General features: G+C 49.6%; 56 protein-coding genes (1 of these 56 running past the window's edge). 51 read left to right on the plus strand and 5 right to left on the minus strand.

Annotated elements, in window-relative coordinates; all coding sequences use genetic code 11:
* Positions 1–311: 311 nt before the first annotated feature.
* From ACTOY7_RS09620 to ACTOY7_RS09635, 4 genes are all read left to right on the plus strand, one after another.
* A complete protein-coding gene (locus tag ACTOY7_RS09620) occupies positions 312–1,550 on the plus strand; it encodes a nucleoside-diphosphate sugar epimerase/dehydratase (protein WP_482670624.1) in 1,239 nt (412 codons plus the stop codon).
* Complete coding sequence (locus ACTOY7_RS09625) at positions 1,535–1,906, plus strand: hypothetical protein (RefSeq protein WP_482670623.1); 372 nt, start codon at positions 1,535–1,537, stop codon at positions 1,904–1,906. The genes ACTOY7_RS09620 and ACTOY7_RS09625 overlap by 16 nt, the downstream gene beginning before the upstream one ends.
* 63 nt (positions 1,907–1,969) lie before the next feature.
* Positions 1,970–2,632, plus strand: coding sequence for a ribulose-phosphate 3-epimerase (locus ACTOY7_RS09630; RefSeq protein WP_300886068.1), 663 nt, complete (start codon positions 1,970–1,972; stop codon positions 2,630–2,632).
* Between the two features lie 68 nt (positions 2,633–2,700).
* Positions 2,701–3,405 (plus strand): IspD/TarI family cytidylyltransferase, encoded by a 705-nt coding sequence (locus ACTOY7_RS09635; protein ID WP_482670622.1) that lies wholly within the window; start codon positions 2,701–2,703, stop codon positions 3,403–3,405.
* Here ACTOY7_RS09635 and ACTOY7_RS09640 read toward each other — a convergent pair.
* Entirely contained in the window at positions 3,394–5,082 is a 1,689-nt protein-coding gene (locus ACTOY7_RS09640; RefSeq protein WP_482670621.1) for an AAA family ATPase, read from the minus strand. The genes ACTOY7_RS09635 and ACTOY7_RS09640 overlap by 12 nt on opposite strands.
* A gap of 422 nt (positions 5,083–5,504) precedes the next feature.
* A complete protein-coding gene (locus tag ACTOY7_RS09645) occupies positions 5,505–7,397 on the minus strand; it encodes a methyl-accepting chemotaxis protein (protein WP_160280602.1) in 1,893 nt (630 codons plus the stop codon).
* A 553-nt stretch (positions 7,398–7,950) separates the two neighbouring features.
* Between ACTOY7_RS09645 and ACTOY7_RS09650 the strand changes: the two genes are divergently transcribed.
* The 36 genes from ACTOY7_RS09650 to ACTOY7_RS09825 all read left to right on the plus strand — a co-directional run bounded on the left by ACTOY7_RS09650 (position 7,951) and on the right by ACTOY7_RS09825 (position 41,947).
* On the plus strand, positions 7,951–8,796 hold the full coding sequence (locus ACTOY7_RS09650) for a lytic transglycosylase domain-containing protein (protein ID WP_160280601.1): 846 nt from the start codon (positions 7,951–7,953) through the stop codon (positions 8,794–8,796).
* A gap of 274 nt (positions 8,797–9,070) precedes the next feature.
* Positions 9,071–9,463: a flagellar basal body rod protein FlgB gene (gene flgB, locus ACTOY7_RS09655; RefSeq protein ID WP_482670619.1), complete on the plus strand. Its 393-nt coding sequence runs from the start codon at positions 9,071–9,073 to the stop codon at positions 9,461–9,463.
* Between the two features lie 208 nt (positions 9,464–9,671).
* A complete protein-coding gene (gene fliE / locus ACTOY7_RS09660) occupies positions 9,672–10,019 on the plus strand; it encodes a flagellar hook-basal body complex protein FliE (RefSeq protein WP_160280599.1) in 348 nt (115 codons plus the stop codon).
* 194 nt (positions 10,020–10,213) lie between these two features.
* Entirely contained in the window at positions 10,214–11,788 is a 1,575-nt protein-coding gene (gene fliF, locus ACTOY7_RS09665) for a flagellar basal-body MS-ring/collar protein FliF (RefSeq protein WP_482670618.1), read from the plus strand.
* A complete protein-coding gene (gene fliG / locus ACTOY7_RS09670) occupies positions 11,778–12,797 on the plus strand; it encodes a flagellar motor switch protein FliG (RefSeq protein ID WP_160280597.1) in 1,020 nt (339 codons plus the stop codon). The genes fliF and fliG overlap by 11 nt, the downstream gene beginning before the upstream one ends.
* A gap of 140 nt (positions 12,798–12,937) precedes the next feature.
* Positions 12,938–13,708, plus strand: a complete 771-nt coding sequence (locus ACTOY7_RS09675) for a FliH/SctL family protein (RefSeq protein ID WP_160280596.1) — start codon at positions 12,938–12,940, stop codon at positions 13,706–13,708.
* Between the two features lie 113 nt (positions 13,709–13,821).
* The gene (fliI, locus tag ACTOY7_RS09680) at positions 13,822–15,123 is read left to right on the plus strand and encodes a flagellar protein export ATPase FliI (RefSeq protein WP_300885029.1); all 1,302 of its coding nucleotides are present in this window, start codon (positions 13,822–13,824) and stop codon (positions 15,121–15,123) included.
* A 54-nt stretch (positions 15,124–15,177) separates the two neighbouring features.
* Entirely contained in the window at positions 15,178–15,630 is a 453-nt protein-coding gene (fliJ, locus tag ACTOY7_RS09685) for a flagellar export protein FliJ (RefSeq protein WP_160280594.1), read from the plus strand.
* Between the two features lie 188 nt (positions 15,631–15,818).
* The gene (locus ACTOY7_RS09690) at positions 15,819–16,988 is read left to right on the plus strand and encodes a flagellar hook-length control protein FliK (protein ID WP_160280593.1); all 1,170 of its coding nucleotides are present in this window, start codon (positions 15,819–15,821) and stop codon (positions 16,986–16,988) included.
* Between the two features lie 22 nt (positions 16,989–17,010).
* On the plus strand, positions 17,011–17,595 hold the full coding sequence (locus ACTOY7_RS09695; protein WP_482670617.1) for a flagellar hook capping FlgD N-terminal domain-containing protein: 585 nt from the start codon (positions 17,011–17,013) through the stop codon (positions 17,593–17,595).
* Positions 17,596–17,628: 33 nt separating this feature from the next.
* On the plus strand, positions 17,629–18,051 hold the full coding sequence (locus ACTOY7_RS09700; RefSeq protein WP_394684709.1) for a TIGR02530 family flagellar biosynthesis protein: 423 nt from the start codon (positions 17,629–17,631) through the stop codon (positions 18,049–18,051).
* Between the two features lie 128 nt (positions 18,052–18,179).
* Positions 18,180–19,502 (plus strand): flagellar hook-basal body complex protein, encoded by a 1,323-nt coding sequence (locus ACTOY7_RS09705; protein WP_482670616.1) that lies wholly within the window; start codon positions 18,180–18,182, stop codon positions 19,500–19,502.
* A gap of 363 nt (positions 19,503–19,865) precedes the next feature.
* The gene (locus ACTOY7_RS09710; protein WP_004072107.1) at positions 19,866–20,063 is read left to right on the plus strand and encodes a flagellar FlbD family protein; all 198 of its coding nucleotides are present in this window, start codon (positions 19,866–19,868) and stop codon (positions 20,061–20,063) included.
* Positions 20,064–20,087: 24 nt separating this feature from the next.
* Positions 20,088–20,897 carry a motility protein A gene (locus ACTOY7_RS09715; protein ID WP_482670615.1) on the plus strand — a complete coding sequence of 270 codons (810 nt, stop codon included), beginning with the start codon at positions 20,088–20,090 and terminating at the stop codon, positions 20,895–20,897.
* A gap of 70 nt (positions 20,898–20,967) precedes the next feature.
* Positions 20,968–21,735: an OmpA/MotB family protein gene (locus tag ACTOY7_RS09720; RefSeq protein WP_394684711.1), complete on the plus strand. Its 768-nt coding sequence runs from the start codon at positions 20,968–20,970 to the stop codon at positions 21,733–21,735.
* A 97-nt stretch (positions 21,736–21,832) separates the two neighbouring features.
* A complete protein-coding gene (locus tag ACTOY7_RS09725; RefSeq protein ID WP_160280588.1) occupies positions 21,833–22,846 on the plus strand; it encodes a flagellar motor switch protein FliM in 1,014 nt (337 codons plus the stop codon).
* Positions 22,847–22,979: 133 nt separating this feature from the next.
* Positions 22,980–23,339: a response regulator gene (locus tag ACTOY7_RS09730; protein WP_016298479.1), complete on the plus strand. Its 360-nt coding sequence runs from the start codon at positions 22,980–22,982 to the stop codon at positions 23,337–23,339.
* Positions 23,340–23,352: 13 nt separating this feature from the next.
* Complete coding sequence (flgC, locus tag ACTOY7_RS09735; RefSeq protein WP_482670614.1) at positions 23,353–23,832, plus strand: flagellar basal body rod protein FlgC; 480 nt, start codon at positions 23,353–23,355, stop codon at positions 23,830–23,832.
* 38 nt (positions 23,833–23,870) lie between these two features.
* Positions 23,871–25,316 carry a flagellar motor switch protein FliN gene (fliN, locus tag ACTOY7_RS09740; protein ID WP_482670613.1) on the plus strand — a complete coding sequence of 482 codons (1,446 nt, stop codon included), beginning with the start codon at positions 23,871–23,873 and terminating at the stop codon, positions 25,314–25,316.
* A gap of 75 nt (positions 25,317–25,391) precedes the next feature.
* Complete coding sequence (gene fliO / locus ACTOY7_RS09745) at positions 25,392–25,742, plus strand: flagellar biosynthetic protein FliO (RefSeq protein WP_300885021.1); 351 nt, start codon at positions 25,392–25,394, stop codon at positions 25,740–25,742.
* Positions 25,742–26,434, plus strand: a complete 693-nt coding sequence (fliP, locus tag ACTOY7_RS09750; RefSeq protein ID WP_160280584.1) for a flagellar type III secretion system pore protein FliP — start codon at positions 25,742–25,744, stop codon at positions 26,432–26,434. The genes fliO and fliP overlap by 1 nt, the downstream gene beginning before the upstream one ends.
* Before the next feature lie 51 nt (positions 26,435–26,485).
* On the plus strand, positions 26,486–26,740 hold the full coding sequence (locus ACTOY7_RS09755; protein WP_160280583.1) for a flagellar biosynthetic protein FliQ: 255 nt from the start codon (positions 26,486–26,488) through the stop codon (positions 26,738–26,740).
* 80 nt (positions 26,741–26,820) lie between these two features.
* On the plus strand, positions 26,821–27,594 hold the full coding sequence (locus ACTOY7_RS09760; protein ID WP_160280582.1) for a flagellar biosynthetic protein FliR: 774 nt from the start codon (positions 26,821–26,823) through the stop codon (positions 27,592–27,594).
* A gap of 24 nt (positions 27,595–27,618) precedes the next feature.
* On the plus strand, positions 27,619–28,689 hold the full coding sequence (gene flhB / locus ACTOY7_RS09765; protein WP_160280581.1) for a flagellar biosynthesis protein FlhB: 1,071 nt from the start codon (positions 27,619–27,621) through the stop codon (positions 28,687–28,689).
* A 34-nt stretch (positions 28,690–28,723) separates the two neighbouring features.
* Positions 28,724–30,847 carry a flagellar biosynthesis protein FlhA gene (flhA, locus tag ACTOY7_RS09770; RefSeq protein ID WP_160280580.1) on the plus strand — a complete coding sequence of 708 codons (2,124 nt, stop codon included), beginning with the start codon at positions 28,724–28,726 and terminating at the stop codon, positions 30,845–30,847.
* Between the two features lie 92 nt (positions 30,848–30,939).
* Positions 30,940–31,713: a sigma-70 family RNA polymerase sigma factor gene (locus ACTOY7_RS09775; RefSeq protein WP_160280579.1), complete on the plus strand. Its 774-nt coding sequence runs from the start codon at positions 30,940–30,942 to the stop codon at positions 31,711–31,713.
* 22 nt (positions 31,714–31,735) lie between these two features.
* Positions 31,736–32,476, plus strand: a complete 741-nt coding sequence (locus tag ACTOY7_RS09780; protein WP_394683069.1) for a flagellar hook-basal body protein — start codon at positions 31,736–31,738, stop codon at positions 32,474–32,476.
* A 94-nt stretch (positions 32,477–32,570) separates the two neighbouring features.
* A complete protein-coding gene (locus tag ACTOY7_RS09785; protein ID WP_482670612.1) occupies positions 32,571–33,296 on the plus strand; it encodes a flagellar hook-basal body protein in 726 nt (241 codons plus the stop codon).
* Positions 33,297–33,390: 94 nt separating this feature from the next.
* Positions 33,391–34,011, plus strand: coding sequence for a chemotaxis protein CheC (locus ACTOY7_RS09790; RefSeq protein ID WP_160280576.1), 621 nt, complete (start codon positions 33,391–33,393; stop codon positions 34,009–34,011).
* Between the two features lie 8 nt (positions 34,012–34,019).
* Positions 34,020–34,499, plus strand: coding sequence for a chemotaxis protein CheD (locus ACTOY7_RS09795; RefSeq protein ID WP_160280575.1), 480 nt, complete (start codon positions 34,020–34,022; stop codon positions 34,497–34,499).
* Between the two features lie 175 nt (positions 34,500–34,674).
* Entirely contained in the window at positions 34,675–35,589 is a 915-nt protein-coding gene (locus ACTOY7_RS09800; RefSeq protein WP_300885018.1) for a chemotaxis protein, read from the plus strand.
* A gap of 3 nt (positions 35,590–35,592) precedes the next feature.
* Positions 35,593–36,840 (plus strand): EAL and HDOD domain-containing protein, encoded by a 1,248-nt coding sequence (locus tag ACTOY7_RS09805; protein ID WP_160280573.1) that lies wholly within the window; start codon positions 35,593–35,595, stop codon positions 36,838–36,840.
* Positions 36,841–37,276: 436 nt separating this feature from the next.
* On the plus strand, positions 37,277–38,545 hold the full coding sequence (locus ACTOY7_RS09810) for a hypothetical protein (RefSeq protein ID WP_482672149.1): 1,269 nt from the start codon (positions 37,277–37,279) through the stop codon (positions 38,543–38,545).
* A gap of 679 nt (positions 38,546–39,224) precedes the next feature.
* A complete protein-coding gene (locus ACTOY7_RS09815) occupies positions 39,225–40,136 on the plus strand; it encodes an Rpn family recombination-promoting nuclease/putative transposase (RefSeq protein ID WP_482670610.1) in 912 nt (303 codons plus the stop codon).
* A complete protein-coding gene (locus ACTOY7_RS09820) occupies positions 40,126–40,563 on the plus strand; it encodes a hypothetical protein (RefSeq protein ID WP_482670609.1) in 438 nt (145 codons plus the stop codon). The genes ACTOY7_RS09815 and ACTOY7_RS09820 overlap by 11 nt, the downstream gene beginning before the upstream one ends.
* A 388-nt stretch (positions 40,564–40,951) precedes the next feature.
* On the plus strand, positions 40,952–41,947 hold the full coding sequence (locus ACTOY7_RS09825; protein WP_482670608.1) for an Rpn family recombination-promoting nuclease/putative transposase: 996 nt from the start codon (positions 40,952–40,954) through the stop codon (positions 41,945–41,947).
* 129 nt (positions 41,948–42,076) lie between these two features.
* Here the strand turns inward: ACTOY7_RS09825 and ACTOY7_RS09830 are convergent, their stop codons facing one another.
* Positions 42,077–43,519: a late competence development ComFB family protein gene (locus ACTOY7_RS09830; protein ID WP_482670607.1), complete on the minus strand. Its 1,443-nt coding sequence runs from the start codon at positions 43,517–43,519 to the stop codon at positions 42,077–42,079.
* A gap of 1 nt (position 43,520) precedes the next feature.
* Positions 43,521–44,309 (minus strand): ParA family protein, encoded by a 789-nt coding sequence (locus ACTOY7_RS09835; protein ID WP_160280569.1) that lies wholly within the window; start codon positions 44,307–44,309, stop codon positions 43,521–43,523.
* 460 nt (positions 44,310–44,769) lie between these two features.
* Here ACTOY7_RS09835 and fliD point away from each other — a divergent pair, with 460 nt between their 5' ends.
* The 4 genes from fliD to ACTOY7_RS09855 all read left to right on the plus strand — a co-directional run bounded on the left by fliD (position 44,770) and on the right by ACTOY7_RS09855 (position 49,114).
* The gene (gene fliD / locus ACTOY7_RS09840) at positions 44,770–47,199 is read left to right on the plus strand and encodes a flagellar filament capping protein FliD (RefSeq protein WP_482670606.1); all 2,430 of its coding nucleotides are present in this window, start codon (positions 44,770–44,772) and stop codon (positions 47,197–47,199) included.
* Between the two features lie 18 nt (positions 47,200–47,217).
* A complete protein-coding gene (gene fliS / locus ACTOY7_RS09845; protein WP_160280567.1) occupies positions 47,218–47,589 on the plus strand; it encodes a flagellar export chaperone FliS in 372 nt (123 codons plus the stop codon).
* Between the two features lie 85 nt (positions 47,590–47,674).
* Entirely contained in the window at positions 47,675–48,091 is a 417-nt protein-coding gene (locus ACTOY7_RS09850) for a hypothetical protein (RefSeq protein ID WP_482670605.1), read from the plus strand.
* Positions 48,092–48,532: 441 nt separating this feature from the next.
* On the plus strand, positions 48,533–49,114 hold the full coding sequence (locus ACTOY7_RS09855) for a hypothetical protein (protein ID WP_482670604.1): 582 nt from the start codon (positions 48,533–48,535) through the stop codon (positions 49,112–49,114).
* A gap of 214 nt (positions 49,115–49,328) precedes the next feature.
* Here ACTOY7_RS09855 and ACTOY7_RS09860 read toward each other — a convergent pair whose 3' ends face one another.
* Positions 49,329–50,276 carry a C39 family peptidase gene (locus tag ACTOY7_RS09860; protein ID WP_482672152.1) on the minus strand — a complete coding sequence of 316 codons (948 nt, stop codon included), beginning with the start codon at positions 50,274–50,276 and terminating at the stop codon, positions 49,329–49,331.
* A gap of 175 nt (positions 50,277–50,451) precedes the next feature.
* On the opposite strand from ACTOY7_RS09860, the gene ACTOY7_RS09865 reads away from it, so the two are divergent.
* The 7 genes from ACTOY7_RS09865 to ACTOY7_RS09895 all read left to right on the plus strand — a co-directional run.
* Positions 50,452–51,183 carry a cell division ATP-binding protein FtsE gene (locus tag ACTOY7_RS09865; protein ID WP_300885722.1) on the plus strand — a complete coding sequence of 244 codons (732 nt, stop codon included), beginning with the start codon at positions 50,452–50,454 and terminating at the stop codon, positions 51,181–51,183.
* A gap of 258 nt (positions 51,184–51,441) precedes the next feature.
* Positions 51,442–52,890 carry a nucleotidyltransferase family protein gene (locus ACTOY7_RS09870; RefSeq protein ID WP_300885723.1) on the plus strand — a complete coding sequence of 483 codons (1,449 nt, stop codon included), beginning with the start codon at positions 51,442–51,444 and terminating at the stop codon, positions 52,888–52,890.
* Positions 52,871–54,562: a methyl-accepting chemotaxis protein gene (locus ACTOY7_RS09875; protein WP_482670602.1), complete on the plus strand. Its 1,692-nt coding sequence runs from the start codon at positions 52,871–52,873 to the stop codon at positions 54,560–54,562. The genes ACTOY7_RS09870 and ACTOY7_RS09875 overlap by 20 nt, the downstream gene beginning before the upstream one ends.
* 180 nt (positions 54,563–54,742) lie before the next feature.
* The gene (locus tag ACTOY7_RS09880; protein WP_394683039.1) at positions 54,743–55,588 is read left to right on the plus strand and encodes a formate/nitrite transporter family protein; all 846 of its coding nucleotides are present in this window, start codon (positions 54,743–54,745) and stop codon (positions 55,586–55,588) included.
* 387 nt (positions 55,589–55,975) lie between these two features.
* Entirely contained in the window at positions 55,976–56,863 is an 888-nt protein-coding gene (locus tag ACTOY7_RS09885; RefSeq protein WP_482670625.1) for a pyridoxamine kinase, read from the plus strand.
* 1 nt (position 56,864) lies between these two features.
* Complete coding sequence (locus ACTOY7_RS09890) at positions 56,865–57,398, plus strand: TIGR04002 family protein (RefSeq protein ID WP_482670601.1); 534 nt, start codon at positions 56,865–56,867, stop codon at positions 57,396–57,398.
* Positions 57,399–57,415: 17 nt separating this feature from the next.
* Positions 57,416–57,671, plus strand: partial view of a TIGR04100 family radical SAM protein gene (locus ACTOY7_RS09895; protein ID WP_482670600.1) — the beginning only. It continues 341 nt past the right edge of the window; the window shows 256 of its 597 coding nt (coding positions 1–256); it begins with the start codon at positions 57,416–57,418; its stop codon lies beyond the right edge, outside the window.

Raw genomic sequence — 57,671 nt, forward strand, 5'->3', positions numbered from 1 at the left:
TGTACCAAATTGCTTCGCAATGGCTTGCGTACGTTATCCTATTATGTTACACTATCTCTAACGTAGTATTATCGAAAAATTTTCTGCCAATTCAAAGAATTGTTTCTCGAAACATTGCAATTACATAATGAATTGTCAGAAAATATTTCCGCAATCTGGTACAATTGGAAATCATCAGATTCAAAGCAGGTTTTCCCCTGCTTTTTTTGTTCGATGAATCAGATGCTTTCCTTATTAATTATGTAAAATCCGGGGACATGACGATGGAAACTGTCTTTCAGTCGCTTCTTGAATCATGAGGGTGAAATCATATGGAAGCACAGTATTATAACGAAATGCTACAAAACTTTGAGGAATTAGAGCAATGCGGCATATTGGAACACAAGCGTATTTTCCTCTTTGGCCACTGCGGCGCAACGGAAAAATTGGCGGAGCTTCTGGAAAAAAAAGGATATGCGGCTGCGGCAATACTGGATAACAGTATGGAAAAACAGGGCAAGATATATCTTGGGATTCCGATTCTTCCGCCGGAGTCCATCCTTGCCGAATCGGCAGAAGATGTGATTGTCTGTATCGTGACCAGGTTCTACGAATCGATGCAGGCACAGCTCAGGCAGCTTGGCTTCACCGGGGAGATCCGAAAGCTGGTGGATTACAATACCTATGCGGAATACTCACTTTCAAATGAAACTATGGAGCGAAAACGGAAGCGCATGGAACACGGCAGACGGATTGTGGAAGAGTTAGAAAGGAAGTATCCGCGCCATTTTCGGGTATTCTGTCCGTTCTCTGCGCTTGGAGATGTCTATTTTTGTATGTCCTATCTCCCATATTTTTTAAAGAGGCGCAGGAAAAAGGAGTATATCGTGTGCGTAGCCGGTGCCGCCTGCGCAAAGGCAGTTTCACTTTTCGATGATTGCCCTGTAGAGGTGATGCAGCAGAAGGAACTGGATGCCACTATCCAGGCAGAGCTTTATACACAGGATGAAAATGCATTTATCGCGCACCAGGACAGGCCATATGTGGTTCACTTATCCAGAGCGTTATACCGAAAAAAAATACCATTGGAAAAGATCTACCGCTGCGGGGTATTTGGTCTTCCGGAAGAGACGGAACCTGCGGTTCCGAAACACTGGAAGGATTTTACGGATTTAAAAATGATTGAGAAGGATCATGCAGTCATTCTTTCACCCTACGCCAAATCCGTGACAGCCCTGCCGGTGAAAATATGGGAAGCCATTATTTCTGATTATCAAAAACAGTGCTTTCAGATTTTCACAAACATAGCAGGGGAAGAAAAACCGCTTCCTGGGACGGCGGCTCTCAGTCCGGAGATCAGTGAGATGAAATCTGTCGTTGAGAGGGCAGGAACCTTCATCGGAATCCGGAGCGGCATCTGTGATGTGATCCGGACTGCGGACTGCAGAAAAATTGCATTATATCCGGATTATAATTATTGTGATACACAATGGAAAGCAATTGATATATATGCAATTGACAGCTTTGAAAATATTGTGGTAAAGGATGATTTTGTATGGAAAAGAAACTGATCCTCTCTACACTTCCTAAAACCTGGATTTTCGATCTGGATGGGACGCTTGTCAGGCATAACGGCTATAAGCTGGATGGAAAGGATAGTCTGCTGGCGGGAATGAAGGAATATATCCGGTCCATTCCGCCGGAAGATAAGATTTTTATATTCACTTCCAGAACAGATGAGTATAAGGAAGAAACAGTACGTTTTTTAGATGAAAATGATATACGATACGATGATATTTTTTTTAATATGCCGATGGGAGAAAGGATTGTTGTAAATGACAGGAAGCCCTCAGGTATTGATATGGCGTTTGCGATAAACTGTGAGAGAGACAATACGGTTCTGCCAGAGATTATACGCGAAAAATAAGAATCTGTTCAGGGCTTCTGCGGATATGCCGCAGAATAATAAACGATGAAAAAGGAGCTGCACATGCAATTTGAACTAATGGCATCCATGATGTGTGCCGACTACGGAAACCTGGAAAAAGAAGTGAGAAATCTGGAAACGGGCGGTATTGACTCCTTCCATATTGATATCATGGACGGACGCTACGTCCCCAATTTTGCCATGTCGCTGAATGATATGCGCTACATAGCAAGCGCGACAGCAAAACCAATGGACGTACACCTGATGATCGAGCATCCGAACAATAGAATTAATCTGTTTCTGGACTGTCTTCGTAAGGGTGACACGGTCTACATCCATCCCGAAGCGGAGTACCACCCGTCTACCACTCTGCAGAGTATTATCAACGCCGGACTGGTTCCCGGTATTGCAATCAATCCGGGGACATCGGTAGAGACGGTCATGGAGATGCTGCGCATTGTAAAAAAGGTGCTGGTCATGTCTGTGAATTCCGGCAACGCGGGACAGATGTACCTGCCCTATGTAGGAAAGAAGATCACAAAGCTTCTGTCGATCAAGGAAGATATGGATTTTGAAATCTACTGGGACGGGGCCTGCAGCGCGGATAAGATCTTGGAATATGCGCCGAAAGGGGTAGCCGGCTTTGTACTGGGGACGACGCTTCTGTTTGGAAAAGAGCAGCCGTATGCAGAGACACTGCAGAATATCCGGGAATTGAAGTTTTAGGCACAAAATTCTCGTATTGTGCTTTTCTGGTTTATTCAGGTTAGGATAACCTGTCAGGAGGTATGTTCATGAACATTGCGCTAATATTATCCGGCGGTACCGGCAGCAGGCTGGCTTCGGACATCCCGAAACAATATATCGAAGCAGGCGGCAGGCCGATCATTTCCTACAGCCTGGAGCGCCTGTCGCTCCACGGCATGATTGACGCGATCCAGATCGTTGCTGACCCGGCCTGGCAGGAGCCGATCCGTACCTGGCTGCCGTCGGCTGATCCTCAAAAGAAATTCCGGGGCTTTTCTCTCCCCGGGGAGAACCGCCAGCTGTCCATCCTGCACGGGCTGGAGGATATCAGAGGATATGCGGGAGATTCAGATTATGTTTTTGTCCATGATGCGGCAAGACCGCTACTTTCGGAAAAGCTGATCAGCGATTGCCTGGCCGCTGCCGCCGGACATCTCGGCGCCATGCCTGTCCTGCCAATGAAGGACACGGTATATTCCAGTACGGATGGAAAATCAGTCCGGACACTCCTGAACCGGGGTGAGATCTACGCCGGCCAGGCGCCGGAGGTATTTCAGCTTGGGCCATACTATGAGGCAAATATACGCCTGATGCCGGATGCGATCCTCAGAATCAACGGCTCTACAGAACCGGCGGTGATGGCCGGGCTGGATATCCGCATGATACCGGGAGATGAGAAAAACTTCAAGATCACTACAAAAGAGGATCTGGAACGGTTCATCAGTATCATTCAATCAAACCTACCCAATTAAAACCTCTTTCCCTTCAAATACAAACCCATACTTCCGTATCCTCTCCACCGGAATCCCCGCAGCGGCCAGGGAAGCGGCATATTGCTTTTCCTCGATCTGTGCCAGTGCTGCCTGAACGGTCTCTTCCAGACTGGCCTCTTTTTTCGGATTGCGGACTTTAAACTCCAGGATCACTGCGGCATCCTGGGCATGGATCGGCTCCAGAACGACATCGTATCTTCCGAATCCGCTTTCGCGGTTCGAGGAGATTTTGTAACGGCTGCCCAAATCAACCATCAGTCCGAGAACAAATCCATGATAAAAGCGTTCTGGTTCACTCCCTGCCGAAGGACTTTTTCCGGTATCAAAAAAGCTGAAGGTAACCATAGCGACCTGATTCATGTAGGCGTTCATGGCTTCCAGATCCCCCAGCAGCATGGCCCTGATAAATTCATTATAGGCAGATGGGATGAACTTTGCAAACCATCCTTCTATCATTTTTTTGAACATAATATGGACTTCTTTATTTGTCAGTGCGAGAGTATATTCATCTACACCAGAGTCTTCGTAGAATGCAAGCTTTGTCACTTTCAGGTACCCGCTTGCAAGAAGAAGGCTCCAGATAGCGCTTTCATCATGGCCGAGCTGGCTGTATACAATTTGTTCATCAAGCTGTGTGCAAAGCTCCCTGCCATTCAGCAGATCCTCCATGATCATTTTCACACTGCGGCTTCCTTCTCTGATCAGCTTTCCGACGAGGCTGTTGCTGCTTGTATTTGCCCAATAAGTGGAAAGCTTGTGTTTGCCTAAAAAGTTAATAATGGACCAGGGATTGTAGATATCCGATGTCTGGCCGAAGGTAAAGCCGTCATACCAGGATTTGACACGGTCACGCTCATCAGACAATCCATATTCTTTCAATGCCTCCCAAACTTCATCTTGGGTAAAACCAAAAGAATTCGAATATTTTTCAGAGGTTGTGGTTACCACTTCCAGATTATTGAGGTCAGAGAAAATGGATTCCTTACTGACCCTCGTGATCCCGGTCATAAGGGCTTTCTCCAGGTAAGGGTTTGTCTTAAAGGTAGAATTAAAAATATTTCTGAGAAATGAAACCAACTCTTCCCAATAGCCCCCTACATAGGCTTCATGTAGGGGTGTATCATATTCATCCAGCAGAATGAGAACTTTTTTACCATAATAGCGCATCAGGTAATCCGATAAATTATGCAAAGCTTCCGATGCCGCGTAATCCTCCATATCTACAGAAACTTCCCGAAAAAGCTTTTGTTCATTATCATTTAATAAACCGCTTTCCAGGAGAAAATCATATTTGTTATATAAATTTGCAATAAGCTGGCATATTTTCTTCTTGGTGTTAATATAGGAAATTTCTTTTACCCTTGCGAAGCTAAGAAAAATCACAGGATAGGATCCCTGGAGGTCGCAATATCTTTTATCGGTCCATATGGACAAGTTTTTAAATAGTCCGCTTTTCTCAGCATGCTCCACTGAGAAAAAGTATTCCAGCATACTCAGGTTCAGTGTTTTCCCGAAACGTCTGGGACGGGTGATGAGAGTCACTGCATCTTCATATTCCCACCATTCTTTTATAAACGCTGTTTTATCAATATAAAAAATATTCTTTGTAATAATATCTTCAAAAACTTGATGCCCGATGCCAAGAGTCCGGTTCATGGTCTCACCTCACGATTCATTTATATAGAACTATCTTACCATCATTGTATAAGGAATACAACCTCCGTTTACCGCTACTGTAAGCGTCTGGTTACTGTTCGTTACAGGTCACACCTTGACCAGGCGTGCCCTGTAACTACTGTTCACGGGGCCTTGCGTCTCGCCGCAAGGCATCCGGCCAATAAAGCTGTGGCTTCAGCATCCAGCCCTTCGCCGTCAGGCGACTTCTCAATGGGCTGGATGCGTTACAGTTGGGAATGTTTTAAACAAAAACACCCGGGAGACCAAATCTCCCGGGTATCCATTTCTCTATTTACTTCATCCTTCACGAATGCTTTACACCAATCCGATGCAAAACCCCGATCCGTTTCCATTTTGCGTGTTATCCTTCACACGCCCGAGCAGCCTTCCTGATCAATTGATCAATACTTCGCCCCATCATAGATCACTTCATTACTAAAGTTCTTATTATTCCCGCTCGGCGCGCTGTACGAAGTATCCACCGCCCCGCCGAAGCTGTCGGAACTGTCATAATTCATATCATAGGACCCGCTGTCAAATGACCCGCCGTCATACACATTGCTGTCATAGGATTCCATCTCTGCCGGCTCAGATGCTGCAGGCCGACTTACCATAGAACTTGCCATTCCTTTCAGGCGGAAGCGGCCAACCAGGCTCTTGAGCAGGCTGGACTGGCTGAACAGCTCTTCGCTGGCTGCGGCGCTTTCCTCTGCGGTAGCAGAGTTGGTCTGGATAACGGAGGAAATCTGGTCGATTCCCTGAGTCACCTGGGAAATACCTTCTGCCTGCAGATCAGCGGATTCGGTGATCTTCGCCATATTAACTGCGATCTTATCCGCGCTCTCCACAACCTTGAGCAGTGAACTCTGAGTATCCGTAGCAATCTGGCTTCCTTCGGAAACCGCGTTCAATGAGTTATTAATAAGGACAGTCGTGTTCTTCGCCGCCTCCTGGCTCTTGGATGCCAGGCTGCGAACCTCATCCGCGACAACGGCAAAGCCCTTGCCCGCCTCACCTGCACGGGCTGCCTCAACTGCGGCATTCAGCGCAAGGATATTGGTCTGGAACGCGATATCTTCAATGGTCTTGATAATCTTCTCGATCTCGCTGGAGCACTCGTTGATGTTGGTCATGGCATTGACCATGGCTTCCATCTTCTGCTTGCTGTTGTTGATCTCTTTTGCTGTGTCGGAGATCAGCTGGTTGACATCGCGGGAATTCGCCGCGGTATCATTGACCTGGTTGGACAGGTCGCCCAGGGTCGCTGCAAGCTCTTCAACAGAACTTGCCTGCTCCGTAGCACCCTGGCTGAGGGCCTGGGCACCGCTGGAAACCTGCTCGGATCCATTTGCAACCTGTTCCGATGCCTGATGAAGCTGGCCAAGCGTATCATTCAGGGAATTGATGATCTTGGCGCCGGACTGCTTGATCGACTCAAACTCGCCCAGATAATCCATATCCATCTCTACCGTCAGATCCCCTGTTGCAAGGGAATCCATCCGCTCGCAGATATGGCCGATGTAACTGGACAGAGTAGCCAGTACAAAACGAAGGTTCTCCGCCAGATCACCCAGCTCATCGCGGGACGTATATGTAACCTTGCTGCTCATGTCGCCCTTTGCCATTGCCTTGATGGCATCCTCGATCTCCAGGATCGGACGGGTCAGGCCCTTCACGATAGACAGCACAAGGAATATGGTTAAAATGATGCTGACCAGAGCAAGGCCGTATAAAATGATCGTGCAGATACGCTTGGTTGTCGTACCGTTCTGATAATATTCATCCGCATTCCTCTCAGCCTGATCAATGACCTGATTTAAGGTATCCTCAAAATGATTGGCCGCTTCCAGATACTCGCCGTTGATGGATTCGATGGCAGCCGTGGAATTGCCTGCGCGGATATACTCCATCGTCTTTTCGCGGGCCGCGGAGGTCGCCGCGTTGGCATCCTCGACGCTCTTGAGCAGGGAAGCGTCTCCGTTGAAGTTCGCCTTCAACTCTTCCATGACCTTATTCCGCTCCGCGGAAGACTCCTCAATCTCGCTGATTACTGTCTGACGCTCCGAACCGCTGATAGAAACAGCGCGGTATACATCCAGCTGGATCCCTCTGGTAATGGACTGCGCCTCAAGCGCACTCTTCACCATCGGGAATGGAATATTATAAAAATCCTCCAATCCGCCGAATACGCTGCCCAGTCCGATCGACGAAGCAATGATAGCAATAATATAGAAAATAATGACAATGCCGAATGAGACGAGCAGTTTGCTCCTCACCTTTAAATTCTTAAACACGTCTACTCCCTCCTATGTAATTTAGATTTTTCTGTAAAAAGATATACGTATTTAACATTATTCTATACCTAAATCAAAGGATTGTAAATATATATTTTCATATAATTTGAAGTCATTTTTGGGAATGTTACTGTTCACCCCTGGCTGGGCGCTCACAGCAACTTGGGAATTGCTGGTAAACATACAGTAAAAAAATTCCAACTGTACGGTTGGATGCTCTAAAGAGCCTCCAACCTACTCATCCATTCGCAAAAACCGTGCTTACGCACTCTAACGTCTGCTAACGCAGCCGCTTTTTTGCTCATTTATGAGTAGGTTGCTAATCCAAAATCTCAGTTTTATTGCAATAAATTGCATAAAACTGAGATTTCGGATCGCAACCGTACAGTTGGAAAAAATTTCTTTAATTTGCAAAAAAAGGCTTTTCAAGATTGGTATAAAGTGGCATAATGACATTATTGCAATTATATGTTACAATAATAGCGATATGCTGTTTGGGTTGAGCAAAGTGGCGCGGCAACATAGTAGATTTTTTAGAAGTGAGGATAAAAATATGGCAATGGATTATTCAGTTTACCAGAGTCTCTATACCTATATGAACAGTGTCCTGGGGCAGCTGCAGTCACTGCAGAACATGACGCAGTCGATCGGAAGCCTGTATTCCAATGGAACGCAGTCCAGCAGCAGCCTGTACTCAGGCGGGACGCGGGCGAACGGTCTGAGCTTTGGGGAGACGTTCCAGAACGCGGCAGGCAGACTGGGCGTGCCGGAAAGCATGGACGCGATCTTTCAGGAAGCCGCGGAGAAGTACAATGTCCCTGTCAAGCTTCTGATGGCAGTCGGCAAGGCGGAGTCCGGATACAACGCTGACGCGGTTTCTTCGGCCGGGGCTCAGGGCGTGATGCAGCTCATGCCTGCAACCGCGGCGGCTTTAGGCGTGGAGGACGCATTTGACGCAAGGAGCAACATCATGGGCGGGGCCAAGTACCTGGCTCAGAAGCTGCAGCAGTATAACGGAGACATTGATCTGACCCTTGCCGCATACAATGCAGGGAGCGGCAATGTGGCCAAGTACGGCGGAGTACCCCCGTTTGAAGAGACTATCAACTACATCAGCCGGATCAAGGGCTACATGGGGCAGGAACTCACCACGGGCCAGACGGTCAGCAGCAGGACCGGCACCTCCGGAACATTTGGGGCCAGTGGGAACGCTTCCGGACGGACCGGGACGAGTACAAGCGCGGCGAACAGTTCAACCGCAACGGATCTGACCCAGCAGCTTGCGGAATATTTCGTGGGAATGATGCGGCTGCAGATGATGAGCCGCGTGAGCAGTCTTGGAAAAGGCACTTCCATCGGAAGCCTGGAACCCGATTCCGACTATACCAGCCTGATCTGAACCATTCCCATATGTTGTGTGTGCGTAACTCCTTCCCCACATGATACGGGAAATGCAGGAAAACCGCTCAACAGAAGCGTTTGACTGGTAAATTTTTAATATAAAATTTCACCGAAAAAACTGGACTTTTAAGAAAATAAGGTGTATCATTAATCCGGTATAGGTGTAGTTTGCGAAAAAACTTTCAGGATTTTCAGCAGATAGAGAATGCCGATACAGATGATCACCTTGTTAGAAAGTTTACATTAATAATAAGAAGGAAGTGATACATATCATGTTTGGAAGCTCCATATTTGGAAATACCATGTCAATGGCGAATAAGTCTCTGGATTACCTCTGGAGGAAGATGGAGGTTGTTCAGAACAACCTTGCCAACGTAGATACACCGGGTTATAAGAAGAAGGATGTCAGCTTTGAGGAGGTCTTTGACAAGAGACTTCAGGCGGCAAGCCAGACGAAGAGCAACTCACAGATGCGTGAGGCAATCTCGGGGGCGGACTACTTTGTATATACCCCGTATGATTCATCTGCAAGGGTGGATGAGAACAATGTCCATTCTGATGTTGAAGAAGCGGATATGGCAAGAACCGCCCTTCATTATCAATATTTGCTGCAGACCGTAACGGCTGATATCAAGAGATATCAGACTGCGATCAAAGGCCAGTAAAACTTTTCCACCAATTTTTTCCTAAAAATGATGGGACGGCGGGCGGAAGATTGATTTGCCTGCGCTGACATCGCGGAATATTGTCGGGGCGAAGCGGCATGCGCTTGCATGGATCGCGTATCAGTTTCATATCTTCTATGAAGATATGAAACCGGAGAGGGAAGCTGCCCCGGAGAAGAAATTAAGTAGAAAGGATTGATAGAATCTTATGGAAGATATGTTCATCACTCCCATCCAGCCATGGGACAGGATCGGAGCAGTCGGCTCAGTCGGATCGGTGACAGGCACAGGCTCCGCCGCGTCCGCATCCAAAAGCGTAAAGGGTCAGGAGGGCGTCTCGGCCTTTAAAAGTATTTTCGAGGAAGCGATCAACAACGTAAGAGAGACGGACCAGAACCTGGCGAAGAACCAGTACCTTCTGGCGACAGGCCAGATTGAGGATCCGCACACGGTAGGGATCGCGGCATCCCATGCGCAGCTTTCCATGGATCTTCTGGCGGCGCTGAGGACAAAAGCACTGGAAGCATACAACGAGATTATGCGACTCAGTTCATAATGCACAATTCTGTATCCCGCAAGGGCGTCCGTCATGGAATGCCCCTGCGGGGCAGATCATGAATCAATGTGTGATACAGCTGTTGCACATTGTTCTTTGTGTCTTGAGAAACCGTACCCAAAGGGCATCCCGTACTGATGCTTCGCAGAATCCTTAAGCGATGCGGGAATAAATAGATAAGAGAGTATTGGAACATGAAAGAAAAGTTGGGGCAATTCAAAGAATTTGCTGGAAATTTAAGCAGTAAAACGAAAAAGATCATTATTGCCGCGGCCGCCGTGCTTGTCGTGGCAGCGGTCGTGATTGCGTTGATTCTCAACAACCGCCCGTATGCAGTCCTGTTTACCGGACTGGGCGAGCAGGAGGCGCAGCAGATCACGGCGAAGCTGCAGGAGGAGCAGATCGCGTTCCGCTATGAGGGTAATTCCACCATCATGGTGCCGGAGAACGTGGTGGATCAGACGAAGGCGACCCTTGTACAGCAGGGTTACCCGAAGAGCGGTTTTACATATGAAACGTATTTGAAAAATGCGAGTCTGCTGACTACAGATTCTGAAAAATCAAAGCTCGAGCTTTACGATCTGCAGGATCGTATCGGCGCCACCATCAAGATGTTTGAAGGTGTATCAGATGCCAAGGTCACGATTGCTCTGGGGGAGGATAACCGCTATGTCCTCAATGACTCAGAGACAAAGTCCAGCGGATCGGTCACGGTCATTATGCAGGACGGCAGCGCTCCGACGAAGGAGCAGACAGCTGGCATGCAGCGGCTTGTGGCAAAGAGCGTTCCGAATATGGAGATCGATGAGGTTGTCGTTATAGACGGGACATCCGGAGAGACTGTATCCGAGACGGAGGAAAACAGGACGGCCAACAGCTCCGACGCGGAAGAGATCGCGGCAGTCGTGGAAGGCCAGATCGAGAGAAAGATCCTGAAAGTCCTTGGACCGATTTACGGAGAGGACAATGTCACCGTCGCGGCAAGAGCGCAGATCAACATGGAGCAACTCATCCGGGAGTCTACCACATACAGCACTCCGGAAAAGATCGACGACGAAGATAAGACCGGAATCATCAGTCATGAAGATACATACAATGAAAGGTCCGGTACGGGAAATACGGCAGGAGGCGTGGTCGGAACAGAGACCAACGCGGACACGGCCGAGTACAATACAGAAGGCGACGGCAACGGCGCCAGCGCGTCCAGCGAAAGCAGGTCTACGGATTACCTTGTGAACCAGATCAAGGAACAGGGCCAGGTGGATTCCGGCGCGTTGGATGACCTGACGGTATCCGTCGTAGTCAATGGAAATGGATTCGGAAGCCTGAGAGAAGCTCAGCTCCGTTCTCTGGTCGGCAACGCGGCCGGGATCGCGCGGGCGGAGCAGGCTGACAAGATCACCCTGGCAAGCGCGCCGTTCGACGGAAGAGCGGACGACGATGAAGACGCGGAGACAGCAAGCAGCTCACTGCTTGAGAGCGTTCCGCTGTGGGCGATCATCGCGGCAGTCGCGTTGCTGCTGATCCTGACAGGTATCATCGTGGTACTGATCATCAGACGGCGCAGGGCTGAGGAAGAAGAGGAAGAAGAGGAACTTCTGGAAGAAGAAGTTGAGCATATTGATCTCAATCAAGAGCTTCAGCAGATTCAGAATGACAGAGGTATGGAACTGAAGAGGAGCATTCGGGAGTTCGCGGAACAGAATGCGGAGATATCTGCCCAGTTATTGAAGAACTGGCTGAACGGGGGCGGTTTAGATGGAGGCTAATGCTGCGTTATCCTTGACACCGGAGCAGAAAGCGGCGGCAGTCGTAGTCTCTCTGGGAGCTGACAAAGCATCCAAGATTTATAAGCATTTAAGTGAATCAGATATAGAGAAGCTGACCATAGAGGTTGCCAAGCTGGGGCATGTGACCCCGGAGCAGATGGAGGCGGTCTTAGACGAATTCTACAAGACCTGCCTCACACAGAAGGTGGTAACCGACGGCGGCATGGAATACGCCCGGGCAGTCCTGGAAAAGGCGTTCGGTGAGAGTACAGCGCAGTCGCTGCTGGATAAGCTGGCCAAGTCCATGAAGACACGGCCTTTCGAATTTATCCGAAAGAGCGATGTCAAGAATCTGTTCTCCTTCCTGCAGCACGAGAGACCCCAGACCATAGCGTTGATTCTCTCCTATGCGGATCCGGATCAGGCGTCATTTGTCATCGGCGAGCTTCCAAAGGAGAAGCAGATCAAGGTGGTAGAGGCGATTGCCAAGATGGAGAGCGCCTCTCCCGAAGCCATCAAGATCGTGGAAGCCTCCCTGAAGAAGCGGTTCGAGAGCGTACTGACGACCGCGGACTTTACAACCATCGGCGGCATCGACTACATAGCAGAGGTCATGAACAACATGGACCGCGCGAACGAGAAGTTTATCTTCGACGAATTGGGCAAGGAGAACGAAGAACTGGCCGAGACCATCCGGAAGAAGATGTTCGTATTCGAGGACATCGTATCGATGGACAACAGGTCCATCCAGAGATTCATTCGGGAATGCGACGTCAAGGACATCGTATACGCCCTCAAAGGATCCGATCAGAATATCAAGGATCTTGTATTTGCGAACGTATCCAGCCGTATGGCAGAGAGCATTCAGTCCGACCTGGAGGTTACGGTCAATGTACGTCTGCGCGATGTAGAAGAAGCACAGCAGAGGATCGTAGCTGTGATCCGTCGTCTGGAAGAAGCAGGCGAGCTGATCATCGTGAAGAGCGGCAAGGACGAGATCATTGCCTGATCCTGATCTTTCAGACGGATGATAGAAAAGACGGAATCCCGGTCTGCCGCGGCACTGCGCGGCGGGGCGGATCAGAAAAGCCGAATGCGGCGCATGAAGCCGTTACGCATACCGCAGCATAGACAGAAAGGATGATACCGATGCCCAGGATTATGAAAAAGCCGGACGAAGCACAGGATATCCGGCCATATGACTTCTTCGCAGGGTTCCAGATTGAGCGGACCGTGTCAGCCGAAGAGCCGGAAGAGGAAGAAGAGGAAGACGGCGGGGCGGAGGAGGAAGCGAAGGAAGAGCAGTTTGCCACGGAGCGGGCGAACGAGATCATAAGCGAGGCGGAAAAAAAGGCGGAGCAGATCCTTGCGGACGCGCGCGGCCAGGCGGACATCCTTCGTCAGAAGGCATTTCGCGACGGATACGAGGAAGGCTGCCAGAACGGAACCCGGGATGCCTATGAGGAGCAGCGCAAGCTCCTGGATCAGGAGATCCGCCAGCTGCAGACCAACGCCGCGGATGTGATAGAAAGTGTTTCCATTGAAAAAGCAAAGCTTCTGGAGCAGTATGTGGATGACCTGAAAAGGATCTCCCTGGCTGTGGCGGAGAAGATCATCCAGACCAGCCTGCAGTCCAGCGGGGACATTGTGAAGCGCATGATCCTTGCGGCCACCGACAAGATCACCAAGAAGCAATGGGCAAAAATATACATAACCAAGTGCGACACCGGCATATCCATGGATGTGGATACGGAATTTTTGGACGCCATGTCCAAGCTGTCCGAAAACATCAAGATCATTACCATGGACAACGGCGAGGAGGGAACCTGCATCATTGAGCTTCCCGACGAGATCATAGACGCCAGTGTGAGCACACAGCTTGAAAATATCAAAGACATCCTGAACAATGTGAGGGTGTAGCGCATATTGATAAAGAGAGCAGTCAGACAGATGTGACCGGCGCGGTCAGAAAAAGCAGGTGCCCGCGTGCCGGAGCATGATACAGATACAGACAGAAACCGAGGTGAACGCAAGTGTTTTCGAAGCTGCCGGAGCTGATCCAGAAAGCAGAGACAGTCAGCTACATAGGAAAAATTGAAAATGTAATCGGCATGTCTATGGAATCCTCCGGAAACCGCGCCAGCATCGGTGATATCGCCATGATCTACAATGAGGAGAAGCGCAGGCAGATCCCTGTGGAGGTCGTCGGCTTTCGGGAAGATAAGATGCAGCTCATGGCCTATGAGAACCTGAGCGGCGTTTCGGCAGGCAGCTTTGTGCGGAACACCAGGAAGCGTCTCAAGATCCCGGTAGGAGAATTTCTGCGGGGGCGCATCATAGACGCTACGGGTAACCCCATGGATGACAAGGGGCCGCTGCCCTCCTCCAGATATTATTACGTAGAAAACGCATTTATCAACCCCATGTCCCGGCCGCCCATCTCCGACCCTCTGGAGTTCGGCGTCAAGGCGATCGACGGCATGAATACCATCGGCAAAGGCCAGCGTATCGGCATTTTCGCGGGAAGCGGCGTGGGCAAGAGTACCTTGCTCGGCATGATCGCAAAGAACGTCAAGGCAGATATCAACGTCATTGCGCTGGTAGGAGAGCGAGGCCGTGAGGTCCGCGAATTTGTGGAAAATGACCTGGGCCCGGAAGGGATGAAAAGGAGCGTGGTCGTCGTAGCCACCTCGGATCAGCCCGCCATGCTCCGCGTCAAGTGTCCCCTGGTTGCCACCACCATTGCCGAATATTTCAAAGACCAGGGGAAGGACGTCCTGCTGATGATGGACTCCCTCACCCGTTTCGCCATGGCACAGCGCGAGATCGGGCTTGCCACAGGAGAGCCGCCTGTGGCGAGAGGATATACCCCGTCCATCTACGCGGAATTTCCCAAGCTCCTGGAGCGCAGCGGGAATTTTGAAAAAGGCTCCATCACCGGGGTTTACACTGTGCTGGTAGAAGGGGACGATACCAACGAACCCATATCCGATACGGTACGGGGAATCCTGGACGGACATATTGTGCTGACCAGAAAGCTGGCTAATGAGAACCATTTCCCGGCTATTGATATCAATGCGAGCATCTCCCGTCTGATGTCCAGCATCGTACCCCAGGAGCACAAGGACGCGGCGGCAAGGCTTCGGGATATCCTGAGCCTGTATACAAAAAATGAGGACCTGATCTCCATCGGCGCATACAAGGCGGGGACCAACCCCAAACTGGACGTTGCCATATCCAAGATCGACAAGGTCAATGAATTCTTAATGCAGAAGACAGACGAAAGCTTTTCAGTTGAGGAATCGCTGCGGATTATGCAGAGGATCCTGCACTAGATATGCCAGGCGGCCGATACGGGCTGCGAATAATCAAAGCGAGGACGCACGAAGATGAAAAAATTCTTTTTCCCATTGGACACGGTACTTCGTTATAAGGAGCAGGTACTGGACAGCCTGAAAGGGGAGCACGCCAGGATACTGGCGAAGATCAGGGAATGTGAAAACGCAATTGATGAACTGGAACACGAGTACAGCCAATGCGCTGCCGAGTTTCAGCAGAATAAAATGAATGGTATGAAGATCAACGAGATGCATACCTATGAAAATTACTTTGACTCACTGCGCCTGAAGATCCGCAGAAAGCAGGAACAGCTTGCAAGGCTGCGGGAGCAGGAGGAGATCAAACGGAAGGAAGTCGTGGAGGCGAAGAAGGAGACCTCATCGATTGATAAATTAAAAGAACGGAAGCGGTTTGAGTACGATAAGGAAGTATTAAAACAGGATGAACGATTGATTGAGGAATTTGTGACCACAAGGGACGCCATGGCAAGGCTGAACGGATGATCACTTATTGCCATGTCTGCATTCAAGAAGGGACAGCCGGGAGCTGCCGTATCCGCGGCATGACACACCCGGCCGTATGGAATAAGGGTAACCCTGTATTTACTACAGTTACCATATAAAATATTTCCGATCACGGAAGCCCGTCTCTGACGGGGATTTCGGATCGAGGCAGAAAGGAGGAAAAACCAATGGTGAATGTAAATGTGAAGGCAATGGACATCGGTTTCCAGGCGCCGGACAGCGGCAAGACCAACAGTACGGGCGTGAAGAACACCCAGTCGGATCAGTTCAAGAAGCTGCTCGAAGGCAAGCAGGACGGCAGCCAGGACAGCACTACACAGGAAGTATCCAAGGACGGCAAGCCGGAGAAAACCGAGGAAACCGAAAAGCCTGAGGAAGGCAAGGACACCGACACAAAAGACACCAAAGAGGACACCGCGGAGGAGACAGTCAGCACAGACGACAGCCAGGCAATGGGTCTGCTTGCGGCATACCAGATGAGCCAGGGCATGCGCCCGGAGGTTCTGACGACCGAGCCGGAGGTAGTGATTGAAGTGCCGGAGGTAGTTCAGGCGGACGCAGAAGTGACAGCAGTAGATCCGACAGCGGCGGGAGAGCTGATCGCTGATGGAATGACGGAACAGGTCAATGTACAGCCGGAGCAGAATGTGACCGCAGATACGGCAGCGAATTTCCAGGCAGAGGTGAAGACTCAGGAAACCGTTCAGGTAAAAGAGCCTGAGGTCCAGGCAGCAGCGCCGGAGACAGCAGAGACAGCGCCGATCCGCAGAGAAACGGTAAAAACCCAGTCCACGGGAGAGGAAACCCAGCCTCAGACAGATGATAATACCCATGCGGAACAGTCCGCTGCAGCGCCGGTAGCGCAGGCACCTGTCCGGAACATCCAGGAGGAGATCCCTCAGGAAGTGACGAAGGTCCATGTGGCACAGCCGGAGGAGCTGCCCGAGAAGCTGACAGACCAGATCCTTGGAAAGATGCAGGAAGGCGCGGATTCCTTTGAGATCGAGATCGAGCCGGCGAACCTGGGCAAGATTGCGGTCAAGATTCAGTATCAGGACGGTCAGGCTACCGTATCCATCTTCTGTACGGAAAAGAGAGCGCTGGAAGTGCTGGGCGACCGCGCGAGAGAGATCGGCGTGATCATCGACAAGAACCTGGGCGGTGAGACGAAGATCATTGTGGAGAAGCAGGAACCCGACTATCTGAACCGGAACAACGACGAGAACCAGCAGGGCAAACAGGACGAACGGGAGCAGCAGAAGGAAAACCATCAGAAGCAGGACTCTGAAGATTCCGAGCAGTTCTTACAGAAGCTCCGCCTGGGACTCACAGTGTAATTAGAAAGGAGACGAAGAACATATGGCAGTAAATTTGAACAGCGATGTAGCAAGCGGATTGTATAATGCGAATCTTGCAACGCAGGCAGAAGCCAAGTCCGATAAATCCACACTCAGCACCGACGATTTCTGGAAGCTGATTTCTGCGGAGCTGAAATATCAGGATATGTCCAATCCCATGGATAATGCGGCAATGATGGAGCAGATCACCCAGATGAATAACATGACCACCATGAACTCCATGGCAACGGCCATCGCGAACTTCTCAACTGTAATCAATAATCTTTCTTCCGTAACGCTGACCACATATTCCACAGGTCTGCTTGGAAAAGAGGTCACTGTTGTGACAAAGACCGATGAAGAAGGAAAGGTGATCGAGACCAAGAAGGGAATCGTGACCGGGGTTGACCTGACAGGAGCCACTTCCGTATATGTGGACGGAAAGAAGTACGAATTGTCCAATATCATGGCGATCGGGGATGTGCCGAAGGTGGATACGGATGATAAGACCGATTCCACAGATAAGACAGAGGATACAGACGACAAGACCGATTCCACAGACAAGACAGAGGGAACAGGCGACAAGACGCAGGATTCTAAGAAGTAGAGCATTTGCAGGTGAGAGATAAAGGCGGTGCATATGATGGGAAACAAGATCAATCAGATTCCTCCGGTTCATCAGATCAATCAGATTACAAATGCCGGCGCGCTGAAGCTTCAATCTGCTTCACTGCAGCTTCAGAAGACGGCAGACACCACTTCGGGCGTACAGTTTTCAGACCTTCTGCAGCAGGAGGCGCAAAAGGCGCAGTCCGTCCAATTCTCGAAGCATGCGGCGCGGAGAGTGCAGGAGCGCGGCATCAATATGACAGACAATCTTCTCAATGACCTTAATCAGGCAGTTCAGAAGGCCCGGGCCAAGGGCGCCAGGGATGTAGTCATCATCGGGGAGAGCGGAGCCTTTATTGTAAATGTCCCGAACAACGTAGTTGTGACAACGATGTCTGGAACGGAAATGAAAGAAAATATTTTTACCAATATTGACAGTGCCGTACTCATGTAAGCCGGACCATTTGTGGAGGTTTCGTGCCTGCGTGACTCGCAGGTACAGGCGCGCGCCCTCTTTGGAAAAGGAGCGGGGCGTGCAGGTACGGCAGAGGGTTGTATAGAAAAGAAAGGAAGTAAATTAAAATGGTCAGATCAATGATAGCAGGAGTCGCAGGACTCAAGGCGCATCAGTCCAAGATGGACGTAATCGGTAATAATATCGCCAACGTAAATACATGGGGATTTAAGGGATATGCATACAACTTCAAGGATTCCATGTACACGAACTCAATCAACAGCAGCGGCGGTAGCGTATTGGCCGGAGCAGCCGGCGGACGTAACGCGTCTCAGGTTGGTTACGGTTCACAGTTATCATCTATTTCTAATGTATTTGAATCAGGGGCGCCGTCTCCGTCAGCTAATCCGATGGACTGTATGATTGACGGTACAGGGTTCTTCCTGGTAGGGAATATGGTAAACGGAAGTTTTACTAATGTAAAAGAGTCAGGATTGAACCTGTCCAGAGTTGGTATCTTCCGCGTAGACGAAAATGGATATCTGGTAGATGACCAGAGAAGCTATGTGTATGGGTACGCAGTACAGGAAGGTACGGGTATTCCGGAAACACCAGCTACAGCGGCTTCAAAAACTTTTAAAAAGATAGAGATTAAGTTTGATGATAAGGCAAAACCTATGACAATAGAGATTGGCGGAGAGAAGGTAGAACTATCAGCAAAGATAAAATCTGAAAATGATATGGAAGCTGCAATTCAGGAATGGGTAACCTATGTTACAAACAGCCAAAATCAAGATAAACTTGCTCATCAAGATGAATATGCAAATGTGAAAATTGACTTTAGTGGGGTTGGAAGAACCGGAGATGCGACGCAAGGTTATACGTGGACGGCACAGCTTAAAATTACATCCAAAGTAACCGGTGTTGATTCTATGGATAATGTTGATGCAATTGAAATACTTTTGGGAGCAAACGTAGAGGAAGACACAACAAAGACTGTGGATGGAAAAACCTGGGAACCCGGTATTCCGGCAATATACACAGATGAGTTATCCACCATCAAAATTCCGAACGACCCGGCCACAGGTTTACCATACGAACTCGACAACTACTCCATCAGCGAAGATGGAACCGTTACAGGTGTAGATAAGCAGAACCGTGTGATTCCGATCGGAAAGGTTGCAATCGTTTCCGTACAGAACCCGAATGGTCTGGAAAAGACGGATGGTTATTACTACAAGATCGGTGAAAATGCAGGTGAGGTAAATCACGAGGCTCCAGGATCAGGCCCGGCAGGAAGCATCCTCGGCAGCTACCTGGAAATGGCCAACGTAGACCTTGCCAACGAGTTCTCCAACATCATCACAACCCAGAGAGGTTTCCAGGCGAACTCGAAGATCATCACTGTAACGGATGAGATGCTGCAGGAACTTGTAAACATGAAACGTTAGTCCTGAATGATATCAACCAGGACTGCGCAGCAGCTTGCAGATACATGACATATAAACCATTTATTTGCATATCCATATAAATATCGCTGCGGATCTGCCATGAAGCATATTTCATGGCAGATCCCGGCCTGATGTACTGTCTGTAATGATGAAGATTTAGATTTGTACAAAGGGATTGTAAGCCGACTGTCCGCGCATATCCATCATGCGGCAGGGTCATCTTTTACAGTTCCGCAGTTCATGCGGTCTGTGCAGGTATTGAATCAATATTGCCTGCTGTTTAATGATATAGAGGAGGTAAAAGCGCAGCTAAGATTCCTTCTGTAATCCTGGCCGCGTTTGAAAAAGAAGAGGGAATATGATATGATTATGCTGACCAAATTAAATGACAATAAGATCGTGCTGAACTGCGATCAGATCGAATCGGTAGAACTGATACCGGAATCCAAGGTGATCATGATGAACGGAAAGTTCTTCATCGTGAAGGAGAGCGCTGAGGAGATCATTGAAAAAACGATTGCGTATAACGAAAAGATTCATAGTTTCCATACGGACAGATAAAAAGGTAAGGGCGGTGAAGAGAATATGGATATAACAACAATTTTAGGTATAGTCGTAAGTGCGGTGCTGATCGTATTTGTCGGTATCAATCCGACAAAGCTGGGGAACTTCTGGGATCCGGCGAGTTTGGCGATCGTAGTCGGCGGCGCGATCTGTGCGGTCGTGGCCAGCTACCCATTGAAGACACTTGCAACGATCCCCAAGATGCTGGTGCTCCTGATCCAGGGCAACCGCTACAACATCGGTTTTCTGGTGGACACACTGGAGGAGATGGCGCAGCTTGCCAGAAAGAACGGCTTGCTGGCGCTGGAAGAAAAGGCCAATGAGATCGACGACCCGTTTTTCAAGCAGGGCATCATGCTCATCGTGGATGCCACGGAACCCGAGGAGGTCCGGGCGCTCCTGGAAAATGAAGTGGATGCCATGTCCGCGCGGCATGAGGAAGGCATCAACCTGTTCAACAAAGCTTCCGCGTTTTCACCGGCATTCGGTATGATCGGAACACTGGTCGGACTGGTAAACATGTTGAAGGAGATGGACATTGATTCAGGAGGAGCTTCCTCCATCGGTCCTGCCATGGCGACAGCCCTGATCACCACGTTCTACGGCTGTATCCTTGCGAACGTACTTTTCTCACCTATTGCAAATAAGCTGACGGTCAGAAACGAAGAAGAGCTTCTGTATAAGCAGATCATGATCGAAGGTATCCTTGCGATCCAGTCAGGAGACAATCCGAAGTTCCTGAAAGAGAAGCTGGTTACATACGTTGCCCAGAAGGGGCGTGAGAAGCTTCTGGATTCATCGGGCGGAGGCGGAAAAGCTGACGCGGAATAATGACAGATGACTGACCGGGTATATCTGGCTGTGAGGCACACGGATATGCGGCAGGCAACAGGAGGAGAATATGAAGAAGAGGAATAAATCAGCCAGCGGCGGCGCGAACTGGATGGATACATACGGTGACCTGGTTACACTATTGCTGTGCTTTTTCGTGCTCCTGTACTCCATTTCTACCGTAGACCAGGCAAAGTGGGTACAGGTTGTAAAAAGCTTCAACCCGAACGCGGTGGAGGTCTCACAGATCGCCATAGACAACGTACCGGAGGCTACGGAGGAAGTCCCCAACCACGTGGAGGACGGGTCGATGGACGAGGACGAGTTCGACTCCCTGTATGAGGAACTGAGAAAGGCCTTGGAGGAAGCCGGGATGGAAGGAGAGGTGGATCTGTACAAAGGCGATGGGTTTACATTTGTTACATTTCGTGACAATGTGTTTTTCGCAGGGGACAGTTCCATTATAAAAGATGAAGGAAAAGGGATTTTGGATCAGTTTGCCACAATCATTTCAGGAGTATCGGAGTCCATCAAGGAAATCCAGATCCTGGGACACACCACGCAGGCAGATCCAAACCAGATGAACGAGCCGGAATCAGACCGTGTACTTTCGGCGGAAAGAGCGGCCAGAGTTACGGCATATATTCAGCAGCGGACGACGGTAACGCCGGATAAGCTGGTAGCTGTATCTTACGGACAGTTCCGTCCGATCGCTCCGTTCGATACGGAGGAGAACCGGGCAAAGAACCGAAGGGTAGAGATGCTGATCACCAAGTCGGATACCGTGTCGAAGAGCCTGGAAGAGTACTATGCGGAGATGGACAGAACAGCGCAGTAACCGCAGTCAACCGCCTGACGGCGGAGGACGGCCGGTCCTTCCAAAGGCCGAATCAGAAGCTGAGCATGCTAATTAATAATGAAAGTAGGGGTTTGGGATGGCAGATGTATTATCACAAAGTCAAATAGACGCGCTGCTGAATTCAATGCAAAATGCCGAATCGGAGACAAAGGCGTCGGAGCCTGAAAAACCGAAGCAGGAATACAGAAAATATGACTTTTATAGTCCGAAAAAGTATACAAAAGATAAGCTGAAAATGCTTCGCAGCATCTATGACAACTACTGCAGGATCGCGACATCGCAGATCAACGGCCTGTTCCGGCTGGTGAGCGAGGTGGAAGTGGTCGGGATCGAGGAGCAGCGTTATTATGAATTTGGAAACGCGCTGAATGAGACGGACGTATTGACCGTGGCTGAAGTGGAATTGCCGGATAATTCCACCAATCCGCCCGTACTTTTCCATATAGCGCCGACGCTGATGACGGCGATGATCGACCGGATGCTGGGAGGACTTGGATTTGACAGGTCCATCGATATATCTTATACTTATACGGATATAGAGCTTGCGTTGTATGAGAAGATCATCAAGTATCTGGTGGCGATTAACACAGATGTGTGGGGAACCCACATCGCATTGAATACGCAGTTTGAGCATATTGAGGAGAACCCGAGCATGTTCCAGGGGATCAGCGTGGACGAGACGGTTGTCATCATCATGCTGACGATCACGCTTGGAGACGTGGTAGGAACGATGAACATCTGTATCCCCGGGACTCTGCTGAGCAATATCTTCGATATCATTGACAAGACGAAGCATATTGCGAAGAAGGGCGAGCATGTCAAGAGCAACAGGGAAGAGATCATGGACAGCATTCGGGAGTCCACGATGGACGTTATGGCGCAGCTTGGTGTGGCGAAGCTGAACCTGGACGATGTATACAATCTCCATGTAGGAGACGTGATCGACCTGAACAAGCCGCAGGATTCCCTTGTTTCCCTGTTTATCGAGGGACAGCCTTGGTTCAACGGGCAGCTTGGCGTACATAACAAGAATGTCGCAGTAAAGATTGAAGACCGCATTATTGAAAATAAAGAGGATGTAGCGGTATAAATTGCCATTGCCGGCAACACACGTATGGCATGCCATACACAATTACTGCATTATTTACCAGATAAATCTGTTGAAATATCTGTGTATATAAATTACAATAAGTATAATATTGAAAAAAGAGAGGTATAGGAAAATGGCAAAAATAATGTTAGTAGATGACGCTGCATTTATGAGGATGATGTTAAAGAATACCCTTACCCAGGCGGGCTATACGGACCTGGTTGAGGCGGAAGACGGCGCAAAGGCTGTGGAGGTCTATTCAGCGGAGAAGCCGGACCTTGTATTCATGGACATTACCATGCCGAACAAGGACGGTCTGGAGACTTTGAAGGAGATCAAGGGAATGGATCCCGGCGCGACGATCGTGATGTGTTCCGCCATGGGCCAGGAAGCGATGGTTATGGATTCCATCAAGTCCGGCGCGAAGGACTTTATCGTAAAACCATTTAAGCCGGAACGTATTTTGTCAACTGTGAAGAAGATTCTCGGCTAAGCGGAGGTGTATTATGTCTTTTTTGAGTTCATTTGATATCAGTGCTTCGGCGCTGACGGCTGAGAGGCAGAGACTGGATATTGCTTCCCAGAATCTTGCGAATACCAATTCCACCCGTACGGAGAGCGGCGATGGACCGTACCGGAGAAAGATGGTCGTATTTCAGGAGATTCCGTCTACCAACGTGACATCTTCGAGAAACTCCGCGGCTTCTGGTTCTTTTCGTTCCAGATTCAACAGCCTTTTGAACAAGAACGCTACCAAGGGCGGCGTACAGGTGACTGAGATTATTGAAGATGAGAGAGACCTGTACCCGGTCTACAACCCCGATCATCCGGATGCTGATGAACAGGGCTATGTCATGATGCCGAATGTGGATCCTGTGAAGGAGACGGTGGACGCCATGTCCGCGACACGGTCTTATGAAGCGAATATTACGGCATTCAACGCAATGAAGACGATGGCAATGCGCGCATTGGATATCGGAAAATAATATGAGGGGGATATCCTCGAAAGGAGAGTAGCGTTAGTATGAGTTCGGAGTGCTTTAGCAAAATGGAAATAGACGCGATAGGCGAAATACTGAATATCAGCCTTGGCGCATCTGCTACGGCAGTTTCTACAATGCTGAATGCCAGGGTAGACATTACGACGCCTGTCGTAAACATCGTTAGCAAGGAAGAATTCCATATGGGCGAGGTGGAGCCCGCGGTCGGCGTTGAGATTACTTATGTCGCCGGCCTGGAAGGCAAGAACGTCATGCTCTTAAAACGGCACGATGTAAAGGTCATTGTAGAGATGGTCATGGGCATGGAGATTGCCGATGAAGATTTCGAACTGGATGAGATCAACGTCAGCGTGGTCTGCGAGGTCATGAACCAGATGATGGGGTCTTCCGCGACAGCATTGTCTGAATTTCTGGGGAAGATGGTCAATATCTCGACCCCGATTTCGTTTGAAGTTGCCAATGCGCAGGAATTTATTGATAAATATTTTGTAGACGATCAGCCGAAGGTTGTCGTAGGCTTTACTCTGCGGATTGCGGAGAAACTGGAGAGTGAGTTCTTCAATGTGATGCCGATGGAACTGGCGAAGGGGCTTGTGGAAGGATTCCTTCCGGAGGACGCGATCATTGATATCAGTTCCCTGCAGGAGGATAAGCCTGCGCCGGCACCAGCGGCTCCGGAGCCGGCAGCTTCGGGAGGAGGCGGAACGCTTTCCCAGGAAGAGATTGAGAAGATGCTTGCGGGCGGTCTCAGTGAAGAACCCGCGCCCGCCCCGGCCCCAGCGGCCCCGGCTCCGGCAGCTTCGGGAGGAGGCGGCGGAACGCTTTCTCAGGAAGAGATTGAGAAGATGCTTGCAGGCGGCCTTGGAGAAGAACCTGCGCCTGCCCCGGCACCGCAGCCAGCGCCGATGGCGGCACCGGCAGCGCCGAGTATGCCTGCGGCCCCGGCGGATACGGGAGCGGCCGGTATGATGCAGGGAACGGCAGGTATGGCGCCGGCCCCGCAGATGATGCAGGCGGCAGTGAGCCCGGATGTGGCAATGATGCAGATGCAGATGATGCAGCAGATGATGCAGCAGATGCAACAGATGCAGCAGCAGATGACAGAAAAGGCGGCAGAGAGGGCCGCGGCGGCGGAGCCGAAGATGATCCATGTGCAGTCGCCGTCCCAGCAGAAGCTGAAGGCGGAGAACGGCATTGTGCTTGAGGGTGTCCAGGAAGAGAACATGGAACTGATCATGAGCGTGCCTCTGGAGATCTCGGTGGAGATCGGAAGAACCAGGAAGCTTGTGAAGGATATCCTGGATTTCACGAAGGGCTCGTTGGTGGTTCTGGACAAGTTGGCAGGAGAGCAGGTAGACCTGTTTGTCAACGGGCAGTGCATCGCCAAGGGGGATGTGGTCGTTGTGGAGGATAACTTCGGTATCCGTATCACGGAGATCATGAAGGTCAACCTGGCGGCGCTGGAGTAAGGCGGCTTCCTGATTTTAAGAAAGGTTTCTGATGTGGAACAAAGGGCTGCGGCATCAGAGTTGAGGTAGGATTTTATGTGGAGAATTTTCGCCACATTTGTCATAGTGGCATGTATTATTTACTTAAGCTATCTGGCCAGCAAGTATGTGGGCCGGGGGATGAGTAAAGGCAGCAATTCCCGTTATATGCGCCTGATCGACCAGCTTTCGCTGGGGCAGGACCGACATATCGCAGTGGTACAGGTGGGGGGGAAGTATCTGCTCGTAGGGGTGACCGCAGGGCAGATCAGCATCCTGTCTGAGGTGGAGGATGAGGAGCTCTTTCCGCTGGCTCCCGGGGAGGAAGGCGGAGGCTCTCAGCCGATAGACTTCAGAAAGATGCTGGGCAAGCTGAATGACCTGGGCAAAAGAGGAGGTAAGGATTAGTGTATGATTCACTGATAAATGTGAACGGCGAGCAGGTGCCTACATTAGACATATTGTTGATGCTGACGATCATTTCACTTCTGCCGTCACTCTTAATCATGATGACCTCTTTTACGAGGACCATGATCATCCTTTCTTTCCTGAGGACTGCCATGGGTGTTCAGCAGACACCGCCTAACATGGTGCTGGTGGGTATTTCCATCTTTCTGACGCTGTTTATTATGAATCCGGTTATCTCAGATATCAATACGCAGGCCTATACGCCGTATAAGAATAATGAGATCACGCAGGAGGTGGCGCTGGAGCGCGCCCAGGTTCCGCTGAAGCGGTTCATGCTGAGCAATACGACAAACAGTTCTCTGCGGCTGTTTACGGATATCGCTGGGCAGGAGGTGCCGGATGAGGCGGAATTTGAGGATAAAGACGCGTATGTGGACGCTATGATGGATATGCCGATGACGGTCGTGATCCCTTCCTTTATGACGAGTGAGCTCAAAAGGGCGTTTACGGCAGGATTTTTGCTGTACATCCCATTTCTGCTAATCGATATTGTGGTATCAAGTACGCTCATGTCCATGGGTATGATGATGCTGCCGCCGGCTATGATCTCCATGCCGTTTAAGCTGCTGCTGTTCATTACCGTGGACGGATGGGAGCTGCTGTTTAAGAATATTGTGGACGGATTCCATTAGCGCAAACGGATGGATCTGCCAGGGGGATTATAAAGAAGGAGGAAGCGGGATATGACAAATCAACAGATAAGTGAGATCATATATGAGCTATTCATATTGATCCTGCAGATTGCGGGGCCGCTTCTGGTCATCAGTATGATCGTCGGTATTCTGATCTCTATCATACAGGCCGCGACGCAGATTCACGAGCAGACGATCACGTTTGTTCCGAAGCTGCTGGTCATCGGCCTGATCCTTGTGTTTGGGGGAGGCAGGATGATGGAGTCGCTGACGAATTTTACGATTCATATTTTTGAATTGATCTGATATGCCGAATAAAACAGGCAGGCCGCTGGTTCGGCCGCTTAGGACAGTGAAATACAAGGACCGGCGTGAGGAGTGATGGCATGGCGACAATGTTTAACAGTACCGCGCAGCTCACGCTGTTTGCGTTGATCATGATGCGGATGTCGGGATTTGTCCTGATGAATCCTATATTCGGAAGAAATACGATCCCGTCGCGGGTGAAGGCCGGGATGATATTTGTGCTGACACTGATGGTGTATTCGAGCTTTATGGGGGAAGCGTTTGAGACGGCGAGCATGATCGAGTTCGCGTTTCTCCTGTGCAAGGAATTCGTAGCCGGATACCTGATCGGATTTGTCATGCAATTGTTTTTTTTTATCATCAGTTTTACCGGTTATATCATCGACTATCAGATGGGCTTGTCTATGGCTACAGTGTATGATCCCCAGAGCAATGCCCAGATGGCGGTGTCGGGAAGCGTGCTGCAGACCTGGTTTATGCTGATGTTTTTCGCGGTGGACGGACATCTTGCGCTGATGAAGATCATGGTCACGTCCGCGGAGATCGTTCCATACGGGGGAATCCTGATCACCCAGGACATTGCGGTTCGGATGATCGAGATCTTCCTGGAGTGTGTGGAGCTGGGAATCCGGTTTTCGGTTCCGATGATCGCGGCGGAATTTCTGATCGAGATCGGAGTCGGAATTTTGAATAAGGTCGTGCCCCAGATCAGCATTTTCGTCATCAATATCCAGATGAAGCTGATCGTCGGGCTGGGATTGCTGGCCCTGATGTTTTCACCGATCGGAGAGTATCTGAACAAGATCATGTCCATTATGATGAAGTCGGTGCAGGGAATCCTGACATTTGTTTAAATTATAGAAAGGATGTGAGAACCTTTGGCTGACCAGGGCGGACAGGAAAAAACCGAAAAAGCCACGCCTAAAAAGCGGAAAGACGAACGGAAAAAAGGACACGTCGCCATGAGTAAGGACGTGGTCGTAGTAGTCTCTCTTCTGGGAATCTTCTGCTGTCTCAGGATCTTATTTCCCATGATCTACGAATCGCTGCAGGACGCAATGGTATTTCAGATCTCCGCGGTGGGGGGAATGGAACACCTGACTTTTGCGGATCAGCAGCAGGTGGGATGGAACGCGGTCATGGTTGTGGCAAAATGCGTATTTCCGCTGGGATTCCTCAGCATAGCGTTCGCGGTGGTGGGCACAGGTCTCCAGACCAGGTTTCTGTTTACGAGGGAGCCGCTGAAGTTCAATCTGGGCAAGCTGAATCCGCTGAAGGGGATCAAGAACATGTTCTCCTTAAAGCAGGTAGTGGAGCTCTTGAAATCTTCGCTCAAGATCGTGATCCTGGGCGTGGTGCTTTATAATATCTTGAAGGATGAGATCGTGATCATCGCGCAGATGATGGATATGTCCGTGACTGCGTCCGGGATCTACGTGCTGAAAGAGATTTTCAACATGGTATTGAGAGTCGGCATGGTATTTGTCGCGATCGCGGCATTTGACCTGTTCTACCAGCGTTGGTCTTTTGAGAAGGATATGAAGATGACCAAGGAAGAGGTCAAGGAAGAATTCAAGCAGATGGAAGGGGATCCCAAGGTCAAAGGCAAGATCCGCAGCATCCAGCAGAGTATGGCAAGGAGCAGGATGATGCAGGCTGTGCCGGACGCGGATGTCATTATCCGTAACCCGACCCATTTTGCGGTAGCTCTCAAGTACGATATTGACCGGGACAACGCGCCGATCGTGATCGCCAAGGGGCAGGACCATATCGCTCTTAAGATCGTGGAGATCGGAGAGCAGCATGGGGTGAAGATCCTGGAGAACAAGCCTCTGGCGCGGGGACTGTATGCTTCCACTCCGCTGAACAGTGAGATCCCGGCGGAATATTATGGAGTTGTGGCGGAGATCCTCGTTGAGATCTTCCGTTTGAATAATAAACTGAAATAAACTGGTATAAAGGACTCAGAAGATGGTGTAGAAGATGACTAATATTAAGAATATATTAAATAATGCGGTATCATTGATCGTAGTCATGATCGTACTGCTGTTGATCATACCGATAAGTCCGTTTTTCCTGGACGTTATGATTATTCTGAATATATCCGTAGGATTGATCATTCTGCTGATCAGTATGAATATCAAAGAGGCACTGGAATTTTCCATTTTCCCGTCACTGCTTCTGATCACAACTTTATATCGAATCGGAATTAATGTATCTACGACGCGAAGCATTCTGAGCAACGGAGGTTCCGCCGGCTCCGTCATCGGGGCCATGGGTAACTTCGTGCTGCAGGGAAATGCGGTTGTCGGAGTTGTAATCTTCCTGATCATCGTATTGGTTCAGTTCCTTGTTATCAATAAGGGCGCCGAGCGTGTGGCTGAGGTTGCGGCAAGATTTACCCTGGACGCGATGCCCGGTAAGCAGATGGCGATTGACGCGGACCTGGGAAGCGGACTGATCGACGAGCAGGAGGCCAAGGCCAGACGTTATAAGATCCAGAAGGAAGCGGATTTTTACGGGGCCATGGACGGTGCTACGAAGATTGTAAAGGGAGACGCGACGCTGTCCCTTGTGACGACGGCGATCAACTTCCTGGGAGGCTGTATCATCGGTATGGTGCAGGGCGGAATGACCTTTACGGAGGTGCTTTCGGTCTATTCCATCGCCACCATCGGTGACGGCCTGGTAGCACAGATCCCGGCCCTTCTGATCTCCACGGCAACGGGTATGATCGTAACCCGCGCGGTTGCCGAGGACAGCCTGAATATAGAAGTACTCGGACAGTTCAAGGCACAGCCCAGGGCGATCATGATCGCCGGCGGCGTGCTGGCAGTTCTGATCGCGGTTCCGGGAATGCCCAAGTTCCAGCTTGCGGTGATCGCGCTGACCATGTTGTTCGGCGGTTATTATCTGCTGCGGCGCATGGAGGAGATGGGCGGACCTGTCATGGTAGGCGCCGCGGGCGTGATGGCAGGCATGGCCGGACCGGGGAGCATGGAGCAGGGCCCTTCCCTGGAGGAAGAGATGATGGCCGAGGAAGAGAATTTCAAGGACATCAACACGGTCTACTCCCTGATCAATGTGGAACCCATCGAGATGGAATTTGGATACAGCCTGATCCCGCTTGTGGATGAGGCCAGCGGCGGCAAGATGATCGACCGTATCGTCATATTCCGGCGGCAGTACGCCCAGGAAATGGGTCTGGTCATTCCATCGATCCGGCTGCGTGACAGCTCTTATCTGAATACGAACCAGTATGTGATCAAGATCAAGGGCGAAGAGGTAGCCAAGGGCGAGATCCTGATCGACTACTATCTGGCTCTGGAGCCGCCGAACCTGGAGAAGGAGATCGACGGTATTGATACCATTGAGCCCGCATATGGTATTCCGAGTAAATGGATCACCATGGATAAGAGGGAGATGGCGGAGATCTACGGATATACCGTTATCGATCCGCTGTCCGTTATGCTGACCCATCTGTCGGAGACTGTGAAGAAGCATGCCCATGAGCTGCTGAACAGGCAGGAAGTGGTGCGTCTGATAGACAATCTGAAGAACCAGTCGCCGGAGCTGGTAGAGGAGGCAATCCCGGCGGTCATCTCTTATGGCGGTTTCCAGAAGGTTCTGACGAACCTGCTCAAGGAAGGCATCCCGATCAAGGATCTGGAGACGATCATCGAGACGATCGTGGATTCTGCCATGACGGTGAAGGATCTGGAGACGATCACGGAGAATATCCGTGTGGCATTGAAGAGGACCATTACGAGAAAGTTCTGCGAAGGCGGCAGCATGAAGGTGGTGACGCTGGACGCGGATCTGGAAAAGAATATTATCACAAGCCTGACGAATGGGGATCACGGCCTTTATCTGGCACTCAGTCCGGATGTGATGCAGAGTGTGATCACACAGCTTTCGGACGAGGTGAAGAAGTTCCACGAGCTGGGGCAGCCGCCGATCGTTCTGACGAGTCAGGTGGTGAGGATCCATTTCTATCATTTGATCGAGCAGTTCTTCCCGGAGATGTATGTGCTGTCGTTTAACGAGATCAGCAATAACATCCAGATACAGGCGGTGGGAAATATCTCGCTGCAGATGGAACGATAGAAAAGCGGGCATTGTGACCTTGCGGGCAAATGTGCCGGGAACGGCGGTTTACCGGCAGCGGGGCGGAAATAATCTGAGTGGAGCAGGACAATATGGATACGCAGAAACAATACAAAGATCAGTCGAATGAAGAGCTTTTACAATTGTATAAAGAGACCGGCAGCCTTGAGGTCAAGCAGGAGATTGTGATGCGTTATATCTACCTCGTGAAAAGCATTGCGCTGCAGATGAGAGACATTTACCTGAGCTTCTCCCAGGTGGACGACATCATCAGCGAGGGAGTCATTGCCATTATGTCCGCCATTGACAAGTTTGACGTGGATAAAAATGTCAAATTTGAGACGTTTATTTCGAAGCGGATCAAGGGAATGATCATTGATCTTGCCAGAAAGCAGGATTGGGTGCCGAGAAGTACAAGAAAAAACACAAGAGATATTGAAGATGCGGTCACAACGTTATATAATAAACTTGGGTATTATCCTTCCATCCAGGAGGTGACGGAGTATCTGAACATCACCCCGGAGAAATACCAGGACACCATGCGCAAGGCGAGCCTGTTCAATATCCTTTCCCTGGATATGGTGTTGGCGGAGGCGCAGGGCAACGAGATCAGCATGAAGCTGCCCCAGGTGGAGACCAACGAGCAGCCGGAGAACCAGTTTCTCAAGAAGGAGATTACGGAGGTCCTGGCGGAGGGGATCAAGAAGCTGAAGGAAAATGAGCAGCTTGTGATCTCACTGTATTATATCGACGATCTGAATATGCGCCAGATCGCGGATGTGCTTCAGGTAAGCGAGCCAAGAGTATCGCAGATCCATTCGAACGCGATCAAGAAGCTGCGGGTGCATATGGAGAAGTTTCTATAAAAAAGAAAAGGAGAGCAAGAATATGTTTCAGGGATTTTATGATCTGGCATCCAATATGATCACACAGAACCGGAATCTGAATATTATCAGTAATAATATGTCCAATGTCTCTACTCCGGGCTATAAGATGGACCGGATGATGGAGAGTACGTTCCGGGATGAGATGCTGTATCGGTATGACCAGGACGGCAGAACGGAAGTGGGGACGGTATCCCGTATGAACGTAGCCGACGAGAGGGTTACGGACTATACCGAAGGGGGCATCCGGGAGACCGGATATCCGCTGGATGTGGGCCTGACGGGAGACGGATTTTTTGTGATTGAGACGGACAACGGAGAGGTCTATACAAGGAACGGCTCCTTCAACCTGGACAATCAGGGCTACCTGATCCTGCCGGGGATGGGCCGGGTGATGGGCACCAACGGACCGATCCAGGTGGACACGGATGATCTGACCATTGACAGTCAGGGAAGGATCACCGCGGCAGAGGACGGAAGGTATTTCGGAACACTGGATATCGTGGATTTTGCGGATTACGGCGAGCTGACCAAGGTGACCGGCGGCGTCTTTACAACCGGGGCGAACCCGACGGGCTCCAATGCGGTGGTGACGCAGAAGTTCCTGGAGGATTCCAATGTAAACCTGGCGGAGCAGATGACGGCGATGATGAGCAGCCAGCGGGTGCTGCAGGGTTCCGCGCAGATCCTGCGGATGTATGACCAGCTGATCAGCAGGGCGACGATGCTCGGCAGCCCGAACTGATCATAACAGGGATGGGATAAGCGGGCTGTCATGACTGTGGCCGTGCCTGGCGATCCGGACGGACTGCTTATGCAAATCATAGAGAGGAGAGACTATGTACACTTCATTTTATACGGCAGCAAGGGGCGCTATGGAAGAGCAGAAGAAGATGGATGTCATAGCGAATAACTTTGCGAATGTAAACAACTATGGTTATAAATCAAAGTCAGCCGTATTTTCGGATCTGATGTATTATAACCTGAACAACTACAGGGGGGATGATACTCCGCTGAAGGCAGGCGTGGGGATCGCTGTGGAAAAGACGAATACGAACTTCGATCCGTCGGCGCCGATGACCACGGACGGCGAATTTGACTATACGATATTAGACGATGGATTTTTCATGCTGCTGAGTCCTGTTACGGGTGAGGTGACTTACTCCAGAAACGGACATTTCAGCATGTCCCAGCGTGGGGATCAGTTCTACCTGGTCAATGATAACGGCAACCTGGTCCTGGATCAGAACCAGAACCCGATCATCGTGGGAGATATCGTGGGAACAGAGAGAGAGATGAGCGGGGAGATCGGCGTGTATGGATTTGACATCCTGGACGGCATGCAGAGTACCGGAAGAAATGAATTTACCCCGACGGCAAAGAACGGCCTTCCGTATCTGATGCGGGGCGCAAGGCTGGTGGACCATACGCTGGAGATGTCGGGAGTGGATACGGCGGAGGAAATCTCGCGGATGATCGAGACGCAGAGGGCTTATTCCTATGCGTTAAAGATGGTACAGACGTCGGATGAGGTCATGACCACGATCAACGGACTGCGGACATAATACGGCGTGAGAGATGACTGTCCGGCCCCGGACGGCACTGCCGGTCTCTGCAGGGGCGCCGGACAGATACTATGGAAGATAGCGAGGTAGACATATGGCAATAAATAAATATGAAGAAATGGGCGAGTTGGAATTTGATATCCTGAAAGAGATTGGAAGCATCGGCGGCGGCAATGCGGCGACCGCGTTGTCCAGTATGCTGAATGCGAAAGTAAACATGTCGATGCCGGCCGTCAAGGTGCTTGGATTCAATCCGGCTCTGAACCTGCTTGGAGACCCGGAGGAACTGGTTGCGGCAATATTTGTAGAGATGTCAGGGGAGCTGGAGGGGGTTATGCTGTTTATCCTGACCAAGGAATTTGCTGATGAGATCGTACAGCGGATGCTTGGTAAGGGCAGTGTAGATATGCTGGAGCTGGATGAGATTGATGCGTCCGTCCTGACAGAGATCGGGAACATTGTGATTTCTTCATATATCACTGCAATGTCTTCTCTGGCGAATGTAGAAGTGGAGCTGTCTGTTCCGCAGTTTACAGCAAATATGCTGGGTGGTATCCTGAGCGTACCGATCGCGGTGATGGGACAGCATTCGGACAGGATCATGATGATCACAGGCGAATTTAAGATCGATGGAAAAGCTCTGAACAGCAATATGCTGCTCCTGCCTGATGTGAAATCATTAAATGTTCTAATGAAAAAACTAGGAGTGGAGTGATTGACAGAATGATCAAGAAGGTATCGGTCGGAATTGCGGATATGAAGATTACGAGGCAGGAGGGCATACTGATTACATATGCTCTGGGCTCCTGCATTGGGATTTCATTTTATGATCCCATGATCAAGCTTGGAGGCCTTCTTCATATCATGCTTCCGCAGAAACAGGGAACGGATACTAATGTATTCAAGTTTGCGGATTCGGGGATTCCGGAGACCTTACGCAAGCTTCAGGCTTTTGGCGCCTCAAAGAGCCGGATGGTGTGTAAGATCGCAGGCGGTGCGAAGATGTTTGAGATGAAGGGCCCGGGAGGGCTTGGGAACATTGGTGACCGCAACGCCCAGATGGTGAAACGGGTTCTTGCGGCAGAAGGACTGCGTATCAAGGGAGAGGATACGGGGGCCAATTATGCAAGAACAATGCTGCTGGACGTGGCGACCGGGCAGGTTTCTATCCGCTGTGCCGGAAGGCCGGAGAAGTTCTTATAAAAGCGCCGCGGCTGCGGGAGCGGCGAACAGGTACGATATGCGCCGGAACTGTGAGCGTGGAAATTGGATGCAATAGAGGCGCTGGAACTGCGGGCGGCGAACAGATACGAATCGCTTAATTTTAGCGCGGAATGCGCCGATAAATATATTATAGAATGCAAAGGAGTGAGTGTTTATGGCTGATACAGAGATTTTATTGGAATCAGGAACAAATGAGATTGAGATAATGCAGTTCACCATATTCGGAGAATTGTATGGGATCAATGTGGCAAAGGTAAGGGAGATTATGATGGCCGACAAAGTCAAACCGGTACCTCACTCCCATCCGTCTGTAGAAGGGATTTTTAAGCCCAGGGATATTCTGCTCACGGTGATCAACCTTCCGCAGTATCTGACAGGACAGAGCGGAGATACCAATGACAGGGATCTGTTTATCATTACGAATTTTAATATGATGAATATCGCGTTCCGGGTACATACGGTTGTGGGGATCAGCAGAATCTCATGGGAGGATATCCAGAAACCGGATAAGACGCTTTCTAACGGTGAGGAAGGCGTGGCGACCGGTATTGCGTCATGCTCCGGGAGACTGGTGACAATCCTGGATTTTGAGAAGATCGTTACGGAGATTGCGCCGGAGACCGGTATTCAGGTAGATGATATTGATAAGCTGGGCGAAAGGGAGATCAGGGATGAGCATATCATACTTGCGGAGGATTCTATCCTGTTGACGAAGATGATCAAGGATTCCCTGATGCGCGCGGGATATGTTAATCTGCTGAACTTTAATAACGGACGGGAAGCGTGGGATTATCTGAATCTCATTAGAAATGATTCTGACTTCCATGAAAAAGCAGCTCTGTTGATCACGGATATCGAGATGCCGGAGATGGACGGACACCGTCTGACTAAGCTTGTAAAAGAAGATGAGATGATGAAGAGTATGCCGGTTATCATCTTCTCATCACTGATTAATGAAGAGATGTGGCGCAAGGGAAAACAGCTTGGCGCCGATGAGCAGTTGTCCAAGCCGGAGATCGGCCGTCTGGTCGAGGTGATGGACGAATTATTGCTGCGGAAGGAGATATAGCGCATGGATAATTGTGTAGTAAGACAGGCGATCAAGGATCTGAAGACCGACACGATTATTGGATACGAACTGCGGATTCAGGAGGATCAGGACAGCTTGTACAACTCAAGTACGGACAGTGTGGCGGCGAATGCCATGGTTGCCTTTCTTTCGGAAAATTCGAACCGGATTTTCAAGGAAAAAAAGACGTTTATGACATTTACCCCGGCGCTGCTGTTCAGGAATACGCCGAAGATTTTTGACAGGGATAAGATTGTGATCCAGATCGAGGATAATATTGTCATCCATTCCCTGGCCGCAATCCTGATCAGTAAGTACAAAGAAGCGGGATACCATTTCGCGATCAATGATTTCCAGTTTACTCCGAAGTATTTCAGTATGCTGGAGTATGTGGATTATATTAAGGTACAGCTTATTGAGGACATGGATGAGAACCGCAGGGGTTCAGTCGCAAATGTCGTGGATATGGCGCATGGTTTCCAGAAGGAGATCATTGCTACAGGCGTGAATACCAGGGAAGCCTATGATCTTGCGAAGGAGCTTCAGGTGGATTATGTGGAAGGAAACTTTATTTCCAGCGCAACGACTACGAAGGCCAGCAAGATGGATTTCATGCAGGGGAACCTGTATCAGCTGATCATGGAGATCACGAAGGAAGAGCCGGATGTGGAGATGCTGGAGGAGATCATCGCCAGGGACGCGTCCCTGTCCTATGCTCTGCTGAAGATGGCGAATTCCGCTTACTTTGCGGTGCATCACGAGACGACCTCCATCCGTCAGGCGCTTGTCCGCGTCGGGATCAGCCAGCTGAAGCAGTGGGTATACCTGCTGAGCTTTGAGGATAAGGGAGAGAATTCCTCCGAGGAACTGCTGAAGACTTCTTTCCTGCGCGCGAATTTCGCGTCCGCATTGGTAAAGAAGCTGAGAAAGTTCGAGATTACGGCATCGGATGCGTATCTGATGGGAATGTTCTCTACACTGGAGTATATGATCGACGCGCCGATAGAGGAGATCCTGTTCGAGATCCCGATCATCAAGGAAGTGAAGGATGCCCTGATCTATCAGGAGGGTATGGCAGGAAAGCTGTATCAGCTCATCCTCCATTATGAGCGTGCGGAGTGGAGTGAGATCAAGGGTCTTGCGGAAGATCTGGGACTTCATACGAATGAACTGGCACAGATCTATATGGAATGTGTGGAAGAGGTCAATGACATCTGGGATAACGTTGTGGGTGTCAAAGAGGAAGAATAAGAAGCGCTGTTTAGGAACTGTAGGAAAATAACTTGTGCAGATTGCGCAGGATATTTCTTCGAGGGTGCAGGTCAAAAAACGCAGGCGTAGTGGGCTACGTCGAGTCTTTTTGACCTGTGCCATCGGAGAAATAGACAAGTCAAGATGTATAAGTTATTTCCATACAGTTTCTTATGGGGGCAGTGATCGGTTTATTCCTGTAAAAGTATACCTTGTGTAATGGCTGAATGGCTATGATAGGGTGTTCCTTGTGGGTATAAGTGAAAAATACCGGAGCGTCATTTGAGAAGCGCTGTTAAGGAAAAACCTTGCTGCTCTGCGGTGGTATCTGTATATCATTCCGCTGTCTGCGGCAGGGTTTTGTCTTTGGACAGAAAGTATGCCGATGATCGGAGCGATATAGTGGGATGGCATTACTTTGTGGGAGGTGTGTGTTATGGTAGGGGCGGTTTCTTTCAGTCCGTATGTAAGCAGCTATCAGTATACGGGCGGCTATGCCCGGGGACGGGCATCCGCTCAGAATATGCAGGTTCAGGCAGGAGCGGGAGCGGCTCCGGGGGGAAGAATAGCCGGCCGGCAGACGGGAGTGTCTGCGGTGGAACGTGTATCAGGCAGGCAGGCGGGAGTGTCTGCGGTGGAACGTGTATCAGGCAGGCAGGCGGGAGTGTCTGCGGTGGAACGTGTATCAGGCAGGCAGGCGGAAACGGCTGCCGGAGTGCGGTCGGTATCTGCGGGAAGGACCGGCGGTGTATCATCTTTGATCGGCGCTCGCAGTATAGCGGCCGCGGGGCAGGCATCCGGTGTGGCGGCAGTGTCAGCTGGAAGAGCTGCGGATCCGGATAGCCCGGTTCAGCCGGTGGATAGGATTTCCGTGGTTCAGCCGGGAAATTCCGGAAGTACCAATTATATGATACCATTTCTGAGGAAGGGGATGGATCCGGCGGAGCTGTCGGTCCGCATGCGTATGCAGTATGCGGGCGGAGCTCAGAGGTCGTTGCGGGCATCGGGTGAAGGCGCGGCAGGAGTTGAACTGCCGGGAACACTGCGGGCATCAGGTGAAGACGCGGTACAGATGGATCTGCCGGGGGCATCCCGGGTATCCGGAGTAGAAGCGGCAGGAGTTGAACTGCCGGGAGCATCCCGGACATCAGGAGGGGAAGCGGTGCAGTTAGACTTGCCGGGGACCTCTCGTGCGTCAGGAGAGGAAGCAGTACAGTTAGATCTGCCGGGGGCATCTTCGTCAGAGGACGCGGCAGTACAGGCTGGAGTACCGGGAACCTCATCAGAGGCGGAGAACACGGCTGCGGTATCGGAGGAGGATGCGCCGAAGGTTGCCGGAATGGGTACGGATAGCGCGCAGAAAACTTCCGGGGAAGCGGAGTGCAAGACCTGTAAGGAACGGAAGTATCAGGACGGCTCTGACGATCCGGGCGTATCTTTCAAATCGCCGACGCACATTGCGCCGGATCAGTCGGCATCAGCAGTCCGCGGGCATGAGCTGGAGCACGTAGTACGTGAGCGCGCCAAAGCACAGAGCGAGGGACGGCGTGTGATCAGCCAGTCCGTTACGATGCAGACCGGCATTTGTCCCGAGTGCGGGAGAGTCTATACGGCCGGTGGTGTGACGCGTACAACTACGGCCGCGGACAGCAAACCGGAAGAAAAGCCGAAGGATCCGCGGTGGATATTGGCGGGGGACATTTGATTCTATCAGGCACTGACGGGAAATAATGGTATTTCCTGACAGTGCCTTTTTTAACTTCTATACACATCCTCTCGGCCAATCCGTGTGGTGATTGGCCGGGGGGTGACCTGTAACCTGATAGCGTTACAGGTCACACCTTGACCAGGCGTGCCCTGTAACTCAGGCCGTCATTTAAAATTGCCTACGGCAATGGACGGCCTGAATCCCAGCTTTTATGTGCATCCTCCTGACCAATCAGCGTAGTGATTGGTCAGTGTGTGACATGTAACCTGATAGCAGCTATAAATGTGATAAATCTGTGTCTTGAGTTGACAGATATCCGATTCAAGAGTAAACTAAACGCCATCCAGTCAGACATCTTTCTGATGTTATGGATGCAGTGATCTAAGCCATAAGGTATCTCATTCCTTAAAAATCAAAGGGCAGGTCAGTGATAAAGCTTATGATTTTTCAATGCTCCCGTATTCGGAGCAGCATTTCCAGTAATGAGAAGACAACAACGTTACCGAAAAAGTAACACGACAAAAAATGATTCAAACTGAAGAAAGAGAAAAAAGTTGTTTAATTTACAGGATGCTACTATAATAAAAATAAGCGATGAGCCCTGAGATTTTACGCTGATTTGTTTTCCGGCATCGGCACTTTTTTCTCTTTTTCAGAGGAAGAAAGGAGCGGCAGTATGGAAAACACGACGAACTTTATCATGAAGCCGAAGGTGGATTTTTGCTTCAAGGAGCTGATGGAATTTGAAGAGGTCAGGCAGGGCTTTATAGCGGCGGTGCTGGGGATCGAACCAGAGGAAGTCATCAAGACGGAACTGCTTCCCACTCATCTGCGGGTAAGGCACAATAAAGACAAGCTGGGAATTTTGGATGTGCGTGTAATTCTGAACGGGGATGTCCAGCTTGATATGGAGATCCAGGTGGCAAAATTCCTGTTTTGGAGGGAGCGCTCGCTGTTCTATCTGAGCAAGATGTATTCCGATGTGATTCTGGCGGGCGAAGGCTATCATGTCCTGGGAAAATGCATCCATGTAGGGATCCTGGACTTTATTCTGTTTGAGGAAGACGAGGAGTTCTATTCCTGCTTTCACATGTGGGAAGATAAAAGGCGGCGGAAGTACAGCGATAAATTCGAGATTCATATCGTAGAACTGCCCAAGGTTGCGGAGCGCGAGTATCCGGAGACAGCGTTATTAAAATGGGCAAAATTTCTCAATGCCGAGAAAAAGGAGGAGTTTGAGATGGCAGCGAAGACAGATCCGCATATCCGGAAGGCATATGAACAATTACTGCATATGAGCGAAGATGGAAATAAACGGCTGATCTATGAGGCAAGGCAAAAAGCGATTTATGATTATAATACGCAGATATACAGTAACTGGCATAGCGGATATGAGCAGAAATTAATAGAACAGATCTGTAAAAAGATAAAAAAGAACTTGAGTGCAAGGGAGATAGCGAATATTCTGGAAGAGGATGAGAGCGTTGTGCAGAGAATTTACGATACAGCATTGTCATTCGCACCGGATTATGATATTGAAAAAATACGGAAGCGGCTGAATGCGGAAAAGAATCAGGATGCAGATTAACAGAGAGAGCCGGGAGTCAAAATTTCTCAATGCTGAGAAAAAGAAGGAGTTTGAGATGATAGCGAAGACAGATCCGCATATTCGGAAAGCATATGAACAATTACTGTATATGAGCGAAGATGGAAAAAAGCGTCTGATCTATGAGGCAAGGCAAAAGGCTATTTATGATTATAATACGCAGGTATACAGTAACTGGCATAGCGGATATGAGCAGGGAGAGAAAAACGGAGAGGAAAAGAAACTGATAGAACAGATCTGTAAAAAGATGAAAAAGAATCTCAGTGCAGGGGAGATTGCGAAAATTCTGGAAGAGGATGAGAGAATTGTGCAGAGAATATACGATACTGCACGGTCTTTCGCACCGAATTATGATATTGAAAAAATACGGAACCGGCTGGTTGCGGAAAAGAAGCAGAACGCAGATTAACACAGATATGGATATATCAGCCGCTTTATGATAAAGGGCTGTATATAAATACTATACAAAGAAATACGCATATCCATTCTGGCGTTTTTCTAACGCCATGGATAGGCAATCTCATTCCTAAAAAATCAAAGGGCAGGTCAGTGATAAAGCTTATGATTTTTCAATGTTCCCGTATTCGGAGCAGCATTTCCAGTAATGAGAAGACAACAACGTTACCGAAAAAGTAACACGACAAAAAACGATTCAGAGTGAAGAAAGAGAAAAAAGTTGTTTAATTTACAGGATGCTACTATAATAAAAATAAGCGAAGGGCCCTGAGATTTTACGCTGATTTGTTTTCCAGCACCGGATTTTTTTCTCTATTTCAGGCGAAGAAAGGAGCGGCAGTATGGAAAACACGACGAACTTTATCATGAAGCCGAAGGTGGATTTTTGCTTCAAGGAGCTGATGGAATTTGAAGAGGTCAGGCAGGGCTTTATAGCGGCGGTGCTGGGGATCGAACCAGAGGAAGTCATCAAGACGGAACTGCTTCCCACTCATCTGCGGGTAAGGCACAATAAAGACAAGCTGGGAATTTTGGATGTGCGTGTAATTCTGAACGGGGATGTCCAGCTTGATATGGAGATCCAGGTGGCAAAATTCCTGTTTTGGAGGGAGCGCTCGCTGTTCTATCTGAGCAAGATGTATTCCGATGTGATTCTGGCGGGCGAAGGCTATCATGTCCTGGGAAAATGCATCCATGTAGGGATCCTGGACTTTATTCTGTTTGAGGAAGACGAGGAGTTCTATTCCTGCTTTCACATGTGGGAAGATAAAAGGCGGCGGAAGTACAGCGATAAATTCGAGATTCATATCGTAGAACTGCCCAAGGTTGCGGAGCGCGAGTATCCGGAGACAGCGTTATTAAAATGGGCAAAATTTCTCAATGCCGAGAAAAAGGAGGAGTTTGAGATGGCAGCGAAGACAGATCCGCATATCCGGAAGGCATATGAACAATTACTGCATATGAGCGAAGATGGAAATAAACGGCTGATCTATGAGGCAAGGCAAAAGGCTATTTATGATTATAATACGCAGGTATACAGTAACTGGCATAGCGGATATGAGCAGGGTGAGAAAAACGGAATCTCTATCGGTGAGAAAAACGGAATCTCTATCGGTGAGAAAAACGGAATTTCTATTGGCGAGGAAAAGAAACTGATAGAGCAGATTTGCAAAAAGATGAAAAAGAACCTCAGTGCAAGGGAAATAGCGAATGTTCTGGAAGAGGATGAGAGAATTGTACAGAGAATATACGATACTGCACAGCCTTTCGCGCCGGATTATGATATTGAAAAAATACGGAAACGGCTGAACAAGGAAAAGAAGCAGGAAACCAACTAAAAAGAAGCTGTTGGAAAATGGCATTTGTAAACAATATACCGTTGCAAAATTCATTAGCTGCGATGAGATATTGTGGAATTGCCGTCATTTTCCAACAGCCTTTTTATGCTCAGGAGGAATTAAGAAGTCTTAATGCCTCGGATTTTCTTTTACGATCATGCAGGATTTTGTAGCCTCTACAGTGACATCCGAAATCAGCCGGTTTGTGTAATAACTGAGAAGCGGGTCAACCGCCGCCTTCGTGGTGACAATGTATTTTGGCATCAAACCATTGAGCGTCAGCGCAGTGACATCTGCTTTACAGCGGTCGCATGTGCAGACGTCAAACTGGCGCATAAAATAAATGATCTTGTCCCTTACAATATGCTCCATAACATTGATTGCGGCAAAATCAGGCTCCGGCTCGGGTCCAGGCTCCGGTTCCGGCGTCGGTACGGGGGCGGGAGCTGAAACAGCAGGTTCAGAAGCCGACTGCGAAATGGGTGCGGCTTCCTGTACCGGGTTCGCCTCCGGCGCGGCGGCAGGCGTCCGATCTGGCTGCGGGGAAACAGCAGCTTCCTGCGCAGGCACGGCAGCCTCAGCATCCTGTACAGTAACAGGCTGAGAAACCGGCACATTGTCCTGGCTGGAAGCGGGCTGAGAAACCGGCGCATTGTCCTGATCGGCAACAGACTGAGGAACCGATAAGCTCTCCTGGTCAGCAGCAGGCTGAGAAACCGGTGTACTCTCCGGAAGGGGTTCTGCTGCCGAAAGAATCAGTGATTCATCTTCTGGCTCCGGAAAAGAGTCTGCCCCGGATATATCGTCGAAAGCTTCTGCTGCATCTTCATCCAAAATCATAGCGTCTGCATTGATTTCATTCATGGAGGATGCCTGTTCCGGCTCGGGAGCGATAGGCTCGGCATCGGAAAGCAGCAATCCCTCAAGATCAATATCATCAAGAATCTCCTCTGCTTCTGTAAGAGGAAGGGCATCGGAAGAATATTCGGAATCTTCCGCGGAACCTGCATCCATTTCAGGCACAGGCGTAATATCTTTTGCGGAGGATGCCCCCGGCTGAGACTGCTTCATCTGCTTTTCAAATTCACTGGATAACTTTTGCTGAATGAGTTCCGCTACCGGATCATCCCCGGTCTTATCAATCACGGCAATATTGTTTTGGGCAGATACGACAGGAGCCGGAGCGGCAACCGGGCCGGCATTGCCGGAAACCGCCGCGGCTGATCCTCCCGGCTGTCGGGCCGGCCTGCCGGGAGCTTTCTGAGTAGCCGCACTGCCCGCAGCCGCCTGTCTGGGCTGCCTTCCGGCTGCTGTCTGAGGAGCTGCCTGCCTGGACTGCCTGCCGGAAACTGCCTGAGGAGCCGTACCATCCGAATCGGACTGAGAAACGGCGCTGCCGGAAGCTGCGTTGGCCTGAGCTGCCTGAGTAGCCGCACCGCCGGAGGCCGTCTGCGCAGCTGAACCGCCGGAAGCCTCCGATTCTATAGATGCCTGATCGTCCGCATCCTTTGCCGCGTCATGTCCTGCAAGCAGGTTCAGAACATGAGCGGTTTTGTTGCTTTTTCTGGCCATTTTATCTTACCTCCTGGAGTGTTTTGGTTCTCATCATGATTCTGATTTCCTTAATAAAACTCATATAGTCTTCTGAGGGCTTCGCGCGTGGCGCATAGTCAAATATGCTCAGGCCGTGGGCAGGCGCTTCCGCGACGGACACACTGGAACGGATCTGGGTGTCAAATACGCATGTCCCGATTTGCGAGGCAATATTTTCCGCCATCTCCTTGACCTCACGGGCCAGGACTGTTCGCGGGTTGTACTTAGTCAGAAGGATCCCCAGCACGTCCAGATGCGGGTTCAGGCTTTCACGGACAGAATCAATGGTCTCCTTGATCTGAGTAACGGCGAGAAGGCTCAAAATCTCCGGCGCCATGGGGATAATGAGATAATCTGCCATAGCATATGCGTTTACCGTCAGAATATTCAGAGCCGGCGGAGTGTCAATGATGATAAAATCATAATCATCCGCAACAGGCGCCAATGAATTTTTCAACAAAAGCTCCCGGTCTGAAAAGTTAAATTCAAGCTCCGCGCTGCTGAGCAGGATATTCGAAGTGATCACGTCGCAGTAATCGGTCGTCTGGATCGCTTCCCGCGCGGAGGTACGTCCGATCATCACGTCATGGATCGTGCGCCCTTCCTCAATGTCAAGCCCAAGGCTAAACCCCATATTCCCCTGCGGATCCAGATCAATCGCAAGTACTTTTTTATTGTAAAAAGAAACCAGGCCGGCCGCCAGAGCAGTGGATGTAGTCGTCTTGCCTACGCCGCCTTTCTGATTGGTGAGTACGATGATAGTAGCCAAAATATATTCCTCCATTCGTAAAAAAACTCATTTCGCTATTATTTAAAGTATACTATATGCCGATAAATAAGTACAGAATAAAATAAAATTTATCAGTGTGTATTTGCTTTCTGCCGTTGTTACTATACGTGGTCTGACCGGCCGCTCATAGTAACGGCATCTGCTATTTAAAACCAACTTCGGTGATGGAGCAGATGTCCCGCTCCATCATTTTTCTGGCGGATATTCTGTTTCGGCCAGAGGCAGAGCGTTATGCGGGGAAGGCAATATATAGCTACCAGTTCACAAAAGATTGCAGTAGATTTTGTCATGCAATTGTATGATCGAGGAGGCGGAAGCCGAATTTCAGGCATTCAGGATCTGAGAATCTGCGTTTTCAGCGTTTCATTTCAGGTTTTAGGAATCGGATCTTCCGGCGGGCGGTCATGGAGAATATGAAGAGAAGAAGGAGAGGATTGATATGGCATCAGTAGGTTCATTAAGCAGTTCAACAAGTAATAGTATTCGTGGTTACGGCGGTCTGGCCAGCGGCCTGGACAGAGACGAATTAATCAAGGGAATGACTCTTGGCACGACATCAAAGCTGAATCAGCAGGAGCAGAAAAAGCAGAAGATCGAGTGGATGCAGGAAGCAGTCCGCGCAATCAGCGACAAGATGATCAGTTTCCATGGAAAATATACGGAAACCCTGACTTCTCCTACCAACCTGTTCAGCTCCCTGCTCTGGGGTCGGAATAAGATCACGACGTCTGGGGATAACAGCAAGTATGTGTCAATATCCGGGACGGCAAGCGGGGCGGATGCTATGACCATTATGGGCATTAAGCAGAAGGCTCAGAATGCATCGTTGTCTTCCACAGGGAAGCCTGCCAGTACAATGACATCAGAAAGTATTGACTTTTCTGATGTCCAGACTTTAAAAAACCAGACTCTGGAATTTTCATATGCAGGCAAAGATTACAAAGTATTATTGAATGAGGGGGATTATTCTACTGTAGATAATGCAGTAAGCTCCATTCAAAATATCTTAAATAAAACAGATGTTGGAGAAGGCAAAAAATTAGGAGATGTTATTAAAGTAACAAGAGATGGAGACGCTTTTAAAATTGAGGCTAATGAGAAGATAGTAGGCGATAAGCCAACTGTGTTGAAGGGTGGCACAGCGCTGGAATATATGGGAATAGAAAATAAGGAAGTGAATTTTTCTGACGGAACACAAGGGCCTGTATCAAGTGATACAAGTAAGATAGACCTCGAAAAAACTTGGGCTGAGAGGGTGAAAGGCCAGACTTTGACATTTTCATATAATGGGACGGAAGCAAAGATCGAGATAGCAAATGATGCTAATACATTAGAAGAAGTACAAAAGTCCCTTCAAAAGTCCCTTGACGCAAAATTCGGAAAGGACAGAGTGTCGGTAGATATCAAAAATAAGGATGATAGTGGTAATGCTATAACGCCGAAACTTACCTTTAGGACAACGATTCCTGGAGACGGAGCGACAAAAGAAACGGATGATTCGTCTATTTTAAAAGTTACAGGTGGGAATTATGAGACTTTATCAGCATTGGGATTAAGGGCCGGATTGTCAAACAGAACAAATTTTGATGAAAAGGTAGATTTATCAGCATTTGGACCAGCAGAAGAGAAGGAAATACCAGTAAAAGATAAGGATGGCAATGATACTGGAGAAACAGTGAAGGAGTACTGGTATAAATTTAAACTTAACGGAGAAGACATTCAAGTTCGGGGTGATGAAAATGGCTTCGCAACTAAAAAAGATTTAATTAATGCAATCAATAACAGTAATGCAAATGTAACCGTAACCTATCAGGAAGCAGCAGATAAGTTCACATTTACATCGAAGGTAAATGGTGCAAGTGGTGTGATTGATTTTAGCAAAAACTCTGTTGATGCCAACAATAAATTGAGCGAGGTTTTTGGTTTAAATAGAGACAAAATGAATGACTCAGTACGCGGTCAGGATGCTATTGTTGCCGTAAAATACGCAGGTTCAGATCAGGAAGTAGAACTGCGGAGAGATTCCAATACATTTACAGTAGATGGTCTTACAATTGCATTAAAAGGTGAGTTTGGTTATAAGAAAAATGATGCTGGCGAGTTAGAAAGAGATCATTCTGTTGATGCAGTAGAAATCAATGCTTCCGTAGACGTTGACAAACTGATGGACACCATCAAGTCCTTCGTAGCAGACTACAATGCGATCGTTGATCTGGTAAACGGCGAACTGACTACGAAGCACGACAGGGATTACGATCCGCTTACATCTGACCAGAAAGCTGAACTGTCTGAGACTGAGATCTCAAAATGGGAGACAAAGGCGAAGGAAGGTCTGCTCTACGGCGACAGTGACCTGAGGTCATTGAGTATGGATCTGCGTGTGGTTGTCAGCGGCGGGCTTCTGGTAGAATTTGAGAAGATTGGAATCAATCTTTCCAGCAGCTATTCTGATAACGGTAAGCTTAGCATTGATGAATCAAAACTGCGTGCGGCACTGGAGACGGATCCGGAGAAAGTGCAGAATCTGTTCACTTCGAAAGAAGGCGGAATTGGTGCGGATGGAAAGCCGACTTCTAACGGACTTGCAACAAACCTTAAGTCCGTCATGGACAAATATGTAAAGACGGTCGGTTCTATGGAGACCAAGGGTATCCTGATCCGGAAGGCCGGATCCAAGAGCGCTGCTCAGAGCCTTACGCAGAACACATACTATGATCAGCTGACAGCTCTGGATAAGCTGATCAACCAGCTGAAAACCCGGCTGAAGACAGAACAGGACCGTTATATTTCACAGTTCTCTACCCTGGAGACTATGATCGCAAACATGAACAGCCAGTCCAGCTACCTGAGCTCCATGGGAGGATATTAAACCGAAAAGGGGAAAAGAATGTATCAGAATGGATATGAACAGTATAAGATGCAGTCTGTAAACACGATGACAAGCGGGGAAATGCTCCTGCTTCTCTACGATGAGCTGCTCAAGCGTCTCACCAGGGCGCAGGTTGCGTTGGAAGATGAAAATTATGATTTGTTTAATCAATCAGTTCAGAGATCGAAGGAGATCGTACAGTATCTTGACTTTACTTTGAATATGGATTACAAGATCAGTTATGAACTGAGGAGAATGTATGAATTTTTCCTCTTTGAGCTGAGCCGGCTGCAGGCCGGAAGAAAAGTAGCTGTGATCCAGGAACTGAAGCCCCTTGTGGGGGATCTTCGGGATGCGTTTAAAGAAGCCAGTAAGACGGCTGCTGTGTAAAAAACTAAATTGACAGATTCATGTTACAGGCCGCCGGTTTTATCCGGGGCCTGTAATACGATATGGGAGAGGACACATAAGGCATATGGAAAATAGAGAAGAATTTCTGTCAGAGGTCCTGATAAGGGTACAGCGGAATTATGTACATATGGTAGAGATTGAGAGGCTGACAAAGGATATGGCAGATTCTTTATCGAGAAATGACAAGGAGTCTGTCGAGCTGCTCTTAAAAATGCGAGGCGAGGAAATGGATCAGGTCAGTACCGCGAAGCATGAGATTCAGACGATCCTTGAGGCATTGGATTCGGAGGAAAGAGAAAAGTTCCGTTCCTGGCTGAACGGTGGGGGTCAGGAGCAGTATGCGCCGGACAGCTTCGAGGCCAGGAAGATTGCCGAGCTGAGCGGTCAGACGCAGCAGGTACTGAACCGGACAATCAGTCTGGATAAAGTACTGAACTCAAAAGTTGCAGGAAAAGAATCTTACTATCAGACAAATTCATAAATAGAGAGAAGACAGGGCGGTCGTGAAATTACGAAATGTCTGCTGTATAGGTAAGGGGCATCAGATGCCGTCAGAAACTACTGCAGATAAACAGTACTTTCCGACCGTCTTCGAAAGTTCAGCTGCGCTGCAGGCTAAATTCTGATCTGTAGCCATTCATAATAAATATTTGGGACAAAAAACAGAAAACGCTTGTAAATATCTGTGTCCCATGTTATCATCATTGCAAAGCATAAGGATTCTAAAGTTCTATTTCTGTTGATTTCTTATCATTCAACATTTCAGAAAATCTATGCTTATTTCAATACTTTTAAAACAGCATAGGGTTTTTGAATCGCTGACAGAGTGTTTTATACAAACCGTACAGGAATGAATGTCTGCTTTTTAAAGGCCCGGAAAAGGAGGCCCACATGAGCGAAAAACAAATAAGCGGATAACGGAGTGAATGCATCCAGCAGCACCGATACTGCTAAAAGCAATGTGGATAAGGGAAGTGATACTGCTGTAAAAACCGTCAAAGCTTTCAGCGAGATCGGTCGGATCCTGCAGCAGGAATCACCGCTCCTGGAATTAAAGGTGCTGGTGATCAACATCAATCCGGGCAACAATCAAGAATTTCTGGATCAGTGTCCGACACTGCGGGAATATATGAAATATGTGGAATGCGTTCGAAGTTACTGCGGCAATATGGATCTGAAAGAAGCCGTGCAACGTGCGGTGGATGAATGCATCAAAGATGGAATCCTGGCAGATTTCCTGAGAAAGAACAAAGCGGAGGTGATTGCCATGAGTATTTTTGAATATGATGAAAAAGAAGTGCTTGATTACCTCCGGGAAGAAGAACGGGCGATTGGAAGAATAGAAGGCAAAGAAGAGGGCAGGGCAGAAGGCAAAGAAGAGGAAGCACAAAGATATGGGAGATTAATCCTTCATCTGACAAATGAAGGGAAAAGCAACCTGATTGTCAAAATTGCAGCTGACGATGCATTGCGCGAACGGTTGTACAAGGAATATGAATTGTAAGAGATTGTCGCATCGTTACTGGTTTATTACTAATTGTAAGGATCAGGGGAGTGTCAGAATTTTCCTGTGAATATTCGCAAAACGCCTGGTTTATGAAGACTGTAAGAGATCGACAGATCGTGACTGGTACATCTCATATCCTTTTGCAGCCTCAGTGCACAATGGAACTGTGGTTATAAAAGGTTTGTGATGTACCAGTATGTTTTTGCGGATATTATCTGGGGGTAATGCTCCAAACCGGCCCGCCCGCCGTAGCTGTGGTGAGCAGTTCATCCAGAATCAGCTGTACATCCCATGCGGCCTGTGTCCGTTCCAGCCTTGCGGGATCGGCGACCCGGACCTGGCTGCCGGACCAGTCCTCGGTAATGATGATGAAATGTCCGCTGTCTGAAAAATGCCCGGGGCCCATCAATGCCACCAGGATATGTCCGTTTTTCAGCTCGGACATTACGCCTTCTGCTGTCAGGTTCTGGAAGGATTCGGCCTGGAGGCCGAAGGCCGCGGCGCCTTCAAGAATAAATTCGTGCCTGGTGCCGTAGCCGGAGGACCAGTAGTGGTTGGCAGCCGCCCATGCGGCCATGTCCGGAGGCTGGATGGTATGCTCTGTAAAGCTGGTCACCAGCATGGCCATTACGGTGGGCCCGCAGCCGTAGACCGCGAGGGGATCGCTGCCGCCGTAGGGATAATTGGCCCAGCGGGAATCAGACTGGTTATAATAGGTCAGAGTGCCGATGCTGGTAGTCAGGGACAGAGTGAACTCTCCTGCCGAAGCGGCCGTATTTTCCAAAGGCTCGGGTGTTGCCAGATCTCCCAGGGGAACTCTCTGTCCGCCTGCGTCTATGGCAGACTGCGCGCCGGGAATCGTGCCGTCTGTGCCGGGAATCCCGGGAGTATTTCCTAAAGAGAAATCTCCGGCAGTCGAATGATCTGAAGAAGGATCCACGTCGGAAACATTTTCCAGAGAGGAATCCATGCCGGAAGAGTTTCCAAGCGCAGAATCCATGCCGGAAGTATTTCCTAAAGAAGGATCCGTGCCGAAAGCGCATCCGGAAAAGAAACCTGCGCCAGCGGCGGTCATATGTGTCTGAGAGAAAGAGATACAGAATAAAATTGTCAGAAAAAAGATTCCGCATAATATTTTCTTTTTCATTTTTTTCTCCATATTCTTATAATCTATTGACTGTTCCGATTAAAAAAAGTATATTTATATTATATCCTGTTTTCTATATAAATGGTATGAAAAGTTTATACTATATGGATAGCCCCACGGTTTGATGACTGTTGTTTACATGTATCGTATATCGGAACTTGTGGAAAAAAATTAAGGTAGGGAGTGTATGGCACAAATTATTTTTGATCATGTGACAAAAAGGTTTGGGGATGAGACCGCGCTGGAAAATGTATCCTTTGAGATCGAAAAAGGGGAATTTGTTTTTGTGATCGGCAGGAGCGGCGCGGGAAAAAGTACTCTGCTGAATCTGATCATGAAGCAGGAGGAGGCCACATCCGGGCGGATCACGGTCAATGGGCGCAGGCTGGACATCATGAAGAGGAGAAAGATCTCCGCGCACCGCCGGCGGATCGGGATTGTATCCCAGGAGGTGGGACTGCTGAAAAACCGCTCCGTCTATGACAATATCTTATTTGCGCTGTGGGCCACGGAGCATGGCAGCGCGCAGATGAAGAAGACGGCTATGCGCGTGCTCGGCCTGGTGGGCCTGGTGGGAAAATCGGAGTCATTTCCTGACGAGCTGTCCGGCGGAGAGCAGGCGAGAGTGCTTTTGGCAAGGGCTCTTTCCACCAGCCCGGACATCCTGATCGCGGACGAGCCGACGGCCAATCTGGATCCTGACGCTTCCTGGGACCTGATGCAGCTCCTGGCGGAGGTGAATTACCAGGGAATGACGGTTGTGGTCGCCAGCCATGCCAGGGATCTGGTTACGATCATGAAAAAACGGTGTATTTCGCTGGTTTCCGGTATGGTTGTGGCGGATGAAAAGAACGCGATATACAATCAAAAGGCCACGGATATATTTGAGGAAAGGAGGATCTTGTCAAGAAAGCGGTAGTAGGCGAAGGAAAAGGCGCCTGTGGTTCCGTTACTGTAAGCGCCCGGCTAGGGTGTGAACAGTAACATGGTTCCTATTTGCAGTGCGGTCAGTTATAGCAGATGATCGGGGAAAGGCCGGCAATCAAGAAAAAGCATTCTGGTCAAGAAAAAAGCTGAAAAAACATTATATTTGTCGGGAAATATCCGATAACTATAGAAGGGCTAATTTTTGTGACGCTGGAAGGAGGGACCAATTATTAATTATGAAATCAGATATATGCTGATGCTGCTGGGGGCCATAATTAATCAAAAACCGGTCCAAACCTCGAGAAGATATGTAAATTGGGATAAGATCTTAAGCGTTTCCGATTACCAGAATGTGGTCAATCTTGTTTATCTGGGAATCCTGGGACTGGAGAAAGAGATCTCAGAAGCGTGCGGGGAAGAGTTTTATCAGAAGTATAAGAGGGAGCTTCTTTTGTATGAATCGTACCAAAAGGCGGAAGAAGTGATCCTCTGGCAGTTGGAGAGGCATGGGATTGACGCGCTGCTGCTGTCGGATACGAGTGTGAGGGAATTGTACCCGCTGCCGGAGATGGCGTCTTTCAGTCAGATTGAGATACTTGTAGACAAGAAGAAGCTGGCTCAGGTCTACAGACTGATGCGGGATATGGACTATGAGCAGGCGGATGACAGGCTGGAAAAGGGAAATGTATACGTGAGGGTGCCGGGGATCCGGGTTGTATTTTACGGTGAGGTTCCGATTGAGAATAAGGTTCTTAAGCGTTATTTTTCCGGTCCCATCAGGAAGTATCTGCGTATGGAAAACTGCGGCCCGCAGAATGCGCCGCGCCGGGGGGCGCTGCATCTGGCCGGTGCTGCTTCGGCAAAGTATCGTTTTATACATATATTGTCTGATGAGGAAGAATATGTATATCGCGCGGGAAGACTGGTCGAGCTGTACCTGACAGGGGTGCTGAAGATCAGGGATATCCTGGAATTTTGGCTGTTCAGGAAGGTATTGGATGAAGCTTTTCCATGGAAAGCGGTGAAGGACCTTCTGGAAAAGGCAAAGTGGACGGAATTTGTCCGTCAGGCCGAGGTGCTTTCTTCGCTCTGGTTTGAAGAGGGCGTAAGGCAGCAGTACGGGATCGCGCTGGAACTGGAGGAATATATCCTCCTGCACGGTCAGGAGAATAACCACCTGGATAAGGTCCTCCTGCCGAATGAAAAGGTCAGGCTGGATTTTTACCGGCGCGACAGAGAAGAAGAATGGCTTCTCAAAAAGAGGGAGTGGATGTTTCCACCGAGAGATTATATGTGCCAGTTTTTCCCAATACTGGACAGGTATCCATTTTTACTCATTTTTTGCTGGGGCATCCGGAATGTCCGCATCTATTACAGGATGCTGGCGGCCCGATGTGAAAAGATGTGGTTTCGGCTCAGCGTAAAATGTTTGGATATAAGAGAAAAGATAAAGACGCGGTTCCGAAAAAGGGAAGAAGAACCGGAAGAATTGCTTTCCGCAGATGCCGCGGACGAGTCAGAGACTCAGGAATCCGGAGACTGCGGCGGATCAGGACAGTCAGAGCCGGAGCAAAATGAAAAACAGCCGGTCATAACAGGAACGGCAAAAGAAAAAGAACCGGAAAGCAGCGCCGATTCAGGCAATGCGGAGCCGGAAATGACAGAAGGAGACGGGCAAGTTGAAGAATTTAAAGATTAGAAACAAATTGTATGTATCTTTTGCGATGGTATTGATCTTAACGGTCATAATTTCAGTTTTTTCCGTTTTGCAGCTGAGAAAGGCGAACAGTAACCTGAATGCCTGCATGACCGGACCTGTTGCGGCGGATGACGCTGTACAGAACAACCGGATCGCTACAAATGAGGCAGCGAAGCATGTGCGTGATATGTATATCAGCGGGAGAGTCGGAACAACGGAGAAGCAGACGATTGAGGAGGATGTTGCCTCTATCGAAAGTAATTTTGAAGTGCTTGAGAGTTCCAAGGATCTGAACCAGGACGAGGTGGCTGCATATAAGACGGCTGTTAATGACTGGCTTTCAGAGGCAAATGATATTATTGCTATGCTGGAAAGGGGCGATCAGGACGGCGCGAAGGATGCGATCCTGAATAAGTGTACCCCGGCACTGGAAAAGGTAATCCAGCTGGCAAGGCCTTTGAGTGATAAATCTTCGAGCATGCGTGCGGATGCACTGCAGGAAAGCTATGAGTCGACCAACACCAGCATGTTCCTCCTGATCGGTATGGTGGTGATTGCGGTGATCCTTGCGCTGGTGATCTGCGGAAGAGTAACGTCAACGATCGTGAAGCCGGTATTGGAGATCGAGAAGGCGATGGAAGGCCTGGCGGAAGGCAATATGACTCAGGAGCTTGAATATGAATCAAGAGATGAGTTTGGAACGCTGGTGAAGAATGTAAAGGCTACCTGCACCGCTCTGGAAGGAGTTGTGGATGATCTCAGAAATCTTCTGGACGAGATGGCAAAGGGGAACTTTGATATCCGCGCGAATCAGGAGCTGTATAAGGGCGACTTTATTCCGCTTCTGGAATCAATCCGCCGTATGAATATTAACCTGAGTGACGTTATGCGTCAGATCAATGATGCTTCCGACCAGGTGGCAAGCGGAGCAGACCAGGTATCCTCCGGCGCGCAGGCGCTTTCTCAGGGCGCGACACAGCAGGCAAGCTCCGTGGAAGAGCTGGCTGCAACGGTCAACGAGATTTCCAGAGAGGTCAGCAATACCGCTCAGAACGCGAAGGACGCAAGCGGCAAGGTGACAGAGGCCCAGAGCAAGCTTTCTGTTTCCAATGAGCAGATGCAGGATATGATTGATGCTATGGGCGATATCAGCCAGAAGTCCGGCGATATTGGTAAGATCATTAAGACCATTGAAGATATTGCGTTCCAGACCAATATTCTGGCGCTGAACGCGGCAGTTGAAGCTGCGCGCGCGGGCGAGGCGGGCAAGGGCTTCGCGGTTGTGGCTGACGAAGTGCGGAACTTGGCTTCCAAGAGTGCGGAGGCGGCAAGCAATACGACGGCTCTGATCGAAGGAACGATCGCTGCGGTAGAGAATGGGACGGAGATTGCGGGCCGGACTGCGGAGGCAATTTCAGCTACGGTAGAAAGCACCAGAAGCGCGGTTGACTATGTGGATAAGATCACGACAGCGGCAGAGAGCCAGGCAGAGGCGATCTCACAGGTTACGACCGGTATGGATCAGATTTCCAGCGTGGTGCAGACCAACTCTGCTACATCTGAGGAGAGCGCGGCGGCCAGCGAAGAGCTGTCCAGCCAGTCACAGCTTCTGAAGTCACTGGTGACACGGTTTAAGTTGAGAACCAATCAGTCGGGCCCGTCATCTAAATAATACATATCTTGTAAAACAGCCGAATGGCCATAAGGGGATGCCTTTTGGCATGGCATGAAAGTGTTGACGAATAAGGAATCCGGATGTGGATTCCTTATTTTTATAACAGTTCGTGTGCGGCAAAGGGGGATCGAGACTGCGGCCATTTCACAAGGGCTGATTTCGGATCGGAGGTGCAGAGTGCAAACATATTTTAATAGTCCGGCGGAGGTTGTGGAAGCCAATATGAAAGGGGCTCAGGGGAAGGCCGCGCTGTCTGCCCGAAAAATGATCCTGCTTGGAATGCTGGCCGGGGCGTTCATTGCGCTGGGCGGAGCGGCAAGCAGTACGGCGGCCCATGGGATTGCGGATGTAGGGCTTGCGAGGGCAGTGAGCGGGATGATTTTTCCGGTGGGGCTGATGATGGTCATTTTGCTGGGCGGTGAGCTGTTTACGGGGAATTGTCTGATGGTCATGGCAGCATTGGACGGGCGCGTGGCCTGGGGGAGAGTGCTGCGGAATCTGGTCATAGTTTATCTCAGCAATCTGACCGGTGCCGTTTTGATCGCCGTGCTGTTGTATCTCAGCGGCAATCTGAATTATTCCGGCGGATTACTGGGGGCATATACGATCAAGACCGCAGTTGCGAAGGCCGGGATCGCGCCGGCGCAGGGAATCGCGTCGGGGACGCTCTGCAATTTTCTGGTCTGCGCAGCAATCTTGATGGCTGCGGCGGCGAGGGATATTGCGGGGAAGATCTGGGCGGTATTTTTTCCGATCGGGGCGTTTGTGATCGGCGGATTTGAGCATTGTGTGGCAAATATGTTTTATATTCCGGCCGGGATGCTGGCGGCAATGAATCCGGCTTATGCGGCAAAAGCTCAGGAGGCTTATGGGATCACGACGGAGCAGCTGGGAGTCCTGAACGGATGGAACGGGGGATGCAGCCTTCTTTTTGTAACAGCGGGAAATGTGATCGGAGGAATGGTGCTGGTCGGGATTCCGTTGTTTCTGGCGAACCGCGGTATCCGTTCGGGAGAAAAATGATTTAGGCGCGATATATTTCAGGAGAGAAAAATCCTGGATCGCATCATAATATCGGACTGTAAAATAATATCGGACTGTAAAATAATATCAGACTGTAAAATAGTATCGGACCGCATCATAATGTCGGATTGTTGAAAAAGAATAAAAAGTGGATTGGTTGAATATCATATAACTGGCTGTTTTGAAATATCCAGTTGTGTGATATTCTTTTTTATACCTGATATTTGGCAGCAGGAGTTTTCCGTAAACGGAGATATCTATGAAACGGATTAGATGTGTATTAGGTGTGCGGAAGCAATTTCTTGTCCAAAATGGATTTCATGACGTTCTTTTCTGGTTTTTTCAGAAAAATAAGTTAATGATACAGAGTTTTTAAGGAGATGGATGATGGCGAAAAAGATTGCGGTTATCAATGATCTGTCGGGATTTGGGCATTGCTCGCTGACGGCGGCGATTCCGACGATTTCTGTGATGGGGGTTCAGCCCTGTCCCCTGCCGACGGCAGTGTTAAGCGCGCAGACGGGGTATCCCAGCTATTACTGCGACGACTATACGGAGAAGATGGAATATTTCCGGCAGGAATGGGAGAAGATGCGGGTGCGGTTTGACGGGATCTATACGGGGTTCGTGGCAAGTGAAGCGCAGATCCGGCATATTTTTCGGTTTTTGGATACATTTTATAAGGAACCCACATTTCTTCTGGTGGATCCGGTCATGGGGGATGAGGGACGGGTATATAAGCTGTTCACTCCGGGACTGATGCAGCGGATGAAGGAGCTGGCCCTGCGGGCGGATGTGGTGACGCCGAACCTGACGGAGCTGTGCCTCCTTGCGGAAGCGGATTATGAGGAGCTGGGGAAGCTGAAAGGGGAAAGAGAGATTTCGGAGGCGGCGGGGGAGCTGGCGGAAAAGCTGATGGAATCCGGGCCGGGAACTGTTGTCGTGACAGGGATCCGGTTTGAAGACGCGGAAAGCGGGGAACGGATGATCGGGAATCTGGCTGTGGACCGAAACGGCAGGAGGATGTCTGTGTTTCCCTGTATCGGAGGGAGCTTTTCCGGAACCGGGGATCTGTTCGCGTCCATCATTGCCGGCGGACTTGCCAGGGGGGATGACATTTTCCAGACCATGGACCTTGCGGGGGAATTCATTGAAAGGGCGATGAAGGACTCCATGGCTGAGCAGGTGGACCGCAATGACGGGACGAATTTTGAAAAGTATCTTGGGATGCTGATCCGCGGGCGGCAGGAGTACAATGAAAACAGGAGGATTTGAGATGATGGACAACAGACGGGGAAGCGCGGCAGCCTCGAAGCTTGTGACAGCGGGATTGTTTGCGGCAATGATCACGATCATGACGGCATATATTTTCCATATTCCATATGGGGCCAACGGCGGATATATCCATTTTGGAGACGCGCTGATCTATCTGGGGGCAGTATTTCTTCCCAGGCCGTATGCGCTGGCTGCGGCGGCGATCGGGGGAGGAATGGCGGATATCCTGACGGTGCCGGTATGGGCGCCTGCCACGGTGATCATTAAGATGCTGATCGTGCTGCCGTTTACATCGAAGGAGGGGAGGATCCTCTGCGCGCGCAACATTGCGGCGCCGTTTCTGGCCGCTGTGATCTCTGCGGCCGGGTATTATCTGGCGGAGGGGATTTTGTTCGGATCTTTTGCGGCTCCGCTGGCATCGCTGGCGGGAAGTGCGGTGCAGTCGGGAGGAAGCGCGGTGATCTTTCTGACGCTGGCGGCCGCTCTGGATAAGATGCATATGAAGAGTCTGGCAAAGCAGATGCTGAGGCTGTAGAAAGGAGAAGAGAAAAAATGTCGGAGATTTTGTATACGTATCAGGATCAGGTATATGTCAATCTGACCAATCAATGTGACTGCAGCTGCCGGTTCTGCATCCGCAGCCATCACGACGGGGTGGGGGACGCGGATACGCTGTGGCATGAGCAGGATCCGAAGCTGGAGGAGGTCAAGGCTGCAATGGACGCGTTTGACTTTTCCGGCAGGAAGGAGCTTGTGTACTGCGGCTATGGAGAGCCGACCTGTGCGCTGGAGAATCTGGTGGAATCGG

Source organism: Schaedlerella sp., assembly GCF_056796775.1.

Bases quoted from the DNA above. Each gene is read 5' to 3' on its own strand.
- ACTOY7_RS09690 (WP_160280593.1), top strand. From the start codon at position 15,819: ATGGTGAATGTAAATGTGAAGGCAATGGACATCGGTTTCCAGGCGCCG.
- ACTOY7_RS09710 (WP_004072107.1), top strand. From the start codon at position 19,866: ATGATTATGCTGACCAAATTAAATGACAATAAGATCGTGCTGAACTGC.
- fliS (WP_160280567.1), top strand. From the start codon at position 47,218: ATGTATCAGAATGGATATGAACAGTATAAGATGCAGTCTGTAAACACG.
- ACTOY7_RS09695 (WP_482670617.1), top strand. From the start codon at position 17,011: ATGGCAGTAAATTTGAACAGCGATGTAGCAAGCGGATTGTATAATGCG.
- ACTOY7_RS09620 (WP_482670624.1), top strand. From the start codon at position 312: ATGGAAGCACAGTATTATAACGAAATGCTACAAAACTTTGAGGAATTA.
- ACTOY7_RS09775 (WP_160280579.1), top strand. From the start codon at position 30,940: ATGGATACGCAGAAACAATACAAAGATCAGTCGAATGAAGAGCTTTTA.
- ACTOY7_RS09785 (WP_482670612.1), top strand. From the start codon at position 32,571: ATGTACACTTCATTTTATACGGCAGCAAGGGGCGCTATGGAAGAGCAG.
- ACTOY7_RS09790 (WP_160280576.1), top strand. From the start codon at position 33,391: ATGGCAATAAATAAATATGAAGAAATGGGCGAGTTGGAATTTGATATC.
- ACTOY7_RS09715 (WP_482670615.1), top strand. From the start codon at position 20,088: ATGGATATAACAACAATTTTAGGTATAGTCGTAAGTGCGGTGCTGATC.
- ACTOY7_RS09700 (WP_394684709.1), top strand. From the start codon at position 17,629: ATGATGGGAAACAAGATCAATCAGATTCCTCCGGTTCATCAGATCAAT.
- fliG (WP_160280597.1), top strand. From the start codon at position 11,778: ATGGAGGCTAATGCTGCGTTATCCTTGACACCGGAGCAGAAAGCGGCG.
- fliJ (WP_160280594.1), top strand. From the start codon at position 15,178: ATGAAAAAATTCTTTTTCCCATTGGACACGGTACTTCGTTATAAGGAG.
- ACTOY7_RS09815 (WP_482670610.1), top strand. From the start codon at position 39,225: ATGGAAAACACGACGAACTTTATCATGAAGCCGAAGGTGGATTTTTGC.
- ACTOY7_RS09675 (WP_160280596.1), top strand. From the start codon at position 12,938: ATGCCCAGGATTATGAAAAAGCCGGACGAAGCACAGGATATCCGGCCA.
- fliN (WP_482670613.1), top strand. From the start codon at position 23,871: ATGAGTTCGGAGTGCTTTAGCAAAATGGAAATAGACGCGATAGGCGAA.
- ACTOY7_RS09885 (WP_482670625.1), top strand. From the start codon at position 55,976: ATGGCGAAAAAGATTGCGGTTATCAATGATCTGTCGGGATTTGGGCAT.
- ACTOY7_RS09865 (WP_300885722.1), top strand. From the start codon at position 50,452: ATGGCACAAATTATTTTTGATCATGTGACAAAAAGGTTTGGGGATGAG.
- fliD (WP_482670606.1), top strand. From the start codon at position 44,770: ATGGCATCAGTAGGTTCATTAAGCAGTTCAACAAGTAATAGTATTCGT.
- ACTOY7_RS09870 (WP_300885723.1), top strand. From the start codon at position 51,442: ATGCTGATGCTGCTGGGGGCCATAATTAATCAAAAACCGGTCCAAACC.
- ACTOY7_RS09825 (WP_482670608.1), top strand. From the start codon at position 40,952: ATGGAAAACACGACGAACTTTATCATGAAGCCGAAGGTGGATTTTTGC.
- ACTOY7_RS09810 (WP_482672149.1), top strand. From the start codon at position 37,277: ATGGTAGGGGCGGTTTCTTTCAGTCCGTATGTAAGCAGCTATCAGTAT.
- flgC (WP_482670614.1), top strand. From the start codon at position 23,353: ATGTCTTTTTTGAGTTCATTTGATATCAGTGCTTCGGCGCTGACGGCT.
- flgB (WP_482670619.1), top strand. From the start codon at position 9,071: ATGTTTGGAAGCTCCATATTTGGAAATACCATGTCAATGGCGAATAAG.
- ACTOY7_RS09650 (WP_160280601.1), top strand. From the start codon at position 7,951: ATGGCAATGGATTATTCAGTTTACCAGAGTCTCTATACCTATATGAAC.
- ACTOY7_RS09640 (WP_482670621.1), bottom strand. From the start codon at position 5,082: ATGAACCGGACTCTTGGCATCGGGCATCAAGTTTTTGAAGATATTATT.
- ACTOY7_RS09795 (WP_160280575.1), top strand. From the start codon at position 34,020: ATGATCAAGAAGGTATCGGTCGGAATTGCGGATATGAAGATTACGAGG.
- ACTOY7_RS09730 (WP_016298479.1), top strand. From the start codon at position 22,980: ATGGCAAAAATAATGTTAGTAGATGACGCTGCATTTATGAGGATGATG.
- ACTOY7_RS09830 (WP_482670607.1), bottom strand. From the start codon at position 43,519: ATGGCCAGAAAAAGCAACAAAACCGCTCATGTTCTGAACCTGCTTGCA.
- ACTOY7_RS09805 (WP_160280573.1), top strand. From the start codon at position 35,593: ATGGATAATTGTGTAGTAAGACAGGCGATCAAGGATCTGAAGACCGAC.
- ACTOY7_RS09820 (WP_482670609.1), top strand. From the start codon at position 40,126: ATGCAGATTAACAGAGAGAGCCGGGAGTCAAAATTTCTCAATGCTGAG.
- ACTOY7_RS09850 (WP_482670605.1), top strand. From the start codon at position 47,675: ATGGAAAATAGAGAAGAATTTCTGTCAGAGGTCCTGATAAGGGTACAG.
- ACTOY7_RS09760 (WP_160280582.1), top strand. From the start codon at position 26,821: ATGGCGACAATGTTTAACAGTACCGCGCAGCTCACGCTGTTTGCGTTG.
- ACTOY7_RS09890 (WP_482670601.1), top strand. From the start codon at position 56,865: ATGATGGACAACAGACGGGGAAGCGCGGCAGCCTCGAAGCTTGTGACA.
- ACTOY7_RS09800 (WP_300885018.1), top strand. From the start codon at position 34,675: ATGGCTGATACAGAGATTTTATTGGAATCAGGAACAAATGAGATTGAG.
- ACTOY7_RS09630 (WP_300886068.1), top strand. From the start codon at position 1,970: ATGCAATTTGAACTAATGGCATCCATGATGTGTGCCGACTACGGAAAC.
- flhA (WP_160280580.1), top strand. From the start codon at position 28,724: ATGACTAATATTAAGAATATATTAAATAATGCGGTATCATTGATCGTA.
- fliO (WP_300885021.1), top strand. From the start codon at position 25,392: ATGTGGAGAATTTTCGCCACATTTGTCATAGTGGCATGTATTATTTAC.
- ACTOY7_RS09755 (WP_160280583.1), top strand. From the start codon at position 26,486: ATGACAAATCAACAGATAAGTGAGATCATATATGAGCTATTCATATTG.
- ACTOY7_RS09780 (WP_394683069.1), top strand. From the start codon at position 31,736: ATGTTTCAGGGATTTTATGATCTGGCATCCAATATGATCACACAGAAC.
- ACTOY7_RS09635 (WP_482670622.1), top strand. From the start codon at position 2,701: ATGAACATTGCGCTAATATTATCCGGCGGTACCGGCAGCAGGCTGGCT.
- ACTOY7_RS09720 (WP_394684711.1), top strand. From the start codon at position 20,968: ATGAAGAAGAGGAATAAATCAGCCAGCGGCGGCGCGAACTGGATGGAT.
- ACTOY7_RS09625 (WP_482670623.1), top strand. From the start codon at position 1,535: ATGGAAAAGAAACTGATCCTCTCTACACTTCCTAAAACCTGGATTTTC.
- ACTOY7_RS09860 (WP_482672152.1), bottom strand. From the start codon at position 50,276: ATGGAGAAAAAAATGAAAAAGAAAATATTATGCGGAATCTTTTTTCTG.
- ACTOY7_RS09705 (WP_482670616.1), top strand. From the start codon at position 18,180: ATGGTCAGATCAATGATAGCAGGAGTCGCAGGACTCAAGGCGCATCAG.
- ACTOY7_RS09725 (WP_160280588.1), top strand. From the start codon at position 21,833: ATGGCAGATGTATTATCACAAAGTCAAATAGACGCGCTGCTGAATTCA.
- fliF (WP_482670618.1), top strand. From the start codon at position 10,214: ATGAAAGAAAAGTTGGGGCAATTCAAAGAATTTGCTGGAAATTTAAGC.
- fliE (WP_160280599.1), top strand. From the start codon at position 9,672: ATGGAAGATATGTTCATCACTCCCATCCAGCCATGGGACAGGATCGGA.